Origin of the sequence: Pedobacter foliorum (assembly GCF_013266735.1) — a bacterium.
Classification (GTDB): Bacteria; Bacteroidota; Bacteroidia; order Sphingobacteriales; family Sphingobacteriaceae; genus Pedobacter; species Pedobacter foliorum.
Genome location: NZ_JABSNU010000001.1, coordinates 634,387 through 692,057, shown reverse-complemented (window position 1 = coordinate 692,057; position 57,671 = coordinate 634,387). Strand labels below are relative to the sequence as shown.

58 protein-coding genes (2 of these 58 only partly in view) are annotated in these 57,671 nt (G+C 40.8%); 34 read left to right on the top strand and 24 right to left on the bottom strand.

Annotated features, from left to right (window positions below; translation table 11 throughout):
• Positions 1 to 124: the 5' portion of a DNA-formamidopyrimidine glycosylase family protein gene (locus HQN83_RS03180; protein WP_173088514.1), read on the bottom strand. It extends 659 nt beyond the left edge of the window; the window shows 124 of its 783 coding nt (coding positions 1-124); the start codon lies at positions 122 to 124; its stop codon lies off the left edge, out of view.
• Between the two features lie 256 nt (positions 125 to 380).
• On the opposite strand from HQN83_RS03180, the gene HQN83_RS03175 reads away from it, so the two are divergent.
• From HQN83_RS03175 to HQN83_RS03160, 4 genes are all read left to right on the top strand, one after another.
• Positions 381 to 1,661, top strand: a complete 1,281-nt coding sequence (locus tag HQN83_RS03175; RefSeq protein WP_173088512.1) for an NRAMP family divalent metal transporter — start codon at positions 381 to 383, stop codon at positions 1,659 to 1,661.
• Between the two features lie 145 nt (positions 1,662 to 1,806).
• Positions 1,807 to 2,664, top strand: a complete 858-nt coding sequence (locus HQN83_RS03170; protein WP_173088510.1) for a universal stress protein — start codon at positions 1,807 to 1,809, stop codon at positions 2,662 to 2,664.
• Between the two features lie 8 nt (positions 2,665 to 2,672).
• Complete coding sequence (locus HQN83_RS03165; RefSeq protein WP_173088508.1) at positions 2,673 to 3,743, top strand: class I fructose-bisphosphate aldolase; 1,071 nt, start codon at positions 2,673 to 2,675, stop codon at positions 3,741 to 3,743.
• A 1-nt stretch (position 3,744) separates the two neighbouring features.
• A complete protein-coding gene (locus HQN83_RS03160; protein ID WP_173088506.1) occupies positions 3,745 to 4,365 on the top strand; it encodes a 2,3-bisphosphoglycerate-dependent phosphoglycerate mutase in 621 nt (206 codons plus the stop codon).
• Here the strand turns inward: HQN83_RS03160 and HQN83_RS03155 are convergent.
• A complete protein-coding gene (locus HQN83_RS03155) occupies positions 4,355 to 5,800 on the bottom strand; it encodes an MBL fold metallo-hydrolase RNA specificity domain-containing protein (RefSeq protein ID WP_173088504.1) in 1,446 nt (481 codons plus the stop codon). The two genes, HQN83_RS03160 and HQN83_RS03155, sit on opposite strands and share 11 nt — an antisense overlap.
• Positions 5,801 to 5,962: 162 nt before the next feature.
• Between HQN83_RS03155 and HQN83_RS03150 the strand changes: the two genes are divergently transcribed.
• The 3 genes from HQN83_RS03150 to HQN83_RS03140 all read left to right on the top strand — a co-directional run bounded on the left by HQN83_RS03150 (position 5,963) and on the right by HQN83_RS03140 (position 8,636).
• On the top strand, positions 5,963 to 6,493 hold the full coding sequence (locus HQN83_RS03150; protein WP_173088502.1) for a sigma-70 family RNA polymerase sigma factor: 531 nt from the start codon (positions 5,963 to 5,965) through the stop codon (positions 6,491 to 6,493).
• On the top strand, positions 6,477 to 7,427 hold the full coding sequence (locus HQN83_RS03145) for a 1-phosphofructokinase family hexose kinase (protein ID WP_173088500.1): 951 nt from the start codon (positions 6,477 to 6,479) through the stop codon (positions 7,425 to 7,427). Before HQN83_RS03150 ends, HQN83_RS03145 begins: the two co-directional genes overlap by 17 nt.
• A gap of 159 nt (positions 7,428 to 7,586) precedes the next feature.
• Positions 7,587 to 8,636 carry a response regulator gene (locus tag HQN83_RS03140; protein ID WP_173088498.1) on the top strand — a complete coding sequence of 350 codons (1,050 nt, stop codon included), beginning with the start codon at positions 7,587 to 7,589 and terminating at the stop codon, positions 8,634 to 8,636.
• Here HQN83_RS03140 and HQN83_RS03135 read toward each other — a convergent pair.
• From HQN83_RS03135 to HQN83_RS03115, 5 genes are all read right to left on the bottom strand, one after another.
• Entirely contained in the window at positions 8,617 to 9,633 is a 1,017-nt protein-coding gene (locus tag HQN83_RS03135; RefSeq protein WP_173088496.1) for a PEP/pyruvate-binding domain-containing protein, read from the bottom strand. The two genes, HQN83_RS03140 and HQN83_RS03135, sit on opposite strands and share 20 nt — an antisense overlap.
• 22 nt (positions 9,634 to 9,655) lie before the next feature.
• Positions 9,656 to 10,516 (bottom strand): universal stress protein, encoded by an 861-nt coding sequence (locus HQN83_RS03130; protein ID WP_173088494.1) that lies wholly within the window; start codon positions 10,514 to 10,516, stop codon positions 9,656 to 9,658.
• 24 nt (positions 10,517 to 10,540) lie between these two features.
• The gene (locus HQN83_RS03125) at positions 10,541 to 11,425 is read right to left on the bottom strand and encodes a universal stress protein (RefSeq protein WP_173088492.1); all 885 of its coding nucleotides are present in this window, start codon (positions 11,423 to 11,425) and stop codon (positions 10,541 to 10,543) included.
• Positions 11,426 to 11,541: 116 nt separating this feature from the next.
• Positions 11,542 to 12,261 (bottom strand): LOG family protein, encoded by a 720-nt coding sequence (locus HQN83_RS03120; protein ID WP_173088490.1) that lies wholly within the window; start codon positions 12,259 to 12,261, stop codon positions 11,542 to 11,544.
• A gap of 54 nt (positions 12,262 to 12,315) precedes the next feature.
• On the bottom strand, positions 12,316 to 12,873 hold the full coding sequence (locus HQN83_RS03115) for an HdeD family acid-resistance protein (RefSeq protein WP_173088488.1): 558 nt from the start codon (positions 12,871 to 12,873) through the stop codon (positions 12,316 to 12,318).
• Positions 12,874 to 12,968: 95 nt separating this feature from the next.
• On the opposite strand from HQN83_RS03115, the gene HQN83_RS03110 reads away from it, so the two are divergent.
• The 12 genes from HQN83_RS03110 (at position 12,969) to HQN83_RS03055 (ending at position 23,771) form a co-directional block, all read left to right on the top strand.
• A complete protein-coding gene (locus HQN83_RS03110; protein ID WP_173088486.1) occupies positions 12,969 to 14,051 on the top strand; it encodes a 2-hydroxyacid dehydrogenase in 1,083 nt (360 codons plus the stop codon).
• 97 nt (positions 14,052 to 14,148) lie between these two features.
• Entirely contained in the window at positions 14,149 to 14,826 is a 678-nt protein-coding gene (locus HQN83_RS03105; RefSeq protein ID WP_173088484.1) for a response regulator transcription factor, read from the top strand.
• Entirely contained in the window at positions 14,823 to 16,085 is a 1,263-nt protein-coding gene (locus HQN83_RS03100; RefSeq protein WP_217277295.1) for a sensor histidine kinase, read from the top strand. The genes HQN83_RS03105 and HQN83_RS03100 overlap by 4 nt, the downstream gene beginning before the upstream one ends.
• 103 nt (positions 16,086 to 16,188) lie before the next feature.
• Complete coding sequence (locus tag HQN83_RS03095; RefSeq protein WP_173088482.1) at positions 16,189 to 16,614, top strand: QcrA and Rieske domain-containing protein; 426 nt, start codon at positions 16,189 to 16,191, stop codon at positions 16,612 to 16,614.
• A gap of 4 nt (positions 16,615 to 16,618) precedes the next feature.
• Positions 16,619 to 17,053 (top strand): thioredoxin family protein, encoded by a 435-nt coding sequence (locus tag HQN83_RS03090; RefSeq protein ID WP_173088480.1) that lies wholly within the window; start codon positions 16,619 to 16,621, stop codon positions 17,051 to 17,053.
• A 6-nt stretch (positions 17,054 to 17,059) separates the two neighbouring features.
• On the top strand, positions 17,060 to 17,995 hold the full coding sequence (locus HQN83_RS03085; RefSeq protein WP_246254198.1) for an FAD:protein FMN transferase: 936 nt from the start codon (positions 17,060 to 17,062) through the stop codon (positions 17,993 to 17,995).
• Between the two features lies 1 nt (position 17,996).
• Complete coding sequence (locus HQN83_RS03080) at positions 17,997 to 18,227, top strand: DUF4266 domain-containing protein (protein ID WP_173088478.1); 231 nt, start codon at positions 17,997 to 17,999, stop codon at positions 18,225 to 18,227.
• A gap of 8 nt (positions 18,228 to 18,235) precedes the next feature.
• Positions 18,236 to 19,456 (top strand): DUF3570 domain-containing protein, encoded by a 1,221-nt coding sequence (locus tag HQN83_RS03075; RefSeq protein ID WP_173088476.1) that lies wholly within the window; start codon positions 18,236 to 18,238, stop codon positions 19,454 to 19,456.
• Between the two features lie 52 nt (positions 19,457 to 19,508).
• On the top strand, positions 19,509 to 20,180 hold the full coding sequence (locus tag HQN83_RS03070; RefSeq protein WP_173088474.1) for a cytochrome b/b6 domain-containing protein: 672 nt from the start codon (positions 19,509 to 19,511) through the stop codon (positions 20,178 to 20,180).
• A gap of 1 nt (position 20,181) precedes the next feature.
• Positions 20,182 to 20,871 (top strand): VIT1/CCC1 transporter family protein, encoded by a 690-nt coding sequence (locus HQN83_RS03065; protein ID WP_173088472.1) that lies wholly within the window; start codon positions 20,182 to 20,184, stop codon positions 20,869 to 20,871.
• Positions 20,872 to 20,953: 82 nt separating this feature from the next.
• The gene (locus HQN83_RS03060; protein WP_173088470.1) at positions 20,954 to 23,464 is read left to right on the top strand and encodes a cation-translocating P-type ATPase; all 2,511 of its coding nucleotides are present in this window, start codon (positions 20,954 to 20,956) and stop codon (positions 23,462 to 23,464) included.
• Between the two features lie 70 nt (positions 23,465 to 23,534).
• The gene (locus HQN83_RS03055; protein WP_173088468.1) at positions 23,535 to 23,771 is read left to right on the top strand and encodes a hypothetical protein; all 237 of its coding nucleotides are present in this window, start codon (positions 23,535 to 23,537) and stop codon (positions 23,769 to 23,771) included.
• 848 nt (positions 23,772 to 24,619) lie between these two features.
• Here HQN83_RS03055 and HQN83_RS03050 read toward each other — a convergent pair.
• Positions 24,620 to 25,858, bottom strand: a complete 1,239-nt coding sequence (locus tag HQN83_RS03050) for a BamA/TamA family outer membrane protein (RefSeq protein WP_173088466.1) — start codon at positions 25,856 to 25,858, stop codon at positions 24,620 to 24,622.
• Between the two features lie 96 nt (positions 25,859 to 25,954).
• On the opposite strand from HQN83_RS03050, the gene HQN83_RS03045 reads away from it, so the two are divergent.
• Complete coding sequence (locus tag HQN83_RS03045; RefSeq protein WP_217277294.1) at positions 25,955 to 26,980, top strand: family 43 glycosylhydrolase; 1,026 nt, start codon at positions 25,955 to 25,957, stop codon at positions 26,978 to 26,980.
• Positions 26,981 to 27,000: 20 nt separating this feature from the next.
• Here the strand turns inward: HQN83_RS03045 and HQN83_RS25490 are convergent, their stop codons facing one another.
• Together HQN83_RS25490 and HQN83_RS25420 are read right to left on the bottom strand one after the other, a co-directional pair.
• The gene (locus HQN83_RS25490) at positions 27,001 to 27,192 is read right to left on the bottom strand and encodes a putative quinol monooxygenase (RefSeq protein ID WP_394353487.1); all 192 of its coding nucleotides are present in this window, start codon (positions 27,190 to 27,192) and stop codon (positions 27,001 to 27,003) included.
• 432 nt (positions 27,193 to 27,624) lie between these two features.
• Complete coding sequence (locus tag HQN83_RS25420; RefSeq protein WP_173088464.1) at positions 27,625 to 28,947, bottom strand: sensor histidine kinase; 1,323 nt, start codon at positions 28,945 to 28,947, stop codon at positions 27,625 to 27,627.
• 363 nt (positions 28,948 to 29,310) lie between these two features.
• Between HQN83_RS25420 and HQN83_RS03035 the strand changes: the two genes are divergently transcribed.
• Both HQN83_RS03035 and HQN83_RS03030 read left to right on the top strand, forming a co-directional pair.
• Positions 29,311 to 29,493, top strand: a complete 183-nt coding sequence (locus HQN83_RS03035; protein WP_173088462.1) for a hypothetical protein — start codon at positions 29,311 to 29,313, stop codon at positions 29,491 to 29,493.
• 32 nt (positions 29,494 to 29,525) lie between these two features.
• Positions 29,526 to 29,687: a hypothetical protein gene (locus tag HQN83_RS03030; RefSeq protein WP_173088460.1), complete on the top strand. Its 162-nt coding sequence runs from the start codon at positions 29,526 to 29,528 to the stop codon at positions 29,685 to 29,687.
• Between the two features lie 293 nt (positions 29,688 to 29,980).
• Here HQN83_RS03030 and HQN83_RS03025 read toward each other — a convergent pair whose 3' ends face one another.
• On the bottom strand, positions 29,981 to 31,930 hold the full coding sequence (locus HQN83_RS03025) for an SPFH domain-containing protein (protein WP_173088458.1): 1,950 nt from the start codon (positions 31,928 to 31,930) through the stop codon (positions 29,981 to 29,983).
• 550 nt (positions 31,931 to 32,480) lie between these two features.
• Positions 32,481 to 32,675, bottom strand: a complete 195-nt coding sequence (locus tag HQN83_RS03020) for a hypothetical protein (RefSeq protein ID WP_173088456.1) — start codon at positions 32,673 to 32,675, stop codon at positions 32,481 to 32,483.
• A gap of 215 nt (positions 32,676 to 32,890) precedes the next feature.
• Here HQN83_RS03020 and HQN83_RS03015 point away from each other — a divergent pair, with 215 nt between their 5' ends.
• Entirely contained in the window at positions 32,891 to 33,430 is a 540-nt protein-coding gene (locus HQN83_RS03015; protein ID WP_173088454.1) for a GAF domain-containing protein, read from the top strand.
• Here HQN83_RS03015 and msrB read toward each other — a convergent pair.
• The 8 genes from msrB to HQN83_RS02975 form a co-directional block, all read right to left on the bottom strand.
• Entirely contained in the window at positions 33,419 to 33,925 is a 507-nt protein-coding gene (gene msrB, locus HQN83_RS03010) for a peptide-methionine (R)-S-oxide reductase MsrB (protein ID WP_173088452.1), read from the bottom strand. The two genes, HQN83_RS03015 and msrB, sit on opposite strands and share 12 nt — an antisense overlap.
• Before the next feature lie 11 nt (positions 33,926 to 33,936).
• Entirely contained in the window at positions 33,937 to 34,686 is a 750-nt protein-coding gene (locus HQN83_RS03005) for a DUF1223 domain-containing protein (protein ID WP_173088450.1), read from the bottom strand.
• Positions 34,687 to 34,705: 19 nt separating this feature from the next.
• Positions 34,706 to 35,329, bottom strand: coding sequence for a peptide-methionine (S)-S-oxide reductase MsrA (gene msrA / locus HQN83_RS03000; RefSeq protein WP_173088448.1), 624 nt, complete (start codon positions 35,327 to 35,329; stop codon positions 34,706 to 34,708).
• Between the two features lie 82 nt (positions 35,330 to 35,411).
• Positions 35,412 to 37,154 (bottom strand): NRDE family protein, encoded by a 1,743-nt coding sequence (locus HQN83_RS02995; RefSeq protein WP_173088446.1) that lies wholly within the window; start codon positions 37,152 to 37,154, stop codon positions 35,412 to 35,414.
• Positions 37,142 to 37,642 (bottom strand): hypothetical protein, encoded by a 501-nt coding sequence (locus HQN83_RS02990; protein ID WP_173088444.1) that lies wholly within the window; start codon positions 37,640 to 37,642, stop codon positions 37,142 to 37,144. Before HQN83_RS02990 ends, HQN83_RS02995 begins: the two co-directional genes overlap by 13 nt.
• Positions 37,643 to 37,646: 4 nt before the next feature.
• On the bottom strand, positions 37,647 to 38,045 hold the full coding sequence (locus tag HQN83_RS02985) for a DoxX family protein (protein ID WP_173088442.1): 399 nt from the start codon (positions 38,043 to 38,045) through the stop codon (positions 37,647 to 37,649).
• Between the two features lie 11 nt (positions 38,046 to 38,056).
• Entirely contained in the window at positions 38,057 to 38,500 is a 444-nt protein-coding gene (locus HQN83_RS02980; protein WP_173088440.1) for a YHS domain-containing (seleno)protein, read from the bottom strand.
• 12 nt (positions 38,501 to 38,512) lie between these two features.
• A complete protein-coding gene (locus HQN83_RS02975) occupies positions 38,513 to 38,977 on the bottom strand; it encodes a YHS domain-containing (seleno)protein (RefSeq protein ID WP_173088438.1) in 465 nt (154 codons plus the stop codon).
• A gap of 130 nt (positions 38,978 to 39,107) precedes the next feature.
• Between HQN83_RS02975 and HQN83_RS02970 the strand changes: the two genes are divergently transcribed.
• On the top strand, positions 39,108 to 39,785 hold the full coding sequence (locus HQN83_RS02970) for a sigma-70 family RNA polymerase sigma factor (protein ID WP_246254196.1): 678 nt from the start codon (positions 39,108 to 39,110) through the stop codon (positions 39,783 to 39,785).
• 10 nt (positions 39,786 to 39,795) lie between these two features.
• A complete protein-coding gene (locus tag HQN83_RS02965) occupies positions 39,796 to 40,071 on the top strand; it encodes a hypothetical protein (RefSeq protein ID WP_173088436.1) in 276 nt (91 codons plus the stop codon).
• Here HQN83_RS02965 and HQN83_RS02960 read toward each other — a convergent pair.
• Both HQN83_RS02960 and HQN83_RS02955 read right to left on the bottom strand, forming a co-directional pair.
• Entirely contained in the window at positions 40,068 to 40,664 is a 597-nt protein-coding gene (locus HQN83_RS02960; protein ID WP_173088434.1) for a cupin domain-containing protein, read from the bottom strand. The genes HQN83_RS02965 and HQN83_RS02960 overlap by 4 nt on opposite strands.
• Before the next feature lie 2 nt (positions 40,665 to 40,666).
• Positions 40,667 to 41,119 carry an RNA polymerase sigma factor gene (locus HQN83_RS02955; protein WP_173088432.1) on the bottom strand — a complete coding sequence of 151 codons (453 nt, stop codon included), beginning with the start codon at positions 41,117 to 41,119 and terminating at the stop codon, positions 40,667 to 40,669.
• Positions 41,120 to 41,770: 651 nt separating this feature from the next.
• Between HQN83_RS02955 and HQN83_RS02950 the strand changes: the two genes are divergently transcribed.
• On the top strand, positions 41,771 to 43,795 hold the full coding sequence (locus tag HQN83_RS02950; RefSeq protein WP_173088430.1) for a sensor histidine kinase: 2,025 nt from the start codon (positions 41,771 to 41,773) through the stop codon (positions 43,793 to 43,795).
• 67 nt (positions 43,796 to 43,862) lie between these two features.
• On the opposite strand, the gene HQN83_RS02945 is transcribed toward HQN83_RS02950, so the two are convergent.
• Together HQN83_RS02945 and HQN83_RS02940 are read right to left on the bottom strand one after the other, a co-directional pair.
• Positions 43,863 to 44,192, bottom strand: a complete 330-nt coding sequence (locus HQN83_RS02945) for an insulinase family protein (RefSeq protein ID WP_173088428.1) — start codon at positions 44,190 to 44,192, stop codon at positions 43,863 to 43,865.
• A 201-nt stretch (positions 44,193 to 44,393) separates the two neighbouring features.
• On the bottom strand, positions 44,394 to 44,915 hold the full coding sequence (locus tag HQN83_RS02940; RefSeq protein WP_173088426.1) for a glycoside hydrolase family 78 protein: 522 nt from the start codon (positions 44,913 to 44,915) through the stop codon (positions 44,394 to 44,396).
• Between the two features lie 631 nt (positions 44,916 to 45,546).
• Between HQN83_RS02940 and HQN83_RS02935 the strand changes: the two genes are divergently transcribed.
• From HQN83_RS02935 to HQN83_RS02900, 8 genes are all read left to right on the top strand, one after another.
• The gene (locus HQN83_RS02935) at positions 45,547 to 47,934 is read left to right on the top strand and encodes a TonB-dependent receptor (RefSeq protein WP_173088424.1); all 2,388 of its coding nucleotides are present in this window, start codon (positions 45,547 to 45,549) and stop codon (positions 47,932 to 47,934) included.
• Positions 47,935 to 47,957: 23 nt separating this feature from the next.
• Entirely contained in the window at positions 47,958 to 49,187 is a 1,230-nt protein-coding gene (locus tag HQN83_RS02930; RefSeq protein WP_173088422.1) for a DUF4374 domain-containing protein, read from the top strand.
• 56 nt (positions 49,188 to 49,243) lie between these two features.
• Entirely contained in the window at positions 49,244 to 50,551 is a 1,308-nt protein-coding gene (locus tag HQN83_RS02925) for a PepSY-associated TM helix domain-containing protein (RefSeq protein ID WP_173088420.1), read from the top strand.
• Between the two features lie 370 nt (positions 50,552 to 50,921).
• The gene (locus HQN83_RS02920) at positions 50,922 to 51,305 is read left to right on the top strand and encodes a hypothetical protein (protein ID WP_173088418.1); all 384 of its coding nucleotides are present in this window, start codon (positions 50,922 to 50,924) and stop codon (positions 51,303 to 51,305) included.
• Between the two features lie 136 nt (positions 51,306 to 51,441).
• Complete coding sequence (locus tag HQN83_RS02915) at positions 51,442 to 53,880, top strand: TonB-dependent receptor (protein WP_246254193.1); 2,439 nt, start codon at positions 51,442 to 51,444, stop codon at positions 53,878 to 53,880.
• Positions 53,877 to 54,980, top strand: coding sequence for a PepSY-associated TM helix domain-containing protein (locus tag HQN83_RS02910; protein ID WP_173088416.1), 1,104 nt, complete (start codon positions 53,877 to 53,879; stop codon positions 54,978 to 54,980). Before HQN83_RS02915 ends, HQN83_RS02910 begins: the two co-directional genes overlap by 4 nt.
• A 546-nt stretch (positions 54,981 to 55,526) precedes the next feature.
• Positions 55,527 to 56,141: a MarR family winged helix-turn-helix transcriptional regulator gene (locus HQN83_RS02905; RefSeq protein WP_173088415.1), complete on the top strand. Its 615-nt coding sequence runs from the start codon at positions 55,527 to 55,529 to the stop codon at positions 56,139 to 56,141.
• A gap of 77 nt (positions 56,142 to 56,218) precedes the next feature.
• On the top strand, positions 56,219 to 57,671 hold the 5' portion of the coding sequence (locus HQN83_RS02900; protein WP_173088413.1) for a phytoene desaturase family protein. The gene runs 35 nt beyond the window's last position; 1,453 of the gene's 1,488 nt are visible here — the first part of the coding sequence; the start codon lies at positions 56,219 to 56,221; the stop codon falls past the right edge of the window.

Sequence of the window (57,671 nt, the reverse complement as noted above, 5' to 3'; positions counted from 1 at the left end):
TTAGTTCCAGTATAGAAACATTAAGACATTTTTCCTGTTGAATATCTACCTTATGCAGCACTCTATTTTTAAATCTTTTATCGAAGATTTCGGCACAAATCTCTAAATAAGGTAGTTCAAACATAATTTAATCAGGAACATGATGACGTTTGGTTTAAAGATACAATGACTTCAAGCGTTCTGTTCTATCTTTAGGTAATTCAGTATTGATCTAAATCAATTTTACTTTCCCTATCTACAAATGATTTAGCATCGTGATGTGGATTATCATCATAAATAAGGATGATTTTGATCACATTTTCAAAAGCCATAAGTATTTACTTTTATCATAGGATTTAGTCACAAACTATTAAGCCTTAATATCAATTTGAATACCTAAAATGTATAAAAAGAGATTAAAAAAGAAGTGGAAATGGCTCAGTATTCTCGGGCCAGGGTTAACCACCGGAGCAGCGGATGATGATCCATCAGGCATAGCCACCTACGCTCAGACAGGAGCCCAATTTGGTTATGGTCAATTATGGACTGCATTGTACATGCTACCCTTTATGACAGCGGTTCAGGAATCCTGCGCCCGTATTGGTCTGGTTACAGGGAAAGGAATAGCAGCAGTTGTAAAACAGCACTACAGTCGTCCGGTACTCTATTTCGTAGTTGGCCTGGTTGTAGTGGCAAATACCATTAACATCGGCGCTGATATTGGTGCTATGGCAGCAGCAGCACAATTGCTCCTTCCCTTACCTTTTATAGCCCTTACTTTTAGTTTTACAGGCACCATTCTACTCCTTGAAATCTTTACAAGCTACCATGTCTATTCGAGGATATTAAAATGGCTTGCGCTCACCCTGTTCGCCTACCCAATCACGGCTTTCATCATTGATCAGCCATGGGAAACTGTATTGAAGGCCACAGTAATTCCACATTTTGAGTTCAATTTTTCCTTCCTATTTATTATAACCGGAGTATTTGGAACCACAATTACCCCATACATGTTTTTTTGGGAAGCCTCACAAGAGGTTGAGGAAGAGCAGGAAAACGGATGGATAGAAAATGGAAAGGCCAAAATTAGCTGGAACCTAATCCATGCCATGCGTAAAGACAATAACATAGGGATGATCGTTTCTGAATTTACCACCTGGTGTATACTTTTAGTGGCAGCGACCGTCTTACACAACAGTGGAGTGAGGGACATTAAAAATGCGGCTGATGCGGCAAAAGCATTAGAGCCATTGGTTCACTCCTTTCCAAATGCCGGCTATTTATCTAAATTGATATTTTCGGTAGGAATCATAGGTCTGGGCTTATTGGCTGTTCCCGTTTTATCAGGTTCAGCAGCTTACGCAGTAGCAGAAGCTTTCAACTGGAAGGCAAGCTTAAATCTGAAATTAAACAAAGCGCATGGATTTTATGGAATCATTATGATCTCTACCCTAGTCGGGCTGGCCATGAATTTTATAGGCATTGATCCAGTAAAAGCGCTCATTTATACAGCTGTGATGAATGGGGTTGCCGCCGTTCCGTTACTTTTTTTAATCATAAAAATTGCCGCCAACGATAGCATAATGGGTGAATATAAAAGCGGCTGGTTATCTAAAATACTTTTATGGATGACTTTTATCATTATGGGAGGTTCCGCAATTGCTCTAATCGTATTGATTTGAAACAGGCCATCCCTGAGAAAAAGCTTAAAAGGCAAAAAAGATCATGTTCAGCATCATCCTCTTCAATGATATCAATCACGTTTTCCATCTTTTATTTACGTGAAATTTGTTTAAGAAAGTTGCTTTGTTCATCAATATACTCATTATGAAAACACTGTTATTGTTAACTGATTTTTCCCCAACGGCAAACCATGCAGTCGGATATGGATATGATTTTGCAAAGTTGTTGGAAGCCGAAGTGATCCTTTGCAATGTGATTAATGTACCTGCGGAAATTCCTCAATACGAAACCATACTGTTACCTTTTGGAAACTATGATCTGATTGAAGAAGAAAGCATAGAGGAGCTTAAAAGATTAAAAAAGCACCTGGAGCATCATGACCACGGCAAAGGATTTCATCCGCCTGTAAGTTACGCATGCAAAACCGGCGTGATGACAGACCAGATTGACAACATCGTTTCCAAAAGACATATAAACCTGATCATCATGGGAACCCATGCCAGTAGTGGACTTAAGCATTTGCTACTCGGTAATCATACCAGATACCTGTTAGATACAGCAGCAGTGCCGCTACTATTGGTATCGCCCAAGGAAAAACTAACTCAGATCAAATGGATCGCATTTGCTACGGATTTGAATACGGATGAGATTCCTACAATTAATAAATTGGCAAAATTGGCCAGTCTCTTGAAAGCAGAAATTATTCTAATGAATATTTGCCATGAGGATCCAAGCCGAGAAAAAGATATGCAACAACAGCAATTCCTTTCTTTGGTAAAAAAAGAATGTCATTACCCTATGATTTCCTGCCAATCCGCCGTAGATAAATCCATTGTAAAGGGCTTGGAAAAGCTATGCAATAATAGTGGAAAGGATGGGTTGTTAAGTGTCATTCACAAAAACCGGAATTTCATCAATGAAATTCTACTCGGTAGCCAAACGCAAAAATTAGCGAAAAGATTGGTCTTACCGTTACTGGTCTTACCACCTAACATTAATTAACTACAGCTATGAATTACCACCAAATCGTTGAGTTGGTTGGAGAAAATGAAAGTCTTTTCACTTACCAATGCCAGGCAGTTAGCAAGGAGACCCTTAGCCTTCCTGGACCGGATTACATTGATCGGATTTATGTCGCTTCAGCAAGAAGCAATCAAACACTGCGTAGTCTGCAAGCCATTTATAAATCAGGACGGCTCTCAGGTACCGGATACTTATCCATACTACCCGTAGATCAGGGCATAGAGCACAGTGCAGGTGCATCTTTCAGTACTAACCGCAGCTATTTTGATCCTGAAAATATCATCAGACTTGCCATTGAAGGCGGCTGTAATGCCGTTGCCGCTACCGCCGGTAACCTGGCCATTATCGGAAGAAAATATGCCCATAAAATCCCCTTAATCGCCAAGATCAATCACAATGAACTGCTCAGCTGTCCCAATAAATATGATCAGGTGATGTATGCATCGGTAAAAAACGCATGGAATACAGGAGCAGTCGCCATTGGAGCCACCATCTATTTTGGATCCAAAGGCTCTGGCCAGCAGTTAATTGCAGTATCCAATGCTTTTGAACAAGCACATGAACTAGGGATGGCCACCATATTATGGTGTTATCTGCGCAATGAAAATTTTATACAGGATGAAGTGGATTATCAAGCCTCTGCAGATCTTACCGGACAGGCGAACTACCTTGGGGTAAGTTTGCAGGCTGACATTATCGAACAAAAACTTCCTGAAAACAACGGGGGCTATGAAGCACTGAACAAGTATGGCAACAGTTTTGGCAAATATGTTCAGGAAATGTATACAGAGCTTTGTACGCCCCACCCCATCGATCTCTGTCGTTACCAGGTTTTGAATTGTTACTCAGGAAGGGTCGGGCTGATCAACTCGGGTGGCGCCTCAGATGGCACAGATGATCTTAAATCAGTACTTAGAACAGCAGTTATCAATAAGCGCGCAGGTGGTGCCGGAATTATCGCAGGCAGAAAAGCATTTCAGAAACCATTAAGTGAAGGCATTGAGTTGCTGAATGCCATCCAAGATGTATACCTGGATAAACAAATTGAAATTGCTTGAGATGGCTAAAAAACAACCTGTTTTGATACTGCTCAGGCATGGGCAATCCCTATGGAATCTAGAAAACCGCTTTACAGGCTGGAAAGACATTGACCTGACTGAGGTAGGAAAATTGGAAGCAAGCCATGCAGCAGTGTTATTAGAAAATGAGCATATTGAAATCGCATTTACTTCCTCGCTTAAAAGAGCGGTACATACCCTTGATATTGTTTTGGAAGCCCTGAGTTTAGAAAATATCCCGGTATACCAGAGCAATCAGCTCTATGAAAGGGCTTACGGGAAACTTGAAGGGTTAAACAAAGATGCCACTGCTTTAGCATATGGTCTGGAACAAGTCATGCTCTGGCGCCGCTCTTTTACCGTCGCTCCACCCGGTGGGGAAAGTCTTAAAGATACCGCAGAAAGGGTAATACCCTATTACTACACCCACATTACCCCAAAATTGATGGAAGGTAAGACTGTGCTAGTGGTTGCCCATGGGAACAGCCTTCGCGCATTGATGATGTACCTTGAAAATCTAAGTCCAGAGCAGATTTGCTTGACAGAACTTCCTACTGGAGTTCCAAGAAAATACCTCATGAACCCTGCGCTGAAAGTGCAGAAAGTCATGTTCATCGTTTGACTTTCGTGTCAGCCTCATCAATTTGTTTTTGCAATCGAGGAAACACGACACTATTTTCACAGGTAAACAACAAGGCGTCTTGATTTTGCTTCATGATTTTTACGGGAATATTCAGCTCCGTTTGAATTTTCACCCTCAATGCTTCCTGAGCACAAGGTTCTCCATGAACCAGCATAATTTGGGTGGGTGCTTTTTTAAACTTTCTGATCCAGTTCATTAATTCCGATTGATCTGCATGTGCAGACAAGCCCTGGACTTCTAGCACCTTGGCCTTAACCGGATAATATTTTCCATGGATCTTCACTTCATGTGCTGCATTCAGCAAGGCACGTCCACGCGTTCCCTCAGCCTGAAAGCCAATCATCAGGATGGAATTCCGGTTGTCGCCCACATAGTATTTCAGGTATTCCAATACCCGTCCACCGGTCAGCATGCCACTTGCAGCAATCACGATTTTACTACTTTGATCTTTAATGAAGCCTATGGTGTTGCTATAATCCTGATTAATGGAAATGTGGTTGTTCATCTGTTGAAATTCCAGCGCACTAATCTTCATGTAATCATCTGCATAGTTTAATGAAATACGGGTAGCAGCGGAAGCCATGGGACTATCCATAATGATCGGGAGGTTCAAGGGTATCTTCCCTTGTTTCTTTAAAATGCTCAGCATATAAATCAACTCCTGAGCCCGGCCAACTGCGAAACTCGGAATCAGTACATTGCCTTTTTGAGCGATCGTCTCATTGATCACAGCAGCGAGTGCATCATAAGGATCATGATCTCCATGAAGGCGGTCGCCATAAGTGGACTCCATAACGATAAAGTCAGCTTCAGTAAAATAATCTGGGCTGGCAAGAATTGCACTCTCTGGACGTCCGATATCACCTGAAAAAATGATCTTCTTCTCAAAACAAGTCAACTCCACCGAACTGGCGCCGAGGATATGTCCACAGGTTTTAAACTGAAAATGGATGTGGTCACTTAAACGAACAAAAACATTGGGGTCCCGGACCCTAAAATACTTAAATGATGCCTTTGCGTCATCAATGGTATACAAAGGCTTGGCCGGACTATGTTTGGTATAATGATGCCTGTTGGCATTTTCTGCATCCTCTTCTTGTATTTTGGCACTATCGAGTAGAATGAGCTGTGCCAATTCATTTGTAGGACCCGTCATGAAAATATCCCCTTTAAACCCTCTTTTTACCAATAAAGGAATGTATCCGCAATGATCAAGATGCGCATGGGTAAGAATAATCAGGTCGATCTCCGAAGGATCAAAACCTAAACCATGCCAGTTCTGTTCACGCAATGATTTAATGCCCTGGAACAACCCACAGTCAATCAATATGGTAAGTTCCGGTGTTTTTAGCAAATGTTTTGAGCCGGTAACTGTCTCTGCAGCTCCAAGCGATTGAAGGATAATTTCATTCATAACCGTATCAATTAGACAAAGTAAAGATGGTCGAATTTTGCTTTAAACAACATGATTTAGGACATGGCATTGGATGATTTAAATCACGGTTTAATGTGTGCCTGCTCATGATATCTTGATGCATTTAACTGGAAATTTATATCAAATAATCCCCAAAAAATCATGCAGACCATAGTGACCCAAAGCAGCCCGGCATTCAACATGCAACTAACCAAAGAGATTGCTACCTTAGGAACATTTGCTTATAAATTTACCTCGGATCGTCAGGACATCAATGACCTGGTTCAGGACACCTTGGTCAAAGCAATCCGTTATTGTCATCAGTTTAAGAGTGGTAGTAACCTAAAGGCATGGCTGTTTGTAATCATGAGAAATACCTATATCAATAACTATAGAAAAACCGTCATGGGCCGGGCAATTACGAATTCGATTGAAGAGGTAAGCACCTTGGGCCTATATCATCAAGTCACACAAAATAAGGGAGAAGGTAAATTTACACAACAGGACGTTGCTTCAGCAATGAAAAAACTTTCCAGAAAGCTTTACCAACCCATTGAGCTGTACATACTGGGTTACAAATATTGTGAAATAGCGGAACAAACCGGAATTCCAATAGGGACTGTTAAGACCAGAATTCATATGGGGCGTGTTCAACTAAAACAATTACTCAAAGACTATGATTATACCGCATAACAGAATTGTCACGCTAACCTTTTGCCCTGCCATTGACAAGAGCGCCACTGTACCAGCATTAATCCCGGAAAAAAAACTAAGCTGCAGTGCTCCCATTTATGAGCCCGGAGGTGGTGGAATAAATGTTGCAAGAGCAATAAAAAGACTTGGAGGGAATGCTACAGCCATATATCTGGCCGGCGGATATACCGGAAAGTTTTTTACAAAACTACTGAAGAAGGAAAATATAACTACCCTTCCCATCAAAACCATTAACCCAACCAGAGAAAACCTCGTAATAAAAGAAATGGCTACCCAAAGACAATACCGTTTTGGGATGCCGGGACCTGAAATCAGCTTTACTGAATGGCAGGATTGCCTGAAAGCAATTGAGCAATTAAGCGATGTGGAATACCTGGTCATCAGTGGAAGTTTGCCCCCTGGGGCACCAGCTAACATTTTTTCAAAAATAGCCAAAATCTGCAGGGCTAAAAAAGTAAATCTTATTGTGGATACTTCAGGTGAGTCACTCAGGCATGCTGTTGAAGCAGGAGTTTTTCTGATCAAACCAAATTTGAAGGAACTGGCTGCACTGGCTAACCAGGAATCACTTAGTATAGAACAAGTAGCACTAGCATCCAAAGCAGTCCTCAATAACTATAAATGCGAAGCAGTCATTACCTCTCTAGGCCCAGAAGGGGCTATGCTTGTCACCAGCCACACCATACTTCGGATTACTCCTCCACAAGTTAATGTACAAAGTACAGTTGGTGCAGGCGACAGTATGTTGGCCGGTATTATAATGGGACTTTGCAGTCAGAAAGACATGATTGAATCCGTTCAGTACGGTGTAGCCTGTGGGACGGCTGCCACTTTAAACCCAGGAACAGAACTATGCCATTTCAAAGATGTACAAGATCTTTATCAAATGATAAGGTGTAGCGCAGCCTCTTAATAGTGACATTCATATTAAGAAAATAAAACAAACTGACTTACAGTGCATTTAAGGAATTTCTCACCTTGAACAAGATGGCAATTCACCCTCTATTAATGGAATTAATTGCTTAACTTTCAACCATAAAGATGCGGAATAGATCTCAAATACATTTGTAATATGAATACTGTACTCATCATAGAAGATAATGCAGATATCCGGGAAAGCTGCTCAGAGATTCTGGAACTGTCCGGCTACAAAGTTTTTACTGCTGGCAATGGAAAAACGGGGATTGATCTTGCTACCCGCCATAAGCCCGATGTCATTTTATGTGACATCATGATGCCGGAATTAGATGGCTATGGGGTTTTGTTTTTACTCAGCAAAAATCCTGCTACTTCAGAAATACCCTTTATTTTTCTAACCGCGAAGACCGAAAGGGTAGACTTCAGGAAAGCCATGGAAATGGGTGCTGATGATTACCTGACGAAACCGTTTGATGACCTTGAACTGTTGCATGCCATCGAAACCAGAATCAACAAGTCCCAAAGACAGAAGGACTTTTACGGATCTACATTAAATCACTTGGAGCAACTCTCCTTAGGTTCAGGCAATGGCATGAAAGAACTCAAAGAACTCATTGCCGGCCGGAAAATCAAGCGCATCAAAAAAAAACAAGTATTGTTTTATGAAGGAGATACCCCTCAGGGCCTATACCTGCTGATAGAAGGGAGCATTAAAACCATAAAACGTGCATTGGATGGCAGACAGTTCATTACCGGTTTATACAAACCTGATGACTATATTGGGTTAGATTCGCTCCTGCTCGAAGAGCCTTTTACGGAAACTGCAGAAGTTATTGAAGATGCTGCTTTATGTTTATTGCCAAAGGACCTCGTTGTAAACCTGCTAAATAAATATCCTGAAGTCAGTCGACAGTTTATCAAAATATTATCCAATGACATCCACCAGAAAGAAGAACAACTGCTGGAACTTGCTTATCTTTCGGTGCGCAAGCGAATTGCGCAGGTCTTAATCCGGTTAAGTTGTAAATCACCATCAACTACCTTACTGAATATCTCCAGAGACGAGCTGGCTGAATTGGCTGGGGTTGCTATGGAAACAGTGAGCAGAACACTTTCAGATTTTAAGGAAGAAGGTTTAATCGAAAGAAAAGGCAATCAGATGGAATTGATTGACATTGGTCGCATCACCAAGTTGAAGAACTAAACTCTTGTGCAAAAGCCTGAATAATATACAACTGGTGACCGATTCCATCCTTTGCCCATTCAAAATTCATTGGCTTCTTATAATGTTTTTCAATAATAAGGGCCCATTTAGCTAATTTTTCAACCTCATAATACTCAAGAACAAACTTGCTCTGAAGATTTAAAGGGGTAATTATGCGCACTGTTGAATTAACCTCATCTGCTTCATCTGCATAAACCATCATTTGCGCTTTATTACCCAGATTCTTTTGAAGAATTGCTGTAGAACCTTGCTCAAGCGCTGACTTGGAGACTAAAAATTCATCGGGACTCAACTTTTCCTGAGCAGTGTCCACTCCCAGTCCCCAAATGCCAGATATATGCAGGACATCAGGGTAAGCAGATTCAGGTCCCGGCGTAAAACCAATACCGGAACAAGCAATATCTGAACGGATCATTTCTTGTATACCAACAGAAATGGATACTTTGTTATGATCAATACCTTTGTCCGCCCGATATTTGATTGCTCTATCGGTGTATAAAGAGGCATAACATTGCTTTACAGCATAAAGCAGTGCATAACTTCCGCGAATATTTAGATAAGATTCATGAAGGCCGGCAAAACTAGCTTCGGGTAAATATGCTGAGGTTGCACTGCTCCGTACGGCCACTTCCTGGATCCCGTCTTCAAACATCGCATCATAAGCTCCAATTATAGACATTCCAAGATCATTGGTCATTCTTCCAGCCATAAGCAAGTTTCTGGCTTGCTTTCCAATTTCTGATAAATTTGCATATTTCCGCTTATCCAGCTTTTTCATTAGCTCAGAAAGTGCAATTTCAAGATGATTGCAGCTCACAAAATAGGCGTACGCTGCAGCCGTAACCGCAAAACCCTTAGGTATTAACACCCCCTCGGATGTTAAATGACTGAACATCTCTCCAAGAGTAGCGTTCTTTTCTCCAACCTCCGCAAGATCATTATTATCGATTTCGCTAAACTTTTTTATGTAGTCCATTTTGCAAGATTTTGTATGATAATTATTGCTGTGAAAATACCAGAAGCGGAATTTTAGTATGTCTGGAAAGTTTCTGTGTATGGCTTCCTTTAAAAAGCCTTTCCAGTAAATTATGACGACGGTGACCTATCGCAATCATATCCAATTCTTTTTGCTCTGCTACCCACTCCAGTCCATTGTCGATGTCAATATTCCAAACATATTCAAACTTGATGTGCGGATAATTTACATCCATCGTTACACGACTCAAAAAAGCATCGATTTTACTCTGCATTTTACCATCAGCAGCCACTTCTTTATTGGTAATGTGAACAATGATGACTTTTGCATCAAAGGACGCTGCAAATTTTGCGATAAATTGCAGGGAAGCAATATCCTGATCATCAAAATCTGTAGCGAAAGCAATTTTCCGAATCTGTTTAAAATTCGCTTCAAAAGGTACTAGTAATAGCGGAATCTCAGCCTTTTCAATCATTTCCTTGCTATTACTTCCCAGTACAAACTGAGTTAATCCTCCTGCACCAGCTATCCCCATCACCACCATTTCAATCTTCTTCTCTTTAACCAGAGTAGAAACCACCTCATAAACCTCCCCTATACTGGTTTCGTAAGTTACTGTAGGACAATACTGTTCTTCACTAAAACATGATCCAGTCAGGGTTTTAACCAGCTCATCCAGATCACCACTAATTTCTTTTTTCAAATCTGCATAATCCATCAAAGGCCATGCGACCTGGGCTGCCATGGGCGCCTGCGCAGGTACTTTAATTGCATTACAAAGTAGTACATCTGCCTTCAGAACCTTTGCAAGCTCAAGGCCATAGCGCGCAGCATTTTCGGCCGGAACCGAGAAATCTGTTGGAATTAAAATCTTTTTCATCATACAAAGTTTAGGATTTGGATTAGGCTACAATGTTCTGTTCCCACAATCCGGAGGAAATACCAATAAGGGAATTGTGATTCGTTTTTTGAGCTTTTGTGTATAGCTGCCCTTGAACAATTTATGAAGTACATTGTGTTTCCGATGAACCATAGCCAGCATTTGGATTTGCCCATATTCAGCTAACCAGTCTAACCCATCCCCCACAGCAGTATCCATCACATGCTGGTAGTAGATCTTATGGTAATTTACTTTATTGGTTACTTCATTTAGAAAGACATCTATTTTATGTTGATTGTTGTATTCATTGTCCCGTGCTTTTTCGCTGATGTGTACAATTAAGATCTCCGCATTAAAAACCCGGGCAAAACCTGCTAAAATATGAACAATAGCAATATCTGTTTTACTCAGATCCGTTGCGAAAGCAATCTTATGTAAGCCCATAAACCTGCTTTCATCAGGAACCAGTAAAAGAGGTGTTTCGGTAGCCTCCACCATCCCTCTGCTGCTGCTGCCCAATAAAAACTTACTTAAGCCTCCGGCTCCGGACATTCCCATAACGGTTAAACTTACCTCACGATTAGCAGCAACATTTGTGATCACATCCGGTACACTGCCTACGCCCACAACATGTTCAACCAAGGGATGAAACGTATCTGGAGCAGTTTCAAGCTCATCCTTTTCCTTCAACCTTCCAGCCCAACGCTTTAGCTCCTGTTCAACTTCATATTCCAGGGTTTCAAACGATACTATGGGCGCCGCAACATGTGCAGCCAATGGAACATCCAGGGGAACCATAACGGCATTACACAGTTTAACATTAGCTTTGATTTGCTTGGCAAGATGCATCGCATAATTTGCTGCATTTTTTGCTGAAGAAGAAAAATCAGTAGGGACTAAGATCTTTTTCATGGGATTATTATTTTGTGTTTAATGGCCAAACTACAGTTCAAAGATCCTAACTAACAGCCGTTTAAATAATGACCCTCATCATCTTTAATCATGATTGTCCACATCAAAACAATTGATTAGCTCCGCTCAAAAAGCCAGCGAAAAGGGCGCAGTTTCTGCTCAGGTTTCAGGCCATACTGTTTGATACTTTTTTCCCTTATCAAAGCAATGGCTTCTTCAATACTATCGGTAACCAGAAAAAGGTTTGTATCCTGGCCCGCAACTGTTCCCTCTTTTTGCAGATGGGCAATATGTGCAATGAGTTCCTGATGAAATTCTTTTCCAAAAATGATTATTGGGAAATTACTGATCTTATGGGTTTGGATCAACGTTAAAGCCTCGAAGAATTCATCCATCGTACCAAAACCACCAGGCATCACCACAAAGGCAAAAGAATACTTTACCAACAGCACTTTTCTGATAAAAAAATGATTAATGCTTACCCATTTATCCAGGTAAGGATTGGGTTTCTGTTCAGAAGGCAGTTCGATGTTACATCCTACAGAGCGTCCATTAACATCTTTGGCTCCCCTATTGGCTGCCTCCATCAGGCCCGGACCACCTCCGGTCAATATCGTAAAACCTAGTTTTGCAAATTCTGCTCCTACTTTTCTTGTCAGCTCATAATAAGGATGTCCTTCTTTGAAACGAGCGGATCCAAATATGGTGATGCAAGGGCCCAGAAAATGAAGTTTCCTAAATCCACGGATAAACTCCCTCATGGTCTTTAAGGTGAACACAAACTCTTTCCATCTGGATTGCGGTCCATCAAGAAATACAATCTCGGATTTACTCATGATAATTTTCTAACTTTTTTTGTACCTAATAAACAGTCGACTAAAAACTCCTAGCTAAACCCTTGCTAACCCCTTAAGCTGCAAGGACAATAGTATTCGGAATATTCCTGACACCAAGAATGCAAAGGCAGTCCATACAACAATATTAATGTCCCCAAAAAAAGGATCTCCAATGATCAATACAGATAGGATAACAATCAGTATCCCTGTTAATAAAAGCCAAACCCAATCCAACACGCCATATGCACGCAGTTCTATAGAGCTGCTTATGGCCATAAATCCTCTGAAAAGCATCCATAAACCAATTATTATTGGCATAACCACCATTGTCAGTAGTGGGAGATTCAGTAGATAACTCCCTAAAAAAATATCGATCAGACCACCACTTAAGTTCCAGCCCCAGCCATGAAGTCTCTTGTGGTTGCTGATGGCAAATGTGGTTTCAAAAATTCCGGCGAAAATCATCCCGAAAGCAAACAGCAAGCTCAAAGAAAGATAGGAGGAAACAGGAGCTACCAGCATCCAGATTCCCAAAGCTATAAATAATATTCCTGAATAAAACATCAGCCACCAGTACTGCGAAGCATCATGATTAAGGTATTTTGTTTTCATGGTTTTGGAATTAATAAACAAATAATCGAGCTTATTGACGGTTCTCTTGGGATGTATTTCCAATTCAAAGTTTCATAAAACCGATAAAAAAATAGATGACACAGGTCATCCTATTGATTGATGCTAATCACCTGTTCATCGAAGAAAATAATTTAAGTTTGATTAAGATTTCTATAACTAACGCATCTGAATCAATTCAGTTTATTTCACTTCATCTTTTGATCATGAAAGCAATTTTTTATAGTACAAAAGCCATTGAGAAAGGTCTGATGCTACATGCAAATCAAAACAGGCATGACCTTATTTTTACCACTCGCACTTTAAATACGGAAACTACCGCTTACGCTAAAGAGACCGAAGCCGTTGTGGTATTCACCAATGACGATGTAACCGCACCAGTGATTCATAAACTGGCAGCCCTGGGGATAAAATACATTGCTACAAGATCTGTTGGAATAGACCATATCGATAGGCTTGCTGCAGAAAAATGCGGGATAAAAATCGCCAACATCCCTGCCTATTCACCACAGGCAATTGCTGAACATACCGTAGCGATTGCGTTGGCTTTAAGTCGTCATTTGGTGCAGGCAAGCCAGCAATGCTCACATTTTAACTTTAGCCTCAACAAGTTAACTGGGTTTAACTTCTATGGAAAAACAGTTGGTTTGATCGGTCTGGGACATGTTGGCAAGGCCGCAATTCCAATTTTCAAAGGCCTTGGATGTAAAATTCTTGGCTATGACATTATACCTCAGCAAAACCTCCAAGACATAAATGAAGTTGATCTGAACACCTTATACAAAGCTTCAGATATCATCTCTTTACATATCCCGCTAACAGAACAAACTAAATATCTTATTACCCAAGCAAGTATCGAAAAAATGAAAAGAGGCGTAATGCTCCTCAATACTGCGCGCGGAGGACTCATCAAAACCGCGGATGCATTAGAAGCTTTAAGAAATGGTCAAATAGGCTATTTAGGTATTGATGTTTATGAGAATGAGAAAGGCTTGTTTTTTGAAGATCATGAAACCGATCAGGTAGCAGATCCATTACTCTCAGAATTAATGAAAATGCCAAATGTCTTGGTTACCCCACATCAGGCATTTCTAACCAACGAAGCGCTGGAAGAAATAGCTTTAGAAACCATAAAAACCCTTGATGATTGGGATAAGTAGTCTTGTAAGATACTGTGCTCCAACAATTGTCTTTTAGAAGATTCACTATCCTTCATAAACTTCAAATAGTCTTCAGATTTTAATACCATATTTACATATGAAATTTCTAATCGTTGAAGACGAAGAAGGCCTGAGGAAAAGTATTGATCAGTATTTGACAGCTGAAGGGAACATTTGTGACTGGGCATCAACCTATGAACAAGGCTATCAAAAACTATCCATTTACGATTATGATTGCGTTTTATTAGACTTAACCCTACCGGATGGAGAAGGACTTCAGTTATTAAAGCACCTTAAAAAGATCAATAAAGCAGATGGCGTACTGATCATATCTGCACGCAATTCCTTAGATCAGAAAATTGAAGGATTAAGCATAGGGGCTGACGATTACCTAATAAAACCCTTTCATTTATCCGAACTTTACGCCAGATTACTGGCCATCGTCAGACGTCGTAATTTTAATGGGAATAGCCTTTTGCATTTCAATGAACTAGAAATTGATACGGTTTCAAAGGAGACCAAAGTAAATGGTCAACTCGTATACTTTACCAGAAAAGAATTTGACCTTCTGTTGTATTTTGTGGCCAACAAAAACAAAGTGATTTCCAAATCGGCAGCTGTAGTGCACATCTGGGGAGATGATGCAGATATGGCCGATAGTTTTGATTTTATTTATACCCACATTAAAAATGTTAGAAAGAAACTGACAGATTCGGGCTGCAAAGACTATTTTCAATCCGTTTACGGAGTAGGTTATAAATTCAGTGAAACATGAAATTATTTACCAGTTACAACAGAATCTTAGCTGTCATTACACTCACAGGTCTACTGGCCATAGGATTTCTATTTTATCAAACGCTGGGTCAATACATCAACAAGCAGATCGAAGATCATCTATACGAAGAACTTCTTGAAGTAAAGGACTTTGCGCATGTTAAAAACATTCTGCCATCACCAGATGGCTTCGATGATGTCATTGTGGAGTATAGAAAAATAAGCAGGCCTAGTCATAGCAGCAAATTATTTGCCGATACGGTTTTCTATAACCCCAAGAAAAAACACGAAGAATCCGCAAGATACCTGAAAACACAATTATTGATAAAAGGTCAGCGTTACGAGGTCATCATCACGGCATCGAAATTTGAGCGACAGGAACAAATCAAAAGCATCATCCTGATCATTCTATTACCCCTTGTGGTCTTGTTATTCGTACTCTGGCTGGTCAACAGAATCCTAATCAGAAGAATGTGGTTGCCATTCCGGCAATTGCTAACCAACATTAAAGCATTTAACATTAACAAGGAGAAGGTTTTTGAACCCATACGGACCAATATAGAGGAATTTAAAGAATTGAACAAAGCAGTTCTTGAGGTCTCCTTAAAGGTGAAGTCGGATTACAGGGAGATTAAGCTGTTTACTGAAAATGCATCACATGAAATGATGACGCCCCTTGCAGTGATCAATTCAAAATTAGACACCATGCTGCAGTTTAATAGCCTGGGCAAAGAAGAAAGTGAAATTCTGGCAGATCTATATAAAGCTACCTCCAAACTGACTAAGCTAAATCAGTCCCTCCTACTGCTGGTTAAGATTGACAACAACCAACTCCAGGCCAGAGAAGAGATCGACCTGAAGACCTTATTGGAGGAGAAGCTGGGCTACTTCCAGGAATTGATTCAAAAAAGAAACCTGAAGGTAAAGACAGAGACCGCCGCATTTACTCTTTACGCGAACCGTTCTCTTATAGAGATATTAGTGAATAACCTATTCAGTAATGCCATAAGACACAATTACGATGGAGGTTCCATACAGATTACTTTAACTGAGGATAGCCTTATATTTTCAAATACTGGTACGCAGACCAGACTTGATCCTTTAAAAATTTTTGAAAGGTTTTACAAAGACAACACCTCAGATGGAACAGGCCTGGGACTGGCAATTTTGAAACAAGTATGCCTAAGACAGCATTACCAACTGAGTTATCATTATGAACAAAGACAACACCAATTTAGAATCATCTTTAATAGCAGGTAAAATACAATTTAGATGACAATACGTTAACATATTTTAACAAGTAACTTCACAATGTCTTCAGAATTCCCATGGATATTAGATTCATATTTAATGAATTAAGGTCATGGACAGAAAAGATTTTTTAGCCAGTATCGGATTATCAGCAGCGACCTTCGCTTTAATCAATTGTGCAGGTTGTTCCAAAAGCTCCAACTCCCCCTCTGCTGATACTTCGGGGCCAACAGGCATTAACTTTACATTAGACCTTACTTCATCAGTTAATTCGGCACTAACCTCCAATGGAGGATACCTGGTTTCCAATGGAGTCCTTGTTGCCCGCAACAACTCTGGAGCATTTGTTGCAGTTCAAAGATCTTGTACACATGAAAGTTACGGACTAATTTACCAGGGAAGCGCCAACAGATTTTATTGTGCCAACCATGGCGCTAGATTTTCAGAAAATGGAAGCGTCACAAACGGCCCGGCTTCAAGATCGCTAACCACTTACCATACACAACTAACAGGCACTTCATTAAGAATCTACAGTTAACATTATGAAACTATTATTGATCACCTTACTTGGATTATTTCCCGCTGCTATCATCTGGAATGGCAATTTCAATGAAGCACAGCAAAAAGCTAAAACTGCACACCAACAAATCTTAATCAATTTCTCCGGATCAGACTGGTGTGGTCCGTGCATCCGATTAAGAAAAGAAATTCTGGAATCAGAAGCCTTTGAAAATTATGCTAAGGAACATTTAGTATTAGTACGTGCTGACTTTCCACGCCAAAAGAAGAATCAGTTGTCCTCAGCACAGGTTAAACAAAATGAGGAATTGGCAGAAAAATACAACCCTGATGGTAAATTCCCATATACAATACTAGTAGATGAAAATGGTAAAGTACTGAAATCCTGGGATGGCTACCCAAATAAAAGTCCTGAAAAATTTGTTCAGGAGATCAAAACCATGGAATCAGGTAATTAACTAATAATGAAGACTCCGGAATCTTGTCGCCGCGTTTTAAAACTGATGGGCAATCGTTTTGAGTTCACCGTAATAGCTGATAAGGAGACTACAGGCCAAAAGGCAATTGATTTAGCTATAGAAGAGGTTAGTAGGATTGAAGCATTGTTCAGCACTTTCAAAGATACCAGCCAAACTAGCCTAATCAATCAGTATGCTGGCATAAAGCCTATTAAAGTCGACGAGGAAGTGATCGGGCTGATCCAACGCGCTGTAAAAATATCCGACATTACTCAAGGAGCCTTTGACATTACTTATGGCTCTATTGATAAAAGCTTATGGAATTTTGATGTGAATATGACCTCACTTCCTGATTTTGAATCCGCACTTCAATCGGTAAGCCTGATCAACTACCAAAATGTAATGGTAGATAAAGTGAATTCAACAGTCATGCTAAAACACGAGGGTATGCGCATTGGATTTGGGGGTATAGGAAAAGGATACGCAGCTGACCGAGCAAAACAAGTATTGCAAAACCTGGGGATTAAAGCAGGTATTGTGAACGCCGCTGGCGATCTGACTACCTGGGGTATGCAGCCAGATGACAGGCCCTGGACCATTGGTATTGCTGATCCCAACCAAAGTGAACTACCCTTCTCTTCATTAAACATTAGTAACATGGCCATTGCAACATCTGGAAATTACGAAAAATTTGCCACCATTAACGGCCGAAAATACTCCCATACGATCGATCCAAAGACTGGTCTTCCAGTTAGTGGAATCAAAAGTGTGACCATCATTTGTCCGAGCGCAGAATTAGCTGATGCCCTGACTACACCAGTTGTAGTAATGGGCGTTAACGTTGGCCTTGACCTGATCAACCAATTGCAACATGTGGCTTGCATCATTATAGATGATGAGGACCGTTTGTATACCTCCAGAAATATTAATGTAAAACAATGATATGAAAACGTCCATTCCAATATCAGTACTGCTAGGCACTGGCTTTTTTGCGCTGAGCCTATTAAGCGCATGTGCAACAGTAAAACCTTATCAAAAAAACAAACTCAATGATGCCGAAATGACGTTATCCTCACGAAAGGCGCAGAAATTTGAGCAAAGCTTCCAGTTATACCGCGAAGGTGGTTCAGGTGCCAATGGTGGCAAAAGCGGTGGTGGTTGTGGCTGTAACTAACTGAAGCCATGAGAAAAATCTATTTGCATGTACTCATGCTATTCCTAGGCGTTTTAGGTGCCAATGGACAAATTAAAATTAAACCCACTCCTTCAGATACCAGCAATTACCAAAGCAGAAAACTTAAAATTGATGAAATCAATCTGGTATCAGCATACTACAATCAGAATGGCAATAATTCGGCCGTTACAGGCGGTATTGGAACTGAAAAACTAACTGATTTTGCCAACACTTTTGATTTGCAGTTGTCTAAACTTAACAAAGCCGGAAATAAAAACACCTTTCTGTTTGAACTGGGCGTAGATCATTATACTTCGGCTTCATCTGATAAAATAGACCCAAGTACCATCTCTTCTGCTTCCATGGCTGATACGCGGGTCTACCCTTCCTTAAACTGGACACATAGTAATGAAAAGACCGGAAATGCTATTGGTTTTACGGGATCTTTTTCAACTGAGTATGATTACCAATCCTTAGGTGCAGGATTTAATCTTACCCGCTTGTCGAAAGATAAAAACACACAGTTTGATTTTAAACTGCAGGCATTTTTAGATACGTGGAAAGTCATTTTACCCATTGAACTGAGAGCTGCAGCGAGCCTTGGCAACGGAAGAGAATCCAGAAGCGAGGGATCAAGTCCAAGAAATTCATTCAGTGCCTCTTTCTCAATTTCACAGGTTATCAACCAAAAGCTACAGGCGATGATCATAGTTGAGCCGGCTTACCAAAAAGGTTTACTAGCCACCAAATACCAGCGTGATTACTTTACAGATGGTTCTTTAAGAGCTGAAACTTTACCCGATCAGCGTTACAAATTACCCATTGCAGCCAGGTTAAATTACTTTGCAAGTGATCAGGTCATCATCCGGACTTATTACCGATACTTTATGGATAACTGGGGCATCAAAGCACATACTGCAGAAATAGAAGTTCCGGTAAAATTAACTTCATTTATTTCTTTGAGTCCATTTTATCGTTACAATAAACAAACCGGCACACGTTACTTTGCGCCTTATGGGCAGCATGATCCTTCAGCCGCATATTTTACCAGTGACTATGACCTGTCGACGTTAAACAGCGACTTTTATGGTGCAGGTATACGACTGGCACCTCCTCATGGTGTATTTGGCTGGCAGCACCTCAATATGCTGGAACTGAGATACGGACATTACAGCAGGTCTACTGGTTTGGTTTCCAACATTATTACCTTAAATTTAAAAGTAAAATAACAACCCAGGGCATCTGGAAAACAAATTTCCAGATGCTTTTAACGCAATCAACATGGCTATCATTGAACCGCTAAGAAATGACATTGACCACCCAACCGAAGTTAAAAAACATAGTGCCCCTATTCGGCTATGGCATTGGTTAAACCTATTAATCATTACCGGATCACTATTAACTGTGTTATTAAACTCAACCTTATTTGATGTAAAGGGCAATACCAGTTATGTGCAGCAACAATTGCAGGAATCTGGTGTATCGGTAACTGCGCTGCAAGCTAAAAGTGTGGCCCATGGCCTGGAAGATAAAGTTTGGGGCATCCATATCTATTTTGGTTATGCACTTGCGGCCTTACTCCTGTTTCGATTGCTGGCTGAACCTTTTCAACCTGGACAGCAGCATTTTTTTTGTAAGCTAAAGCATGCCTATCAAACTTATCGTAAGCACAGTAAAAAGTCTAACCTGGCCTTGCATGACCTTACAGTTAAAGCATTATACCTTATTTTCTACCTACTGCTCATCATTATGGCCCTAACGGGGCTTTCCATTGCATTTGACCAGGAATTAGGTATCAGCAAAGCGACAAGCCATTCTATCAAAGACTTTCATGGTTTTTGCATGTATTTGATACTAACCTTTATCGTCGTGCATATTGTTGGTGTGCTGCTGGCTGAAAGGAAAGAAAGCAAAGGTATTGTTTCGGACATGATCAACGGAGGTAAAGCATAGTATGGAAATTGAAGAACATTACACCAATAGAAGCGGTTGGTTAAGGGCTGCAGTTCTAGGCGCAAATGACGGCATCCTTTCAACCACCAGTCTAGCGATAGGAATTGCAGCAGCCAGCACTACACGTGAGCCAATCGTACTTGCCGCATTGGCGGGATTGGTTGCCGGTGCATTGTCTATGGCTGCCGGTGAATATGTTTCGGTAAGTTCCCAATCGGATATTGAAGTTGCTGATCTGACCAGAGAAAAATCAGAATTGGAAAACACACCTGACCTGGAATTACGGGAACTGGCCAATATCTATCAACACAGAGGACTTGATGAAAATTTGGCCATGCAGGTTGCTATTCAACTCACTGCCCATGATGCCCTTGGCGCACACGCCAAGGATGAATTGGGCATCAATGAAATCACTCAGGCAAAACCCATGCAAGCTGCTTTAGCCTCAGCAGCTTCTTTCACTATAGGAGGGCTCCTCCCATTATTGGTTTCCATGTTTGCGCCAATAAAATTAATGGTTATTTACCAGTATGGCTTTTCCATTCTATTTTTAGCACTATCTGCATTGGTGGCCGCAAAAGCAGGTGGTTCAAACCGAGGAAAAGCTGTCCTGAGGATTTGCTTTTGGGGAACTGTAGCCATGTTCATGACCGCCTTAGTTGGTTACGTTTTTGGGGTAAAAACTGCGTAAGCAGGAATCAAGCGAAAGAATGATCTGAATCACATTTTTCTTCAGGAATATAACCGATTTTTAAAGTATCAATCTTAAACAGATGCCTGCAAATAACTTTAATATTCCCGGATTATCGAAGCAAGAAGTTATTGCGTCAAGATCAAAAAATGGCGATAACCGTTTAACCTACAAAAAGGAAAATGGTCTTTTTGATGCCATTAAGAATCTGGCAAAAGAACCTATGGTCATTTTGCTAATGGCTGCTGCCCTGATTTATCTTATTAGCGGTAAATCAGGAGATGCTATTTTTTTGGCATCAGCTGTTGTTTTGGTAGCTACTATTTCTCTTTACCAGGACTCCAGAAGCAGAAATGCTTTGGAGAAACTAAAAACTTACAGTCAGCCACATTGTAAGGTCATCAGGGATGGTCATCTATCGGAGATTAAAAGCGAAGAAATCGTGATTGGTGATTATTTAATGATTGAAGAAGGCACTTCTATCACCGCTGATGGCAACATTGTTCACTCCAATGACTTTTCAGTAGACGAGTCTATACTTACCGGAGAATCCTTTGCGGTATACAAAGATAAAAACAGTGAAGATCACCAGGTTTTTCAGGGTACCACCGTAGCCAGTGGACTAGCCATAGCAATGGTTACAGCTATTGGCAACGACACTAAGTTAGGGAAAATCGGCTTAAGCCTGGAAAACATAAAAGAAGAAAAAACTCCGCTGGAAGTTCAGATTAACAATTTCATAAAAAAAATGGTGCTAGCAGGCGCCGTCATTTTTTGCATCGTATGGGCCATTAATTACTTCAATTCCTTCAACATACTGGATAGTCTTTTAAAGTCCCTTACCCTTGCCATGAGTATATTACCTGAGGAAATTCCTGTAGCCTTTGCCACTTTTATGGCACTGGGTGCATGGCGTCTGATGCAAATGGGTGTGGTGGTCAAACAAATGAAAACTGTAGAGACACTGGGGAGTGCAACAGTAATCTGTACAGACAAAACTGGAACCATCACCGAAAACAAGATGAGTCTTGCCAAACTTTACCTCTTGTCCTCCAATGAAATAGTAGACCCTTATCAGGAGCTTGACAATATAGAAAAAGAACTGATTCGAATGGGAATGTGGGCCAGCGAACCCATTCCATTCGATCCAATGGAAGTTGCCTTACATCAGGCTTATGTTACAACAACCTTACTGGACGAACGTTCAATGTATAAAATGATTCACGAATATCCTTTAGGAGGAAAACCTCCCATGATGACTCACTTATTCGAGAATGAAAATGGACTACGCATCATTGCTGCAAAGGGAGCGCCAGAGGCCTTAATTGCAGTCTCAGCTCTTGAAGATATTGAAAAAGAAAAGATTCTGGAAGCTGTCAATACACTTGCCTCACAGGGATACCGTCTTTTGGCTGTGGGCCAATCGAATTTTGAAGGAAGCAACTTCCCTAACCAACAGCAAAAATTTAAGTTTAAATTTATAGGAATGGTGGGCTTTTATGATCCACCGAAACCACATATTGAAAAAGTACTGAAGGATTTCTACCAGGCTGGAATTGCCATTAAAATCGTTACAGGTGACAATGCAGCAACGACCATGGCTATTGCCAAACATATTGGCTTCAGCGGATACGAAAAAAGTATCAGTGGTGATGAACTTATGAAAATGTCAGCTACTGAACTTCAGCAAACTGTTTTAGAAACCAATGTGTTTTCCAGGATGTTCCCGGATGCGAAGCTCAAAATCATCAATGCTTTAAAATCAAGTAATGAAATTGTGGCCATGACCGGTGACGGAGTGAATGACGGTCCGGCATTAAAAGCCGCACATATTGGTATCGCCATGGGAAAAAGGGGAACAGAAATTGCCAAACAGGCCGCTTCATTGATTTTATTGGACGATGACCTAGCCCGAATGGTAGACGCAATAGCAATGGGCAGAAGAATATACACCAACCTGAAGAAAGCAATTCAATACATCATCTCTATTCATATCCCGATTATATTGACCGTATTTATTCCCCTAGCCCTAGGCTGGATTTATCCCAATATTTTCTCCCCCGTTCACATTATATTCCTGGAACTGGTGATGGGCCCAACCTGCTCCATCATTTATGAGAATGAACCAATAGAAAAAAACACCATGCTTCAGAAACCGCGTCCTTTTTCTACCACATTTTTCAACCGGAAAGAATTGATCACAAGCATCCTGCAAGGATTAACGATCACCGCAGGAACTCTATTTATCTATCAATATGCCGTTCAACATGGTTATGGAGAACACCTCACAAGATCCATGGTATTTACCTGTTTAATCGCAGCAAATATATTACTCACTCTGGTTAACAGATCTTTCTATTATTCTCTGCTTACCACCATAAAGTATAAAAATAACCTGGTATTTCTCATAATTATGATCACTATACTTATTTCGGCTGCCGTCCTCTACATCAGACCATTAACCGCCTTCTTTGGATTTCAGTCACTGAGTTTAGTCCAATTGTCCCTTAGTATAAGCATCGGGTTCTTATCTGTAGTCTGGTATGAATTTGTAAAATGGAAAAAGAGGCTTCAGCCGACTAAGTCTGCCTAATAATGATGAATATGCAGTTAGTCTCTCTCTAAATTAAAACACCGATTCAAAACAATTAGATTAAGTTAAAATGAATAAAGAGGTTGACATTAACAAGCTTGGACTATCAATTTGTGCTAAAGCCGGCATCAAGTACATTACTTCAGGAGATTGCCAGTATCTTTCTATAGAGATTAGTAAAGCAGTGAATAAACCAATTAGCACAACTACACTTAAAAGAGTTTTTGGTTTCGCTGCTGTTAAATTTAATTTTTCAAAACATACAATGACAGTTCTTTGCGAGTATATCGAAAACCCAAAGAAATAATAGAAAAAAACATTATCACTGAACCGACCTCGCCAACCTATGTTTACACTTATTAAATTCATTTTGCCCTCTCAATTCGGGGTGGCAGTATTGCACACTCAACCCATAATATATCTTATCGACTATCAACCATAACCATTCTTAAATATCAGGCTATAAATTTGGGTCTGTATTACTTCAAATCAAAATGGATCAACCCATTTCACTCATTTGTTTTCTATTTTTCAATCGCAAAAAATGTAAAATAACTGCTCATTAATTACTACTAAAATAACAATATCACAGTACAAAACGAATCTTAGTGAAATGTCATCATACTATTATAGTTATATTTTTCTTCGACTATGAACTGCTGGGGTATCTGGGAGTCCACTAGAACATTTAGAAGTAATTTCAGCTGTCATAAAAGAGGTTTACAAGAAAAAAAGAAAGAATTATTTTTTTCAGAAAATCATTAAGTTATTCTATTAGTTCGTTCTCCGCCCGCAATTCTAGACCTTTGGGCAGTTGAACAAAAATATAAGTTATGGGACTCAATATTATAGTCTGACTTGGTTATTGGATAACGGTGTGATCAATAGGAAGAATATGATCAAAAATTGATAGAACCGAATGCACATTACCCATAAATACCTACTATTAAATGGTTTATAATTAGTAATAATTGTTTTTTATTTCAATAACTGTACGTTGTGGTAAGTGGTTCAGCCCAATTATCAGCAAAGTTATGATATTTGTTTCCCTATTAAAAATGATCAAAAAGTTAACCAGTGGACATACTAAGTCTGCAAATAAAAATACCAACATTTTTATACAGGGAGTGTCCTGTCGGTGGATAAGTGTAAAATTTAGAATGCTTCTCCAAGATTCAACAGTATTGCACTGTATCCTTTACTCATGCCATAATCAATACCGATATTGGTATTGGAAGCCTTGTTGAATTTGATGCGCAGACCTGTTCCTGCTGCCGGTTTCCAGGAGGTAAATAATGAGCCTGATCCACTGACCGTATTCACATTCGCAAAAACAACAAAACCCAGTAAGCCATTCGCTGTAATATCGCGACGGTATTCACTCTCGGCATAAAACAATGACCTGCCGCGGTACCTGTTCTGATCTATCCCCCTGGCTGACCTGTTGTATGGATCCCATCCTGTACTGGGCAAATCGAGGTAAGGAGTTTTGTTATTCAACACCGTCCAGAAATAAGACCATAAGGCGAGGGTATTCTGCTGGTGGGGCTTTGCTGGATTCATTGGGATGTATTTTCTTAGATCCAGGTAAATGGAGCTCCAGTTGTTGTTACTGCCCAAAAATGTTGGATTTACCCGGTAAACTAAATTTCCGTACATCCCTGGCATTGGATTGATGGAATTGCTTCGGGTATCATAGACAAGGTTTAAACTGACTCCCGATGAAAAGGAGTTTTTACCTGTACCATAGCGGTATCCCGAATACTGTTCCAGCTCAGGAAAGGAGTCCTCGGTACTGATGTTAAAGCGGTAATCGAGGTTAAAGCCAAGACCAGCATACAAATATGGCTTGATTCTTTTTAGTGCGTTCTGATAGAACCTAATGTATTTGTAGCTGAGCAAAGTCCGCTCCTGCTCCCTTTTTGACGTTCCAAGACCCCAAGTATATTGGGGATAGACCAGAAAGCGGGTATCTCCTTGTATCAGCCAGGTATTATCCGGCAGCCAAATGCCAGTCCTGATTGGCAGTCCAAAACGACTGCCGAGATTCCAGTAAGGTGTAAATGTCGCCGTCGATAGGTTTGTTGTCTTTTTGGGCCCCAAGTACATCGCAGCCGAAGTGCTGGTTATCAGTGCATTTCCGGTTCCACCGGGTGCAGTACCCCCGATAGGTAGAATGGAAAAATAAATCTTCTTGTCTTTTTCTTCCCGGATCTTTCCGGAACGGATGCGAATTAGCGCTTTGCCAATATCAATAAGGTCTGTTTGTCTTGCGGTATCTAAGCTCTTTTTGTTCTGGATGATTGCATCACCAGCATTTTGACCAAAGGAAGAAGCCCAGCAACAGATCAACAAATTGATCAGACACAATTTTACTATAATTTTCGGTCGCATATCGGCAGGATAGGATAAGTAAATGGCAATAAGCCTGCCAGAAACAACCTATTTTTTAATTCATTGTTAGATAAACTTCAATCGCAATTTTTTGTTATGATATTTGATTTTCCCGTGAAATATACCTTCCTTACCCACATGTTCAGGAACCTGTTTGTCTTCGTTTTGTTTACCATTTGTATAACCGGCTTTAGCTACGGCAGACAAGCCAGCCGATCGATCTCCGTTCATGACCCAGTAATGATCCGCCAACGGGATACATACTATATTTTCTGTACCGGAATGGGAATTCGCAAATGGTCGTCCAAAGATCTGAAGAACTGGAAAGCAGAAAAACCAGTTTTTGATACCCCACCAAAATGGGCGGTAAACATGGTTCCCGATTTCAAGGGACATATCTGGGCACCTGACATCAGTTTTTATAAGGGCTTGTACTATTTATATTACTCAGTTTCTCAATTTGGCAAAAACACTTCAGCGATAGGCCTTGCCACCAACACAACCCTTAACAGTGAAGATCCTGGCTACAAATGGGTTGACCACGGTGAAATCATCCACTCAGAGCCGGTTCGGGACAACTGGAATGCGATAGATCCGAATTTCATTACCGATAAAAAAGGAAAGCCTTATATTGCTTTTGGCTCCTTTTGGGGTGGGTTAAAGCTGGTAGCACTAGCTGATGACGGCAAACACCTCTCTTCCCAATCGCCTGGCATGGAAACCATTGCCGGCAGGAAAAAGAATGCAAACGACCCGAACCCGATAGAAGCACCCTTTATATTTAAAAAAGGCAGGTGGTTTTATCTTTTTGCTTCCATTGATTATTGCTGCAGAGGCCCCGAAAGCACTTATAAAATCATAGTCGGGAGAGCAAAGGATTTAAAAGGCCCCTATCTTGACAAAACTGGGGCTGACCTGCGAACAGGTGGCGGCACTGTTTTACAGGCCGGCAATGAAAACTGGTATGGTGTGGGTCACAATGCCGTATGCAGTTCGGATGGAAAAGATTATCTGATCTATCATGGCTACGACGCCAAAGACAAAGGATCGCCAAAATTGATCATCAAAGTGCTCACCTGGAAGAACGGATGGCCTGTCTCCGATGAGCAGTACAATAAATAATTACTAGTCATGGCTTAGGATCACTTTATCTTCAATTCGGGGATCAAAGGATCCGTATCAACTAATTCCAACTCCATTACCATGCTCAGGGTACCTTCTTTATATTTGAGAAAATGGGCTGTTTTAACGTGAGATTTGTAGGCTTCTTCTGTAGGATAAATTTCCAGAATGGTCAGGTGCGTGGGTTGCTCTTTCTCAAAAACAGCATGCAATATATTTCGGAGATAGTGGTTTTTCTACTATTTTGGTGGTGAATCCGCTTCAAACCTTAAAGCACTAAAAAAATAACCTAATAAACTACCGCAATGAACCCGCCTATTAGCTATATTCAGAAAAACATTTAGACTACCGCTGACCTAAGTACGGGGATCCCCCCCGCACTCGGCTTCAAAACCGGACGTGCCACTTTCATGGCATCCGGTTCCTCAACAATTTGGCGCTTATCATTCATACCTCTCCCGTGAATTTGGTGATGACAATGTGTATGTAGTAAGATGATATTTATTATTGCATTAAACGGAATAGTTGAAAAATCAATATTACCACCAAAATTGGGGAAGAGCTAGCAGCGCCGGAATCTCCATCAAGATATCATTAGAACAATAGGGTATTAATCTTTTTTATATATTAAGCAACGCTTATTCTTAAGCTGCTATTAAAGGAATCTCGATTTGGAAGGTAGTACCTTCATTTTCCTTACTGAAAACGGCAATTGAACCTCCATGTTGCTCAATAATCTGTTTAGAAATGTGTAAACCTAATCCCACCGATTTCTCGCCTCTAAGCCCAGGTCTGCCTGCTTTAGAAAACTGATCAAAAAGCACGGTTTGCAGATTGATAGGAATACCAATCCCCAAATCAGAAATTCTGATGATGCATTGATTTTCAGATTTGCAAACTTCAATGTCAATGGGCGTTTCTGGACCTGAGAATTTTAAGCTATTCCCTACCAGGTTGTCAATTACCCGCGTTAGCTTTGATGGGTTAACGGCAGCAGTAATAGCAGACTCAGCAGGTTTGAAATTAATAAGCCTTTCTTTGTTCAGTTTTTTTTGCCAGTTCTCATAAATCCCATTCATAAAGTCATTGATATTGGTACTCTGCAAATGGAAAGGGTTTTTATCGTTGTGAGCCACTTCCAGCAGGTCGTCTATAATGTGCTTTGCCTGGCGTGTAGAACTAAGGATCAGTTGCATGTCTACACTGTTTTTATGCTCCTCTTCATCTAACAGTATTTTTGTTAAGGCCTCTATATTGTTCAATGGGTTTCTCAGGTCATGCGCCACAAAACCAAGAATCTCGCTTTTTTGCTGAATAAGGATTTGCACTTCCATATTTTTCTCTTCCAGCTGTTTCACCTTAACAAATTGCTCGGATTTGTAGTAATAGCAGTATCTGGAACAGGCAAACATAAAAAAGGCCAATACGCCCGACATAATTACATTGAGCACCTTTTGCTGATCGCTAATGTCGGGAATGATCATCGCAGCGAAAAACAGGCCCACGATATAAATGGAAATGAGGATAATCTGTTTAAATTCAAGGGCAAAGAAAATACTAATTGCGACAACTCCGGTGAGGAATATAGTGAGTGTATTTTTTGGATTGAACATGGAGAACAGGAAGCTAACCGTAAAGGAGGTTGTTAGCAGAAAAATGCAAAATATAACCACAAGGATATTTCTGTTTAATGTTGTCCAGCGTGTAGATTTTGTTGCGAAGGTACTAATGATGGCGAAAAATGAGGCGCCTACAATCTGAACCCAGTTTAAAATGTTGTATTGCAACAGATTGGGCATAGCAACCAATTCTTTCTCATAAAAGATGGATGTCATCCTTACGCCAAAGGCAATAGCTATTAATACCGAACTTAATACGGTTACCTGTCTTACATTGATATAACTATAAGCCTCCTGAAACTGTTCGGAGTACTTACTCGGAATTCTGTATCTGAATAAATGAAGCACTTGTTTGTTTTGGTATGCAAAACTAACAAAGGAAATGAAGTTACATCACGATTATATTCCTTTTATTAACGGAAATAAAATAATCTGATAAATGTGTAGAAACCTGAGTTCGTTTAATAATTTGGAATATTTTAATTGGTTGTCCTGAAATTACTTGTCGCAAGGTCTAATCCAAACTTGGATGCTTACGGAATGTCTCTCGCAGTATCTGATTCTGAAGTGTCTCTACCTTTATCGAAAAAAGTCTGTTGACTACATTATATGACCTAAAGCTCTGGAAAAATTCGGCAATAACCACATTGGTTTCCGAGAGTAACTACTTCGATTTTTAAAATAATTATAAAAGACAACGTAATCCACATCATGGCAATTCCAAGAGAGACCCCGGGATCCGAAAATCAGTCGCCGAGGGTAGTGTATTGGAAAAATGGGGCAAAAAGTAACATTACCGACGGATCCAGAACCACAGCTAATGCAAAAATGGTCGTCAATGGTAACGATGTTTTACCGGTTTCCATGAACACAATTCAAGTAACAATGGAGTAGTGAAACTATAAAAAAATGGCACATTACAAAGCTTGTCTGATGCAAACGATGATCTGTTCCTGACGGGTTTATCAGTAAGCGGCAATGGCGAGTACGTAGTAGGAAACAATACCACTGCAGCTTTTCAATGGAAAAATGGGGTGCAAAAAAACATTAGTTTAAATGGCTATATCAATGACATTGTCGTCAAGTAAATAACCATCAGGAGCCAAAGAGCTATTATTCTAGAGATTTATGATAAAAGTTGCAGCGAAAACAAACTCATTTTTTTGCAGCTTTTTCCTGGCTGCTCATACCCCTGTTTACATATAGTAAAAGGGGGTTTAAACTAGCAGGAGAAAAAAGGCATTTAAAAACTGGCGTCTTCATCTTTGCAATCAACCTATTGAGCGTTCATAAAACCAATCAAAACTGAGCCCACCCAAAACACTTTAAGGTGGGCTCAGCATCTAACAAAAGAATTCCCATTAATAATTCCAGTTTAAATTTACATTTTATTGCCGGATTTAGTCTCTACAATTTCAGTGACAGGACTAAGTTCCCTGCGTCTGTCAGGATCCATTAACTCCATGAGTTTGATACCCAATAAACCGTCCATTGCAGAAGCACCATTAGGCCCACTGCTTCCGATCAATACATCTGGAATTAGCTTAACGTTACCTTTTGAAAGCTCTTCAGTAATTTTGTACCTGGTAAAGTTTTCTCCTCCCAAGGCCTTCACTGCAAGCTCATAAGCCTCGGCAGTTGACTTACCTACTGCAAGAATTTTGCCTGCTTCTGCGTCACCGGTCAATGAAATCATTTCCGCTTCTGCCGATGCCCGTAGCTTAATGGCTTCAGAATCGGCCTGTGCCCTGGCTTTAGTTGCTTCAGCTTCAGCATGAGCCCTCATTTTGGTCGCTTCGGCTTCTGCTCCGACCGCCAGTTTAACACCAGCAGCGTCACCTTCAGATTTTTTAACCGTTGCGCTTGCTGTACGTTCGGCGATCTCCACACTTTGCTGCGCTTTGACAATGTCCTTTTGCATATCGGCAATAGCAGTTTCTTTCTCCATACCCTGACGAGTTTCCTGTGCCTGTTTTTGCGTATTGTAAGTGACCTTCTGCTCCTCGGCTATTTTACGGTCGGTTAATGTTTTCATCAATGATTCCGGCGGAACAATGTCTCCGATCAGTGTATCTACCGCATTCACATTATACTCATCAAGGACCCGGCGAATATGTTCTTTGGCCGACTCCTGACGTTCCTTACGTGTACTGAGGAAAGCAATAACATCACTATCCTGAGCCGAGTTGCGGAAATAATTGCCAATCGTAGGTTCCAATACCTGAGAAACCAGGTTTACCATGTTACCAAAACGGGCGATTACCTTTGGAGCTTCAGTAGTAGGGACATGAATAATTTGCGACACATCCAGATTGAATGGAAAACCATCTTTAGAACGTACAGTAATTGTACATAGGTTCTTATCCAGATTGTGGGCCTCGCTGCGTGCAGATGCCCAGTTCAATACCAGGTTAGTGGTTGGCACGAGCTCCACTTTCATGATGTACTTATTGATGGGATATTTGCCCGGACCAAGCGGTTCCAGCCAAACACCTTTAGACCCTTTAGCTACAATGTTGCCATGTTTAAAGTCAACCCCTGTCAGATCGTTCCCATCATTCCCAACATAGGAAATCACAACACCTACATATCCAATTGCAATTTCGGTCATAGGAATTTGCTCCAGCTGAATCGCCCAGGGATTAAGGTTGTAAGAGCCCGCCAGAACCACCTGTGGCTGTAAACCGCGGTTTCCTCCCTTATTTATAAACTGGTCAAAATCCTGGAAGTTGTTATGCCCTTCTACCAGTTTACCTGCAATTTGGTTCTGCTCAATAGGCAAACCATCTAAGGTGGTTACAATCCCAACCATACTTTCCTGAATCCTCACCATTTCTGTAACAGAAACCTGGAACAACATCGTGTTGATCCTGTAAGAACCAGAAGTAATGTAGGACGTTTGCCTTCCCCTTTGGCCACCACTTTCCAGAAACTTAACTGCATCCTGGAAGTTGTCGCAGTCTACCTTTTGTCCAAGGATATTTCCCGTCGGTATTTCAGCACCATCCTTTGCCATAATCAAACCGATCTGACCTTCAGGAATTATCGTAAATCCTTCCATAGTTACGCTATACTGCCAAAACCACATCCCAAAATACAGTCCCGGAGCCAGCGTTTTCCCCTGAAATCCAGCCTCACCTTTAATGGCAATGATCCTCCCGTCCGGCAATTCTTTGTCTGCCCCATACAGGACAAATTTCTTGGTAACCAATCCGATTTTGTCTTCAGGTACCACGACCATTCCGAAGAAGAAACGTAAAATATATTTATTTAAAACTGCACACAACAGTGCCACTACAATCCACCAGTAATTAAAAATGAGCGCTTCCATAATTATACATTTTTATCTTTTTTTCGGCGGACAAACCATTCATCCGCTGCGATTTCGAGATCAAATTAAATGCTAAGTTTGGTCATTTTATAGTGATTTTGAATATATATTTTTATTGATTTTAAGGCATTAAGGGCGATTCAGGACGGATTTTTACAAAAACCCCACCTGCACTTGATTTTTCCTGAATTCGCTTGGTAGACTACAGGAAAACTATAAAATTTGACATTTTAACTTTTTCCAGCAGAGGTGGAGAATTAAAAATGAAGATTTGATAATTTACAGGTCAACATTTGTGTTTTGCAGGCAGGACAGTAGTTTAAAAAAAGGACAAAAAAATGCACAATTAGAAGACTGATCCTTTCCAAGAATACATTTAAATCTCACTGGATGCTTGCTCATTTCATTGCAAATAATCTACTTGCTCACAGGTTGACACATCAGTAAGAAACTAAAAAGGACATCAAGATTTATTCTTTCCGAGTCAATTAAAGAAAAAGCGCCTGTTCACATCAGTGGCAGGCGCGTTCATTAGCTGGTTAGACTAAAATTACTTTTTGGTCGTATCTTTCATCATGGTGTCTTTTACCATAGTATCCATTGCTGAAGAGTCCTTCATCATGGTATCCATAGTAGTCATCGATGAATCAGCCATCGTAGCATCTCCTTTTTTCTCCGATGTACAGGCTGCAACTGATAAAGAGATTGCCAAGGCTAAAAAGCCAAATTTGAATGCATTTTTCATAATAATTTTGTTAGAGTTAAGCTTTGTTTAACTTTTAATTCACTAATGGTCAAAAGGTAACCCATAAAAACTAAATATAAACTCAACTTACAAAGTCCAATTATCGCTATCGAAAACCATCTTTTACTAAAAAAGATAAAGGAAGTACCTGTTTAAACTATCATTCAGTAGTATTTTTGGCAAAAAAGCATAACCGAAATACATTCCATCAAATCATGAAGAATCATTTTGTATTCAATACCCTTCCTAAAAATGAAAAACAACGGATTTCAGCACTCCGATCTTATGGTATTCTACAAGGCCCTCATGAACCAGCCTTTGATACTTTAATCAGATTCGGCGCTCAGCTGTTTGAAGTACCCATTGCAATGATCACGCTGGTAGAAACAGATATAGTCTATGTGGTCTCAGGTAAAGGTATAGGCAAGGTAACCGAAGAACCGAGAAAGACCAGCATTTGCTCGTTGACCATCTTAAAGCACGAAGTAACGGTTTTTGAAGATACTAATCTATCCCCATGCCTACTCAGCAACCCATGGGTAGCCGGTGAATTCGGACTCAAGTTTTATGCCGGAGCACCTTTAAGCACTCCTGAAGGATTAAGAATCGGAACCATTTGTCTGCTAGATTTCAAACCCAGAAAATTCTCCAAAAAGAATAAATCTGTGTTGGAAAACCTGGCTTCATTGGTAATGGATATTGCAGGGCTGGTCAAAACAAAAAACGAGAGAAGCCCTCTTCTCCTACCTACCTAAAGCATCCGGTTCAAAATCCATCGAGATGGAATTCATACAATAACGTTTGTGGGTTGGCGCGGGGCCATCATCAAAAATATGTCCCAGGTGCGACCCACAGCGACCACAAAGCACCTCGGTTCGCTGCATCCCGACAGAATTGTCTTCACGATAAACGGTACTATTCTTCCGAATTGGTTCAAAAAAACTAGGCCAGCCACATGTGCTGGCAAACTTTGCGTCCGATTTAAACAAAGCATTTCCACATACCCTACAATAATAGGTTCCTTTAGCCTCAGCATCCCAGTACTTACCTGTGAAAGCCCTTTCGGTAGCTCCTTCCCGTGCAACCGCATACAGTTCAGGAAATAAGATCTTTTTCCATTCTGCGTTGCTCACATTTAGTTTTTTAGTATCCGTTCTGGAATAGTACGGGTTTTTAACGACCGGTTTACTTTGTCCATAGCTGCCTGAAACCACGAGTAACAGGATCAGCACATTTAAAATATTTTTCATCGATAGCTCATTTATAGATTAACCTTGTATTCACTTGCCCCGGTAATGTGCATGGAATGCTTATTTTGAGTATATAAAATAACTGCACAATCTTTAGCCTCCAGGCCCTTAGGTAACGCAAGCTCAACAGCTCCCTTACCCGCCGGGATGGTTTTGAAACTACGGACTACATTCACGCTGCCAAGATTTCGTCCGGCATTTTCCCCTGATTTTACCGCCGTCTTACTCAGGCGCTGCACAAGTGCAACATTAAGTACTACATCCTTTGTCTCACCCGAAACATCATATTGTAACTCAACGCTACGGTTAGAATTGATCTCAGCTTTTAAAACGATCTGGTTTTCAGCTGTTTTATTTTCCATACGATCAATCACCTTCTGTAATTTTTGTTCCTCTGATCCTATCAAATGAACCTCGCCATTCACAATAGCTTGCGGCGTATACACCCCATCTGCACCCTTGCCAGCTGCATAAAGGTGTTGTCTTGCGGTGTAGTGTGCTGAACTGAACTGATCCTTCCAACCTAAGTTGTCCCAATAATCCACATGAAATGCCAATGCATACACATTTGGCTGGCCAGAAAGCACCAGTCTGGACAACACCTCCTCTGCCGCAGGACAACTGGAACATCCCTGTGAAGTAAATAGCTCTACAACGGCAAAACCTGTAGATACAGGCTCAGTCCTGTTTGACCGGCCAGCTAAAACTGCACTTCCCATTAACAAGCCTGTAACAAGGAATATAAACAACTTTAATTTCATAGTGATAAAATTACACCAATTAAGGATTTTTCAATTTGTTCTTAAATACTTTTCTGAAATTTACCAGTTCCGGTGCAATCACATACTGGCAATAACGCTGCTCTTTGTTCCGGTTGTAAAAGTCCTGATGATAATCTTCTGCAGGATAAAAAACGGTGTATGCACTCACTGTGGTTACCACTTTACCTGGATATGCCTTCTCCTGGTTGAGTCTTCCAATATAATAACTAGCCAGTTTTTGCTGGTTGGCATTGTGATAAAAAATAGCCGAGCGATATTGCGTTCCATGATCATTCCCCTGTCTGTTCAGCTGGGTTGGGTCATGTGCGGTAAAGAACGCAGCCAAAAGCTCATCATAACTGATCTTGGACGGATCATAAATAACATTTACCGCTTCAGCATGTCCGGTTGTTCCGGTACTCACCTGCTCATAAGTTGGTCGTACCACCGTTCCGCCAGTATAGCCTGAAACCACTTTTATTACCCCCTGTAACTCTTTAAGTTGAGCCTCCACACACCAGAAACAGCCAGCGGCAAAAGTAGCCGTATCGGCTTGTTTCTTCTGTGCGGAAACATTTGATCCAAATAATAGGGCAAAGGACAACAAGGACAGGTATTTCAAATTCAACAGATTCGTTTTCATAATTTCAATTTTTATAAGCTCTAATTCTAAAACAATTTCAATACACATTTAGTTACGTATTCCTGCAAATTAAAGATGGTCATCAGGCCATCATTTTTAGGTGGGCCACATGCGCTTTAATCATGCGAAAGCCTTCGGCATTCCCCATTAGCATCAGTCCCTTTCTTCTGGCATTTAATCGGCTGATCTGATAAAGCAACTGCCAATGCCTAATGATCTCCTTCCAGGCAAAGAAAACAGAATGTACCGGATCGTACATGTGTGTAGGTTCACTGGCTGCCCCGTTAACTTCAATTACCGCAAAATGTTCGCCAGCATAAAGTTCTTCCCAGCTTTTAAACTTAATGTCCAGTCTTCCATAGTAAAACTCTGGGATTTTCTGACAAAACTGGTCAATGACAGTGCTCAACTCCTCATTGATCCGAAAGCTCAGATCAATAAATTTCGCCCCCCTGTTGTGACTGCCATAAGGCACCAATTCTTCACAAACTCCATCAGCCAATACCCGGTTCAAATCATTACCATACAATTTATTTAAAGCATCCAGTTGTAAGAATGAACGATCTTCTTTACCTAAAAGCATAGCAATAGTAGCGTTGCCATCTCCCCTTACTTTAAGAAATTCCTTTCCCACAATACCAGATAGCTGACCTTTGCGTTCCCCGGGGATGCGGTAATAGAATACACCGACCTCCAGTTCATAATCTATATACTCCTGAAGCAAAAAGTCCACCTGATTCTCTTCGAGGTAATTCCGGAGTTCGGGTTCAGATTGTAGCAGTTTCACTTTTACTCCTCTTTCCCCGATGTCAGGCTTAGCCATTAGGGGGAATCTCAGCCCTTTTAATTCCAAATCTTTTTCTACATCCTCTATTTTCTCGCCTGATCTGCAAAGCAAGGTTTTTGGGTAATATTTTCCTGGCATCAGCTCGTAAATACTGCTCTTTTTTCCCATTGCAAAGCCTGAATTAAGGATCAGGGGATTAGCTGCGCTAAAGAAAAAAAGTGAACGCGCTTTCAGACTCAACCAAAACCAATACCACATCACGGGAGCATAAACCAATTGAAGTGGCCAGTACTCCCAGTTAAATGTCCGTATCGCAGCTTTGCGAAACCATAACATTAATTTACCATCTGCTGGTTTCCCTAACTGTTGCAAATCCAGGTAAGTCATTTTGCCTTTTCCCTTAACTATGGCGATATTGGTAATACTTTTGGTCATCATTTTACCATGACGGTTTATCACCAGGTCCTGCTCCGGATTTCCGGTTCCGCCAAAGCGATGAAAGTCCAAAATGTCTTTTACAGCAAATCTCCGTTGATGTGCCTGCCAGTCGGAAAACCATCTTGCCCGCTGCAAGACTATATCTTCCTCATAAAGGGTTGCCGAAGACCAGATGTGTGCAATTGACGTAGACAATTCCTGCAGATATTTCTGCACTCCGGTCCAGCGGCACTCATAAAGCTTACCTTTCAGGTACAGGATCAAGGTAAAAGGCTCAACTTCCAGCAGATCATAGGTTTCAAAATAAAGCACTGGAAACTCCTGACTGAATATCTCCAACAGAATCAGCCCCCGACTTTTCCTGTAGGAAGATCTAGGGATGTGCTTTACAAATGCCCCATTGAGCAGTACCGCTACATCAGCATCACCTTTCAATGCCATCCAGCTCCCACCTTTATCCGGGTCTTTCGGAAAAGTCAACGTAAGCCCATTTACAACATAAGATTGCGGAGGCAATGCCTGGGCACGTGTTACCTGCTCATCCCTGTTCGAGGTCAGGTAAACTCCATTTTTAACCGGTAAAAAAGTTACTGTACACATGATTGCTTATGTTTTAAAGTGGAAACAGCCAAACCAAAATGAGCAGGTAGCTGGATAGAAGACACGCGCTCCACCCCAATACGCATTAAAGCCATATGATGTACTGTATGTTCCCGGTTATAAATCAATTCTCTGTAATAACTGCTGGGGACACTAAATCCAGCCTCATCGGCTAAACTATAACTCCCGGAAAGCTGCAATTGCCGATCTGGCTTGTCCAATGCCATTAGGGTTTCCTCCAGCTTCAGCAAGGCAAAATCTCTGCTGGATTCAATGGTATGATCTCTCTTGCGCAGGTCATAGTTCACATTTCCGTTGGAATACCCTTGGTTCAGCTCCAGGTAAAACTCAATCACATGCCTTACATGAGCTCCTATCGAAGAATTAGACATTATCCCAATCTTTTGGGTATACTGCTGATCACTTAGGCAATCCAGCATACTTTCCATTTGGATAAATAGGCCAGCTATGGGTTCTTTTAAATACATGGCATTAGGATTTATTTTTAATTAAAGAGCGGAGTTGAACACGATTGGCAACAACCAGGATCAAACAGCTGGCGAACACCAGTAAGGCCATCCCAAACAGTACCCCGTGATCATTCTGAACTACAATTCCTAAACTGGTCAGGTGAAAGAACAATGCCCCGCTCATCAGCCCCAATCCAAGTAATGCACCAAGACCCTTAGTTCTTGGTATCAAGATCAATATGGAAGCGATGAATTCCATTACACCTGTGCCGATTCTGCCCCAGGGTTCCATGCCAAGACGGGAAAAAATATAAATAGATTCCGGTGCTCCTGTAAACTTAAAAAACAAAGTTTGCAGCATGATCACCGCCGCAATTAAACGCAGTATCCAACCTCCGATATGTTTTTGTTGACTAGTCATGATTTCAAGGATTAAGGCTTTTCTTTAATTTCGGGCCAGTTCTCATCGGCTTTTTTGATGAAGGCTTCCTGGTCTTTAGCCCACAAGCCCTTCACCTTATTATTATAATTGAAGTAAAGCTTGTCCCCTACAATTGTCCAGGTTTCCGCCTGTGTCGGTGCCTTATGTCCCTTCGCAGTTCCATAGGCACAATAGCCACCATATTGTGGTGCAAACCGTTCAGGGTCTGCCATAAAATCCTCCCTATTTTCTTTATTTGCAAACAGCCATTTGGCTTCTTTCCAGGTATAAGAAAGGCTGTCATTTCCTTTTACAGGCTTTGATATTTTAAAAAATGCCACTGGATCATAGCCCTTAATGGCCTTCCCCGCTGGTGCAAATATTTCTGATTTTTGTGCGTAAACGCTGCCTGTGGTAAACCATACCAAAATCAAGGCACTGAATAAAAGTTTCATATGCATGTATTTTTAATTGTCGAATTTGGACCAATTCTGGTCAGCTTTCATTTTTAAACTTTGCTCTGCTTTATTCCATTCTTTCAGCGTGTTGTTAAAAAACTTATTGTAGAACAAGTACAGTTTTCCATTCAGCACTTTGAATGTTTCCGGATCAACCGACACCAGCTCGCCTTTGGCACCCATTGCGTAAGCACACCAGCCACCGTACTGCGGTTGGTATTTACCAGGATCAGCTTTAAAGAGTTCCCTATGCTCAGCATTGCTGAATCTATACATAACCCCATCAGCTGCGATAGCAAATTCCTTCTTCCCTGGTATAGCCTTTCCTGACCTGAAATAGGCTACAGGATCGTAGCCCTCAATAGCGAGTCCAGATTTGTCCAGGTTAATTTTTTGTTTTGAATGCGTTGATTGTGTAAATCCATTGCTGATCAGCAATGTGGAAAGCATTAAATAAACTAATAATCGTTTCATAATTTCAGGTTCTTTTCTCCCTTTGTCGCAACAACAACCTAAACCTTACAAGAAATTTCAATTATTTTCTAGCCTTTCCATTTCACCCCAAATACCAATTTAAGAAGGAAATAGAGGTGTTGTTTTATTTTTGACATTTCTTGTAAGGTTTGCTACAAGCAAGCGACTAAGCAGATATAATCCTATATTTAAGCAAGCTAAAGCATGTATGCAAAACAATAAGCAGGCAGAAATGCCCGATTTACCAGAGCTGACCAATCCGCGCCAGTGGGTCTGTAACTATGCAGATTACCTCTATTGCTACGCCATTATCAGAATCAATGACCAGGAGCAGGCGCGTGACCTGGTTCAGGAAACCTTCCTGGCTGCACTGGAAAGCTTGTCTCATTTTGAAGGAAAGAGCACTGAAAAAACCTGGCTGACAGCCATACTAAGAAATAAGATCATAGACCTTTACCGAAAAAAATCATCTGGTCTGTATTCCCAAAACGAAATTTTAGAAGAGGAACACGAACAACAGGATTTTTTTGATGAGCAGGACGGTCACTGGAATAACGCCTACCGACCACAGGAATTCGCAGCCGCTGTTGAAAACCCTTTACAACACAAAGAATTTGAGCGCGTACTTCAGGGGTGTATGAATAAACTACCGAATCTTTGGTACGCCGTATTCTCCATGAAGCATGTAGATGAGGAAAGTACAGAGATCATCTGCAGCACATTAAAAGTAACGCCAGCCAATTTCTGGGTCATTATCCACCGCGCGAAGCTCAGTTTAAGAGCATGTCTGCAGAAATATTGGATTTAAACCTTTTGACATGAACAGATTAATTAAAATCATATACAACTGCCGACAAGCGACTTTCCTTATCGAGAAGAAGCAACTCACTGAGCTGACTACAAAAGAAAAAATGGAACTTAGAATTCACCTTGCAGGATGCAGCATTTGCAAAATATTCCAGCGACAAAGTATACTCATCAATGGTATGATCAAAAAAAGAGTACAATTGGATACAGAAAGTCAGACTGAACTGGATGAAGATTTTAAAATCGCTTTACAAGAGAAAATTGACCAGCAACTGAATCAGAATTAAACTGCTGCCGTGTATTGAACGACAGCCATTACCGGACCATCTATAACCTCTACCTTATGATTTACCTTCAATGGAATTTGCGTGAAACCGCCTGCTTCCAGAAAAAAAATATTTCCATCAACAGTACATCTGCATTTCCCACGCAAAATCAAAAAACTTTCATATTCCTGTTCGTGGCTTTCTTCTTCAATGTCAAAAGTAGATACCACCAGCATCTGTTTCAATCCGCTCTCTTGCCCAATCAATTCACAAAAATTCTCTGCATGTAACGCTTCCGGGAAACGACGGGTTACAGAATCCAGCCAAGACTGAAGATCTGAATATTCATCAATAAGTATGAGCTTATCCTGGATAGCATTATCCGCCGCCAAAGTCACCAACTTTTGTTCAATCTTCTCCTTTAACCCTACAGAAGGCTCAACAGCATACTCAAATGCATAATTTTCAAGAGCGCGTTCAATTTCCTGAATTTCCATTTTCAATTGAGGATTCTTCAGTACCATCGATTGGACCATTAATCTTTCGGACTCATCAAGTAAGTTCAAAATGTAAAGTTCCAAAATACCACTTTCTATATAGGTTTGCAGGTTCACGGTCACTTAATATTTATGGTCATCAATTCAGCCCTTAACTTCATCGCACATGCTGACTTGCCTATGGAAAGTAATTCCGAGACTACCGCTATAGAAAAACCTTTGTTTACCATCAGGTCAAAAACACTTATATCTTCTTTATCTTCTAGATTTTTAATAGTTGCAAAGATATGATCTTTTGCCAGAGATCTGACAATGTTCATGATCCAGGTAAAGAAAGTAGAATGTTCAGGCCTGAAGTCTATGATATGATTACAGACCCTAATCAAAGTATCTGATAATATCTGTTCGGCAATGATTTCAGAATCAACCAGACGCGAAATCATTCCATAAATTGCTGCTCCATAAGTATCATAGAGCAAGGTTATACCTGACAATTCCATTTGTCGGATGAGTTCCACTATTTTGTCTTCTTCTTTTCTAGTGCAGGGATGCATGATTTCAAAGATATACATTTGAATTTGTTAAAGAAATATCAAATAAAAATGAACAGAAAAGAATATTCTTTTGTGGTGCTACAGATTTATCAGCTTGACTTTTTGATTGGATTAAAATAAATATCCCTACAATTAGTAACCATAAATAATATTAACGAGATTAGAATAACCCGAATAAAACACTGATAATCAACAAAAAATGTTCCTGTTCAAAAAATTAATATTTCTAATATTACTAATTTCGTCAATTTCTGTTCACGCACAGAGAAAAACCTGTGACAATAAAGACCGAAATTTGCTCTTTCATAAATTCAATTTCGATCTGCGCAGTGCTGTTGTGGTCATCAGGAACAAATTCGTCAGGTAGTTATTGTGTATTTCGGGATAGTGGTTCTTCCCGGCTTTTTTGGTTAAGTCGGTTTGAGCACTAATCTTCGCAGCAATTCGAAGCTAGCCATGCCATACATTTGCAGTTTAATAGTCTTTAGCTTATTTACATCGCCTTCTCCCGGGCCATTGCTCCGGGCTCGGGCTAAAATGGCCGCCAAACCATTTGCCGGGTGTGGTTATTAAAGAATAAACTGAATAGCGATTAAGGCTATATATTCATTAAATTTAATTTTGCAGTTCCCGCATATTTTGGTTCAACCGTTCAACTTGAGGTTCCCTATGAGTAAAAAAGCATATTTGGCCCTGTTTATTACACTGATCGGGTTTATTTTTTCCTGTTCTTCTGGTAATTCTGAAAACAATGATAAATCCGTTTCAACAGATACTTTTGACATTGAGTTGAATAATCTTGTTAATAGAGGAATAGGAAAAAAGGTACCCCATTATATAGATTCTATATATCGAACATTCAAGAATGTAAGTGCAGACGATTTATGGAAGAAATATAATTTACTGTATAAGTTTTATCTGGATTATGAATCTGATACAACTATCGCTAGGATATACGTAGACAGTATGCAATTGGTCACCAAGGATTTAAAGAAAATGCAAAAGGAACGGTTTGCTTTAACTTTTTTTGCATTCGGAGATCTAGCTCTGGCTGAAAAGAAGTACGTAGGAGCTTTTAGAAATTACTATACCGGAAGGGATTACGCCAAAAAAAAACTTAAGAAAAGTAGTCTGGCAAAATTTACCAATCAGCTTGCAATGGTAAGGTACAGTCAGCTACAGTTTCCAGGAGCAATTCAGTATTTCAAACAGGCCATTGCCGAGCTGGAATCTAGTGAAACAAAAACTAGTCCAGTAGCAGAGGTGATACTCCACCAGCAGATACTACACATGTTGGGCTTAACCTACGGACAACTGGGCACAAAACAGAGTAAAGACAGCTCGGTTTTTTATTTTCAGGAAGCCTTAAAAGTACTCGATCAAAACGAACGGATTTACCCAAACCATACGCCTGTATTTATGGCGGCCCGTGGGGAGATATATGGAGATTTAGGCGGCACTTACATGTATCAATTTAAGGATAAAGAGGCTGTCAATTATCTGATGAAAAGTATTGAGATAAACGACAGGTCTGGGTACAACAGATTTGATGCTGAAAGTTCAAAGATTGATCTTGTTTATTTATATACACGTTCTGGAAATTATTCCAAAGCCATTTATTATATAAAACAAATAGACGCAGAGCTGAACAGGATATTCATTAAAAAGGTTGACAAGACCGATTTGCAGCTAAACTTATATATTGTCAAATGGCGATATTTTGATTCTAGAAATCAAATAGATTCTGCTTACTCGTATCATAAAAAGTTTACGCTTTTTGTAGACTCCATGAGAAAAGCTGAAAAAGAGCTTAGACAAGTTGATATGGATGGATCCTTTAAGCTCCTGGTTCTAGATAAGGAAAGTAAACTAAGAAAAACCTATTTGATCATCACCGTCATATTTGTATTGATCATATTGGTTGTTTTAGTAGGAGTACTGAAAAACAGAAAAAAGCTAGCAAGTTTAAATGCAAAAATAACGGCACAAAATCAAGTCCTACAACATGCCATGGAGGCACTTCAACAAAGTCAGGATGAAAATACCCGTATGATGAGAATGGTTGTACATGACCTGAGAAGTCCAATGGCCGCTACGGTTAGTCTCGCGGATCTTGTCTTGGAAACCAATGAGCTTAGCGAGGACAACAAAGAAATGTTAGAATTGATTAAAGAAACAAATCTTCGATCATTGGATATGGTAGGGAATCTGTTAAGTATGAATAGCTCTTTTGAAGGATTGGAAAAGGATTCGATTGGGATCCACTCTTTATTAGAGTATTGTGTAAAAACCCTAAATCTTAAGGCAAAGGAAAAAGGTCAGAAAATAATTTTGAATGCTGTAGAAATATCTCTGATTGCAAACCGTGAGAAACTTTGGCGACTGTTCGGAAATTTAATAGGAAATGCAATAAAGTTTAGTCCTTCCGGATCAATAATTAATGTCGACGTTTTTAAAATGGAAAATATTGCTCGGATTCGGATTAAAGACCAGGGCATCGGAATACCTGAAGAACTGCACGATGGCATATTTAATTTATTTACAAACGCCAAGAGAGCAGGAACAGACGGAGAAGAATCATTTGGGCTAGGGTTGGCTATTTCGCGTCAAATTGTGGAAGCGCACAATGGGAAGATCTGGTTTGAAAGTGAACCAAATACCGGCACTTCATTTTACATCGAATTTCCAATATAAACCCCCAAAATAATGATAAAAAAAACTGCCCGGAACAATTCCAGACAGCTTATCAATCACTAATCAGCTATTTGGTAGCCAGTAGTTCATAGGTAGAGTTGTTCCATGCTCCAAAAGATTTCCTTGCAAGGGCTTTCGCTTCGGAAGCACTAATGTTACCTGCAATGGTTAGGTATGTATTTGAAGGTATAATGTTTCTGGCATAATATGCTTTGATATCATTTAAGGTTAAGGCTTTAAGTGAAGACTCTGTAATCGTTTCAGGATAATAACGCTCTCTGGCATTTACGCTTGCAATTACTGTTGCCAATGCGGTTTCAAAAGATGTTTGGTTTAAGGCTGGTTCTTGTATTGATTTTGCAAATATAGAAAGTGTTTTGATAGTACCAACAACCATCAATAGTATTCTCTATAATTTTTTACTGGCTATTTTTTAGGGAAATACCTGAAATAATTTAAGACGCGAGCTTCATTTAGCTCTACTCCTGCTATTGCAGCATTTATTTTACTGTTTTTTCATCGGGAAAAGATGTTACCAGATGTTTAAAAAGGCGGGATGGAAACCTGAATTGGTAAATTCGATCTATACGAAGATGATTTACGGCTTCAAGGCTAGGGAGTTATAAAAAAACCGCCCTGAGCAATAGCTATGACGGTCATAGGCAATCCACTTTGCTCCTTTCCAGTTCCCCGATAGGCTCATCTGCCATTTCGCTCCTGCTGACCATGAAGACATTTGATTATGGTTATCCCAGACCATGACCTTCCAGTAATAAACCTGAGTTGGAAGGAGTTTTAGTCCGCTGTATCTGATCTGGATTGAAGCATCCGAATTGACTTTTCTAGTGTCCCAGACATTACCGATATTTTTATCGAGCGACTGAAGATTGTCCGCAACCAGAATCCGATAAGCTGTTTGCATTACATGCTGTCGCGTTGAATTCAATTGCCATGCCAATCGGGGTTGCTGTATTTCAATGCCAAGTGGGTCCCGACGATATTCACATTTAAGCTCACTTACCACTAACTGCGCATAAAGTGGGCTCAGCCTAAATAGAAACACTAAAGTGATGCCTATTTTTTTTATCAAAGAAGCGCAAGAAATGGTTTGTTTCATCATAAGATTGCGATTAGTTCTTGAGCGCTGCTTCTTTCAAGAGTTGTCAGTATCAAATGATAAGTTTTAATTTGGTCAGAAACGAAAGTATAGTGATTGTCAAGTAACAAAATTAATCGTTAAAGCCAGAAGAAAAATATAGAATTTGATAATTTAAATATACATTTTGTCCTGCCCTCAAATGGATTCAATAGCAAGCAAAAGATAAATTGTCAACCTATGGCCGATTGAGCCCCATTGGAATAACAGTCTAAAAGCATTCGTTGGGGAGCACACATAAGCGCATCTAAATTTGCCAGTAAAAGTTGAGAAGAATCCCAAAATGATCAGCTGGTTTCGAAAATAAATGGGCTTAGGAACTGTCCTTATCATTCAAATACGCTACATCCAAAAATGTATGTCTGTCAACTGATGGTCCTAAGGTTGTTTTTGTTGGCTGTAATGTCAATAAGTAGAATTTAATCCGAAAATTTCATGAGGTACTTTAAATTGATATAAAAATCATGAATTGATCCTTATTATAATTTGGACTTAATCTAAATAAGTATATATTTGCGACATAAAAATGCCACACGGTTTCGGACCCGTGTGGCTAACCGGCAAGCCGGCTCACCTTTAATCGAAGTTAAAAGTAATGCAAGTTAAAAAAATTATGCTACTCAGCATACTAATGGCGTATGCTATTTTTTCCAAGGCCCAATCACAGCTGTCAAGTATTAGCGGCCAATTAAAATCATCATCGGGAGAACCATTGTCAGCAGCTTCCGTCAAAATTCAAAACTCAAACTACGGGACGGCATCTGACCAAAACGGATATTATAAGATCAGCAACCTGAAGCCCGGAACTTACCTCCTGCACATTACCGCAATCGGGTTTAAACCGGAGAAGAGAACCGTAAAATTGGAGGCGGGTACCGATTCAAAAGTGAATTTCAGTTTTCAGGAGGATGCCAAAGAAATGGAAACGGTTACTGTCTTGGGGCGCACAAAGGCCCAGGAGGTAAACCGACAGGCTTTCAATGTAACAGCGATTGATGCGACTAAACTGTACAACACCACATTGGATATCTCCGGAGCGCTGGATCGTGTCGCTGGTGTTAGGGTAAGAGAATCAGGTGGTGTGGGATCCAATTTCAATTTATCATTGAATGGATTTTCGGGGAACCACATCCGTTACTTTATAGACGGTATCCCAATGGACAATTTCGGGTCGTCATTTCAGATCAACAACATTCCGATCAACGTCGCGGAACGTGTAGAGGTTTACAAAGGCGTGGTACCGATGTGGTTGGGCTCAGACGCGCTGGGCGGTGCTGTTAATATCGTAACGGGGAACAGGCACCGGAATTATGTGGATGCCTCTTATTCCTACGGCTCATTCAATACCCATCGGACTGTAGTGAATGCAGCGGTTACTTCCAGAGCGGGATTGACACTACAACTCAGTGCCTTCCAGAATTACTCGGATAACAGTTACAAAACAGACTTAAGAACGCTGTTGCAGAATAGCATGGAGTCAGACAAAAGGGCGCCATCAGTCCGCAGATTTCACGATACTTATCACAATGAAACTTTGATCGCAAACGTCGGCTTGGTCAACAAGTCCTTTGCGGACAACCTTTTGTTTGGAATAACATTAGGCCAGAACTATAAAGAAATACAGACTGCAGCCAGACCGGAAAGCGTTTATGGCCAGTTGCACAGGCGCGGGAGGATTGTTATGCCAACGCTTAAATACAAAAAGACAAACCTGATTAAGGGCCTGGACCTGACGGTGAATGCCAACTATAATCTTGGATATGAAAAAACGATCGATACCGCTATGGCAGATTACGATTGGGACGGTATCCGGGATCCGAAGAAAACCAGAGGTGAACGGACAGATGGCGGGATGCTCTCTAAATTCAGGAATTACAATGGTCTGGCCACAACGATGTTGAGCTATAAAATTACTGATCATCATTCGGTCGCCATAAACAATGTGTTTTCAACCTTCAACCGAAAAACGGATGATTTGCTGTTCCCAGAGAAAAATGCATTGGATCCGGCAAAAAAAATGGATAAGAATGTCTTTGGTTTTGGTTATGGATATGACCTTGACAATAAATGGAGCGTTAGTCTCTTCGGAAAATACATCTATCTGAACAATGTAATCGGAAGCAGAAACATCAATAAATCGACGGATAAATTTGGTTATGGTATGGCCCTCGCCTATTACCTGAGTCCAAACTTACAAATCCGAACTTCTTATGAGCTGACCAACCGAATGCCTGAAGCAAATGAAGTATTTGGTGATCTGGAAAATCAGGCTCCTAGTCCGGACTTAAAACCGGAAAAAAGTGACAATGTCAATTTAGGTCTTGTGTATGGGTTTGAATTTAATGAGATCAATCGGCTTTCGATAACTGCAAATGCTATTTACAGGTATTCAGGTGACTTTATTTACAACAAATTTGTCGGTGGCACAAGTGGGTCCCAGAATTTGTTAATTGCGGATAACCGCCAGGGTGTGCGTACTACCGGAATTGATGGAGAAATCAGGTATTCTTATAAAAATTGGCTGAGTGTAGGTGCTACCGTTACCTACCAGATGTTAAAGAATCTTCAGAAATATGATCCAAAGCCGGGTGGTGGATTTTACGAGAACGAAAGCATCGTCTATCTGGATCAGATGCCTAATATCCCCTACTTTTTTGGCAACGCAGATATATCAGCTTCTTTCAAGGATGTTTTTAAAAAGGGTAACCATCTTACCCTGGGCTATAACCTATTGTACGTAAATTCCTTTTGGCTGTATTGGCCAAGTCTGGGCAACCGTTCCGGACCTGAAGACAAAAATGGCATTCCTACGCAGCTTGCCCATGACCTGAACTTTGTGTATAGCATCAAAAACGGTCGCTATAACATTTCTCTTGAAGCAAAAAACATTACAGATAGACCAGTATTCGACAATTTTAGCTTGCAGAAGCCTGGTCGTGGTTTCTATTTAAACCTTAGGTATTTCATCAACAAATCACAATAATACTAATTTTTAAAAAAATCAATATGAAAACAACAATGACCAAAACGCTTTTGGCCCTGGCATTTGCCGCAGTTTTAAGTTCTTGCGATAAAAAGAAAGACAGAGAGGCGATCCCGGAAAATCCTGGAAATTATGTACTTGCGGTTACACCGACTGCGATTGAAAATGTAGCCGACTATTTGCTGACTGCTTCCAGTCTTGATGAAGGTAAGGTCTCTATTGTAGGTAATGGCGTGGAACAGGATGGTACTTACCGTTATTATGTAACACTTGGTAATAAGTTTTTCAGTATGCTCTACGGTCAGGGAAGTCCTGGTGCCGTTACGGTTTACGATGTTAAAGCTGGAAAATTAAATAAGTTGAATGACTTCGTAGCGGCGACGGTCCAGGCATTTGCCCCGGTTAATGATGATATTTTAATGGTAAAAGTTGCCAGATCCTTTGCAGCTGCTGGCGCCAGTACTTTACATACCTGGTATATAGTGGATTCCAAAACCAATGTGCAGACAGCAGAGGGTACTATAGATGCGCTTCAGCCTGCCGGAAACGGGGAAATTGCTCATTTCAGCTGGCTGAAGCAAGTAGGAAACAAAGTGTTTGCGCCATTTTTCTCTATTACCGGGAGAAACTTCTTTACCAAATATCCGGATCAGGCTGGTATCGCGGTATATTCTTACCCGGGAATGAAATATGAAAAGACAATCAAGGATACCAGAACGAGTTTCATTGGAAGGTATTTCACTGATGGTCTTGGTTTAGTAGAAAATGGAGACGTTTATGCATTTTCATCATCAGTAGCTACTGACGACTCTAAACTGACTTCAACTAAGCCTTCTTCAATTACGCGCATCAAAGCTGGTACTACAGAATTTGACCAGAGCTACCTGATGAATTTTGAAACTGCATCTAATGGTTATGTGATCACCAATTGGCTATACATTGGACAAAACAAGTTTATTGCGAACATGGAACCAAAGGCAACTAAGGGTGCATATGTTACTGGTAAGTCTTTGGCCATTGTAGATGTAGTCAACAAGACTGTATCCGCTGTAACCGGCTTCCCTGAACCTGCTGCCATTGTAGACCTAACTGACAACAATTATAGTCCCAAAGATGGTAAAACCGGTTATGTCGGTGTGAACTTAAAAGATGGGACGACCTGGGTTTACAAGATTGATGCCTCCAATCATAAAGCGACAAAAGGACTTCAGGTAGAGGGCGGTCTGATCACTGCAATCCAACACCTGCAATAATAAACCATCCCCAAATAAAGCACACCTTAAATATTTACACCAAACAAATTAGCACAATGATCATCGAAAATAAAACTTCAACACCGAAAAAGAAGCGCAAAGATTCTCTTTTTAACAGGATTAACAAATGGCTGCATTTATGGTTGGGCCTGGTTTCCGGGGTCATTGTTCTGATTGTTTGTGTAACTGGTTGTATCTGGGTTTTCAATGAAGAAATTGAGAACCTGATCCATCCGGAAAATAAGGTAGAATGGCAAGACAAGCCGGTACTTACCCCTTCACAGCTGACTCAGATTGCAGCTTCACTTTATCGCGACAAAGTCCCTGCTTATGCGAATTACCATCAGGGAGAGGTCATCAACCTTAACCTGAGAAATCGTGTGGAAAAGGGAGGCCGCGGTGGTGCTGGACGAAGAGGTGGTGGCGTGCAACTGAAGCTCAATCCTTATACTGGAGCAGTGATCAGCAATACCGTGCGCAAGCCTGCTGAGGTTGACTTCTTTCGTTTTATATTGAACGGGCACCGCTTCCTTTGGCTTCCTTATGAAATTGGCAGACCTATTGTAAATTATGGGACATTGGTATTTGTGGTCCTGCTGATCACTGGTCTGATATGGTGGTATCCAAAAAAATGGAACAAATCCACTACCGATAAAAGTTTCAAGATCAAATGGGGAGCTTCTTTCAAGCGCGTAAATCTGGATTTACACAATGTACTGGGGTTTTATTCCCTGCTGTTTTTAGCGGCAATAGCGTTAACCGGGATGGTTTACGGCATTCAATGGTATAGTGAAGGTATGTACTGGCTAACCAGTGGCGGTGAGCAGCTTGGTGAATTCAGACGTTTGAAATCAGATTCCCTCCAGGTAGGTAAAATATACACGCCTGTACAGGCGATGGATGCTGCCTGGGAAAAAGTGATCGCTAAGAACCCCAGGTCTACGGGCTTTTATTACTCCTTTCCAGATCCTAAACGTGCCGCTGCAACGATTGACATCACGGTCTATCCAAGTTCAGGTCAGTTTTACAATAGTAAAGGCTATACCTTTGACCAGCATACGCTCAAAGAGCTGAAGCGACGTGATCCCTATTCGGTAGCTTATGAACAAGCTTCTTTTGGACAGAAACTGCGAAAAATGAACTACGATATCCATGTGGGCAGTATCCTGGGTTTTCCGGGAAAGGTATTGGCATTTTTGGCTTCACTGATCGGCGCAAGTTTGCCAATTACAGGTTTTTTGATCTGGTATGGCCGTAAGTTTAAAAAGAAAAAGAAAGGAACCGACAGCAATAACAAAGGTGGCGAAGGGAGGACTGAGCCAAAACGCAGCACGGTCCGCGCAGAACTTGAACCTGTAACCTGATATCTTGTAAACCTGTTTCAAGCGTCTCAGGTCGCAACTCAGCAAATAGTTAAGCCTCCAAATTGTAAAAAAAAGCAGACCTGACCAGGTGTCAACCTATGGGCGGATGAGGCCATTATGGATAAACCAGAAATGATCAGTGAAAGCGGAGGCGATTGCAGGACTTGGTTTTCGGGAATAAATCAAACAGAAAGCCGTGTCAGAGTGCTGCTTGCGCCCTGGAGGCCTGCATTATCGAGGTCATTTCTGTAGATTTCGATTCCGCCCATTTTGAATCGTATGACCCAGATCATTTCAGCTTACTTAAATCTGAAATGATTTTTCCGGTACCACAAAAAACAATACCTTTGCCCCAATAAAAACCCAATAATTGAGAAGATTAGTTTGTCTTTTATTACTACTCATGATCTGTATGCAGTCCTTTAATAAGCTCGGGATTATCCTTGCTTTTAAAATTAATCAGGACTACATTACTATGGCCTTTTGTGAAAATAAGGATAAACCGGAAATGCACTGTAACGGACGGTGTGTCCTGGCAAAAAAACTGAAACTGGCTGAGCAAAATGAAGAAAAACAGAGAACAGCGAATCTGGAAAAAGCGAATGTGCTGTTTTTTTGCAAATTGAACATGCTTGAGTTGAATGAATCCCAGCTTGCGCCTACAGTTAACGCTTTCAATCCTTTCTACCTAAAGTTTAAACCCTCTTCTTTTACCAACGACATCTTCAAACCACCTCAGGCCCCTACTGCCTAAGCATTCTTATCTTATTTAATCACAATTCGGGAGTATACCAATTTACCCATGTGCCATTTTATGGCCGAATTCGTGATGCAGCTCTGGCTGGTTAATTTGACCTGACCGGGCTTGCAGAAATTATCAATTGAATACAATGAAGCACTACCGACCGTATGTGAAAAATCGTACCGGATGGTTGCTTCATCAACCTATTTTATACTTTCAAATGAAAATCAATATTTTCAGCATATTATTACTATTGTTGATCAGTAGTACATCTTTCGCACAACTTAGCTCAGGTAATTTAAAAGGCCGTATCGTCACCACTAAAGAGGAAGCTGTTAGCGGCGCCACCGTTCAATTACAGCAGACAGCAATCAAAACGCAGACAGATTCTGATGGAAATTTTAGCCTTGACGCTATTCCTCCGGGCACCTATGTACTGGTGGTTTCAAATATAGGCTACACTGCCCTCAAACAAAACCTGATCATTACCGCAGGAAAAAATACCTTTCTCAATTTGCAGCTCTCAGAAAGTAAGCAGGAATTGAAGGAGGTGGCCATAAGTACCAACAAGAAACGCTACCAGGTAAAACAATCCAGCAGCGCTACCAGAATGGACCTCCGGTTACTTGAAACCCCGCAATCGGTACAAGTGGTATCCTCAGAGGTCATGCAGGACAAACAGGCTTTTACACTGAATGAACTTTCGGGTACTTTCACGGGTATGAAAGCCAATAATGGAAATGGCTCATTCAATATGCGGGGGTTTACTGCCTATTCTCCTAATGATGCCAGTTTCCTGCTCTACAATGGCATCAGAGGTAACCTCTTTCTATGGAGTCAGCAGCCACTATTGTATAACGTAGCCGCTGTTGAATTACTTCGTGGCCCCTCCGGAGCCTTGTTTAGTGAAGGGGCTCCTGGTGGTGTAATCAACTTTGTAACTAAGAAACCGCTTACCGAAAGCCGCTATAACATAGACTTGTCACTAGGTAGCTGGAAATTCCGTCGGGCATCCGCAGACCTTACAGGACCATTGACTAAAAACAAAAGACTATTGTATCGTGCCATCATAGGATACGACAGATCTGAAAGTTTCCGTAATGGTCAGGATAAAGAAAATATTTTCCTGGCGCCATCATTGACTTATTTGTTTTCAGATAAAACAAGTCTTCACCTGGAAATTAATTATGCGCATCAAAAAGCTGTTCAGCAGTATGATAATGGAACTTTTATCCGAACCAGGGCTGATGGCACTTTCGATTTCAATTATTATCCCAATAACCTGACCATCCAAAGCCCTACTGATTATGGAAAAACCAATAATTCATCGGCTACGCTGACCTTAGACCATAGCTTCAACGAAAAACTGAAACTAACAGTGGTGCAACGTGCAGTAAGAAATGTGTTGGACTTTACCGATCATATCCCTTTAGGAAAGATCAAAAATGATTCCATCAGCAGAGGGTACCAGGATTGGGAAACCGATCGCTTTAGTCTGCAAACCACGGCTTATGCAAGCTATGCTACGAAGACCGGGCCTTTTAAACATCAGGTCATAGTTGGTGCGGACTACAACCGTTTTGGTTGGACTAAAAATGACTACCAGTTTAAAACGTCTACCCGTATTTCAATTTTTAATCCTGATTACAGCAATGACATCCCGGGAGCTGATGTTCCGGCTGAGGAAGCGGACGACAACAAACGGATTACCAATTTAGCGGGCTTTTATGTTCAGGATCAGGTGAGTTTTGGCAGACACCTTAAAGCGCTGCTTTCTTTACGACACGATAAGTATGATGGAAAGGAAACCCCACTATCAGCAAGAGATAATAAACAAGGTGATGAACTGCAGGCCTCCGGATGGATTCCACGGGTTGGACTGGTTTACCTGCCTATAGAGAATATATCTTTTTATGGTACTTACCTGAGGTCTTTTAATCCTCAAACTTCAAATAATGTGCTTTCCGGTGGTCCCTTTCCTACCCGTACGGCCAGTCAATATGAACTGGGTTCTAAGGCTGATTTCTTTCATCAGCAATTGTCAACCACATTGTCCGTATACGAGATCAAATATGCAAACATCCTCACGGCCGCTCCTACTGAAGAAAACTCGCACCGTCAGGCCGCAATTGATGGTACCCGAAGCAGGGGTATTGAATTCTCTGCCTCGGGCACGGTTCAAAATTTTAATGTTATAGCGGGATATGCCTATAACGAACACCTCATTCTAAGCACAAGTGCTTATGGTAAAAAGGGCGATCGTTTTGCAAATGCACCAAAGCACATGGCCAACCTTTGGTTAAAATACAACCTCTATGGTACTGCACTAAAAGGTCTGGGAATAGCTGGCGGTGTACGCTATGTGAGCGATCAGGTTGGCCTGATCAGTAACCAGAACTTTGTGTTCCCGGAGTATACTGTATTGGATGCAGCCATCAATTACCAAAGGGGCCGTTATCACATTCAGTTTAATGCGTATAACTTAACAGATAAGCGCTATTTTACCGGTAGCAGATCAAGTACGGTTTCTGGCGGTTTAGGTGATCCCTTTAATTATAGAGTTGGAATAAGCTATCAGATCCGATGAACAGGTCAAAATCAATAACTAAACTGGCATTCTCCCTGCACAGCTGGCTCGGCCTGGTCACTGGGGTATTCCTGCTATTGCTGGGGTTAAGTGGCTCGGCACTGGTGTTTTTAAAGGAGATTGATCATGCGATCAATTCAGACTTACTTCAGGTGAAACCTACAGGTAAAGTATTGTCTTTAGATGCGCTTTACAGAAAAATCGGTACGGATCGTCCGAACTTAGCGGGTATAGTTTGGTTAAATCCTGAAGGGACTCCTGATGAAGCTTATGAATTCAGGCTGTATCAGAATGACGGAAAGCTCAGTACCTATGATTTGGGGATGATCAGCATCAATCCTTACTCTGGTAAGACGCTGCGTGAAGGAAATCTGAAAGACCTGAATCCAAGCGTCATGCATTGGATATTGCAGTTTCATTGGAGTTTTCAGCTTGGGCTACCGGGGTTGTTGTTGACTACAATCTTTGGTCTCACGATGCTTTTATCTACGATAACAGGATTGGTCATTTACCGAAAACATGTATGGAAAGTCCTGACCTTTAGCGAGAAGATCAAATGGAACAACTGGAGGACCAGGTCCTCAGGCCTCCACAGGGTTGTGGGCGTCTGGGCATTGGTTTTTAATGTGGTCATTTTCTTTACCGGTTTCTGGATGAATAAATTCTCATTGGATCGTGCATACTGGAAGCGGCAAACTGTTTCAGCTCCGATAAATACCTTGTCTTCCCAAAACATAGACCAGATGCTTGGTCATGCCAGAAAAGAAATGCCTGATTTAATACTGAAAAAAGTCTATCTGCCAACTCAGCCTGGAAAGAATTTCCAGGCAAGTGGCACCCTACCGGACCAATCTGCATTTTTCTATAACGGGAATTCCATTTCCATTGATCCCGGCACCGGTAAAGTGACTGCTATTGAACGCTTGGCTGAAAAAGGAATTTGGGAAAAGGTAGAAGCTACATTTTTCCCCCTTCATGTCGGCAGTTTTGGTGGCGTCCCCATCAAAATAGGATATGTGATCATCGGATTATTGCCTGGCTTGCTTTCCATTACAGGGGCTTTGTTGTGGTGGCGAAAAGTAAAAAAATACCATGTTTAAACTAAATGTACCTGGAAAAAGGTGGCAGGACCATTATGCATTCCCAACCTCATCCCCTATTGATCGGATTCAAAAACGCACAGGGTTGTTGTGCAAGGGTTCTGGAACAGATCTCGTCATGATTTTAGATTAGGTTACAAGGGTGATTTTCACAGATTGGGAAAATCCATATTAAATCACAATCCGTCAGGCGCTGCTAGCAGTTCCTGACGGGTTACCTTAAGCTAATCATTCAGCCCTCAATAATTAATATTTTATTCGAAATAAAGCGAAGTACCAGGCTGCAGCTCCTGCAGTAAGCTAAAAGCTGCCCCTCCTATAGGCGGCGAATGACAGCTGAAAAGCCATTGCTTATCAGGTCTTTTTTTGGCAATACCCAAATTAATTTATCCCTTTAAACAGTAATGGATTACACCGCTCCCAGCTAAGTATTCCAAAAAATAAAGTACATTTATATACTAATTATACTTAATCATAGTAATTCAATGACGGAATAATGACAAAATAAGTATATAATTATACTATTTTTGTTCAAATTAAAAAGTTATGTACTACGACTTAATCGCTGAAGTGATTTCCTTAGTTAAGGTGTATGAAGAGGAAGCCAATCCTGGTAGCCAGGACATTCACTTATTTTTAAAGTGGCTTAACCAGCGTGATCAGGCCAGCGGTTATTCGAGCCCGGCAGACCCGGAATGGGAAGGGAAAGCTAAAGGACGTTCTGCAGATAGCGTCATCAATACTTCACTGGTCCATCTTTACAGGTATGCAAAACTACAGGCAAAGGCAGCGATAGTGGGTACAGAATTTTCAACGCCAGATGAATTCATTTACCTCATCAGTCTGGTCTCTTTTGGGAGTATGACCAAGACAGCCCTCATAAAATTAAATGTGCATGAAAAATCTCCCGGGATTCAGATCGTGAACAGGTTGATTCACAACGGACTCGTGGAACAGGAGGCATTGGGGACCGACAAAAGAAACAGAATGATCCGAATTACATCAAAAGGGACTGAGATTTTAAATGAAAGCATGCAAAATATAAGAAAGGCAACCTTGAATGTAACAGAACCGCTTTCAAATGATGAAAAAATGGATCTGATCAGATTGCTGACCAAGCTGGAGACCTTTCATGAGTTGAAAGCAGCTACTAAACTATAAGCAATTATCCAAGCCAGTAACGCGGTTTTTACTTGTTGAAAACAGCCACATAAATATACACTTCAAAGCCAACTAAATTGAAACAGGAAGGACTAAAAATAGCCGTTATCGGTTCTGGATTCGCAGGAATCAGTTCTGCTGCTTACCTCGCAAAACAAGGTTATCAGGTAGATGTTTATGAAAAAAATGCAGAAATCGGTGGAAGGGCCCGCCAACTGGTTACCGATAATGGCTATACATTTGACATGGGCCCCAGCTGGTACTGGATGCCGGAAGTTTTTGAAAAGTTTTTTAATGATTTTGGTTATCAAGCCAGGGACTTTTATGAGCTGCAGCTACTTGATCCTGGATTTAGTATCGTTTTCGGCTGGAATCATGTATTGAACATTCCCGCGGATTTTGAGGAATTATGCCAGTTGTTCGAGTCTATAGAAAAAGGAAGTGCTGAAAAATTAAAACACTTTTTAACCGAGGCGGAATATAAATACAAAGTAGGTATGGGTAAGCTGGTTCATAAACCAGGACTTTCGCTAATGGAATTTGCAGATATGGACCTCATCAAAGGTCTTTTTAAACTGCAGGTATTTACCTCTTTCAGCTCACATGTTAAAAAATATTTCAAAGATCCCCGGCTCATTGCCTTAATGGAATTCCCGGTTCTTTTTCTTGGTGCGATGCCGGAAGAAACCCCGGCACTATACAGCCTGATGAACTATGCCGGTCTGAAGCTAGGCACCTGGTACCCCAAGGGTGGTTTTGGAACTGTTATACACGCCATGAAAGCTGTTGCAGAAAAACAAGGGGTAAAATTTCATGGCGATACTGCTGTAACGGCGCTAAAAGTGAATGGCAAACAGGTGACCACCCTAATTTCTACCGCAGGAAGCAAAGACTATGATGGTGTAATTGCAGCAGCTGATTATCATCATGTAGAAGAAAAGCTACTCAACCATATACACAGAAATTACTCAGAAAAATATTGGGACAAAAGAACCTTTGCTCCCTCCGCTCTGATATTTTATTTAGGGGTCGATACCAAGGTGAACCGCTTGCATCACCATACCTTATTCTTTGATGAGGATTTGAAGCAACACGCACACGAGATCTATAAAGATACGCAATGGCCATCAAAGCCATTATTCTACGTGTGCTGTCCGAGTATCACCGATCCTGATGTGGCACCAAAGGGCCATGAAAATCTGTTTGTTTTAATGCCGCTTGCCCCTGACGTAAAAGACCCCGAAGAGATCAGGGAACACTATTTCACCTTGATAATGGATCGGCTTGAAGCGTATACAGGAACGGCTATCCGCCAGCATCTGGATTATAAGAGCAGTTATTGTGTCAGTGATTTTATTGCAGATTACAACGCTTACAAGGGAAATGCGTACGGACTGGCCAATACCCTGATGCAGACCGCAAATCTGAAGCCTTCCCTGAAGAACAAAAAAATCGACAACCTGTTTTATGCCGGGCAGCTTACCGTTCCCGGACCAGGAGTACCTCCATCCATTATCTCTGGAAATGTGG

Coding starts and splice junctions, on each gene's coding strand:
- HQN83_RS02910 (WP_173088416.1), top strand. CDS start 53,877: ATGAACAGGTCAAAATCAATAACTAAACTGGCATTCTCCCTGCACAGC.
- HQN83_RS03080 (WP_173088478.1), top strand. CDS start 17,997: ATGAAAACGTCCATTCCAATATCAGTACTGCTAGGCACTGGCTTTTTT.
- HQN83_RS02930 (WP_173088422.1), top strand. CDS start 47,958: ATGAAAACAACAATGACCAAAACGCTTTTGGCCCTGGCATTTGCCGCA.
- HQN83_RS03175 (WP_173088512.1), top strand. CDS start 381: ATGTATAAAAAGAGATTAAAAAAGAAGTGGAAATGGCTCAGTATTCTC.
- HQN83_RS03120 (WP_173088490.1), bottom strand. CDS start 12,261: ATGAGTAAATCCGAGATTGTATTTCTTGATGGACCGCAATCCAGATGG.
- HQN83_RS03160 (WP_173088506.1), top strand. CDS start 3,745: ATGGCTAAAAAACAACCTGTTTTGATACTGCTCAGGCATGGGCAATCC.
- HQN83_RS03045 (WP_217277294.1), top strand. CDS start 25,955: ATGATATTTGATTTTCCCGTGAAATATACCTTCCTTACCCACATGTTC.
- HQN83_RS02995 (WP_173088446.1), bottom strand. CDS start 37,154: ATGTGTACAGTAACTTTTTTACCGGTTAAAAATGGAGTTTACCTGACC.
- HQN83_RS03015 (WP_173088454.1), top strand. CDS start 32,891: ATGAAGAATCATTTTGTATTCAATACCCTTCCTAAAAATGAAAAACAA.
- HQN83_RS03035 (WP_173088462.1), top strand. CDS start 29,311: ATGGCAATTCCAAGAGAGACCCCGGGATCCGAAAATCAGTCGCCGAGG.
- msrA (WP_173088448.1), bottom strand. CDS start 35,329: ATGAAAACGAATCTGTTGAATTTGAAATACCTGTCCTTGTTGTCCTTT.
- HQN83_RS03105 (WP_173088484.1), top strand. CDS start 14,149: ATGAAATTTCTAATCGTTGAAGACGAAGAAGGCCTGAGGAAAAGTATT.
- HQN83_RS03020 (WP_173088456.1), bottom strand. CDS start 32,675: ATGAAAAATGCATTCAAATTTGGCTTTTTAGCCTTGGCAATCTCTTTA.
- HQN83_RS03125 (WP_173088492.1), bottom strand. CDS start 11,425: ATGAAAAAGATCTTAGTCCCTACTGATTTTTCTTCTTCAGCAAAAAAT.
- HQN83_RS02905 (WP_173088415.1), top strand. CDS start 55,527: ATGTACTACGACTTAATCGCTGAAGTGATTTCCTTAGTTAAGGTGTAT.
- HQN83_RS03165 (WP_173088508.1), top strand. CDS start 2,673: ATGAATTACCACCAAATCGTTGAGTTGGTTGGAGAAAATGAAAGTCTT.
- HQN83_RS03110 (WP_173088486.1), top strand. CDS start 12,969: ATGACACAGGTCATCCTATTGATTGATGCTAATCACCTGTTCATCGAA.
- HQN83_RS03100 (WP_217277295.1), top strand. CDS start 14,823: ATGAAATTATTTACCAGTTACAACAGAATCTTAGCTGTCATTACACTC.
- HQN83_RS03070 (WP_173088474.1), top strand. CDS start 19,509: ATGGCTATCATTGAACCGCTAAGAAATGACATTGACCACCCAACCGAA.
- HQN83_RS02925 (WP_173088420.1), top strand. CDS start 49,244: ATGATCATCGAAAATAAAACTTCAACACCGAAAAAGAAGCGCAAAGAT.
- HQN83_RS03145 (WP_173088500.1), top strand. CDS start 6,477: ATGATTATACCGCATAACAGAATTGTCACGCTAACCTTTTGCCCTGCC.
- HQN83_RS03140 (WP_173088498.1), top strand. CDS start 7,587: ATGAATACTGTACTCATCATAGAAGATAATGCAGATATCCGGGAAAGC.
- HQN83_RS03155 (WP_173088504.1), bottom strand. CDS start 5,800: ATGAATGAAATTATCCTTCAATCGCTTGGAGCTGCAGAGACAGTTACC.
- HQN83_RS02940 (WP_173088426.1), bottom strand. CDS start 44,915: ATGATGAAACAAACCATTTCTTGCGCTTCTTTGATAAAAAAAATAGGC.
- HQN83_RS02980 (WP_173088440.1), bottom strand. CDS start 38,500: ATGAAACTTTTATTCAGTGCCTTGATTTTGGTATGGTTTACCACAGGC.
- HQN83_RS03115 (WP_173088488.1), bottom strand. CDS start 12,873: ATGAAAACAAAATACCTTAATCATGATGCTTCGCAGTACTGGTGGCTG.
- HQN83_RS02935 (WP_173088424.1), top strand. CDS start 45,547: ATGCAAGTTAAAAAAATTATGCTACTCAGCATACTAATGGCGTATGCT.
- HQN83_RS02975 (WP_173088438.1), bottom strand. CDS start 38,977: ATGAAACGATTATTAGTTTATTTAATGCTTTCCACATTGCTGATCAGC.
- HQN83_RS03135 (WP_173088496.1), bottom strand. CDS start 9,633: ATGGACTACATAAAAAAGTTTAGCGAAATCGATAATAATGATCTTGCG.
- HQN83_RS03170 (WP_173088510.1), top strand. CDS start 1,807: ATGAAAACACTGTTATTGTTAACTGATTTTTCCCCAACGGCAAACCAT.
- HQN83_RS03085 (WP_246254198.1), top strand. CDS start 17,060: ATGAAGACTCCGGAATCTTGTCGCCGCGTTTTAAAACTGATGGGCAAT.
- HQN83_RS03025 (WP_173088458.1), bottom strand. CDS start 31,930: ATGGAAGCGCTCATTTTTAATTACTGGTGGATTGTAGTGGCACTGTTG.
- HQN83_RS03065 (WP_173088472.1), top strand. CDS start 20,182: ATGGAAATTGAAGAACATTACACCAATAGAAGCGGTTGGTTAAGGGCT.
- HQN83_RS03150 (WP_173088502.1), top strand. CDS start 5,963: ATGCAGACCATAGTGACCCAAAGCAGCCCGGCATTCAACATGCAACTA.
- HQN83_RS03130 (WP_173088494.1), bottom strand. CDS start 10,516: ATGATGAAAAAGATTTTAATTCCAACAGATTTCTCGGTTCCGGCCGAA.
- HQN83_RS03050 (WP_173088466.1), bottom strand. CDS start 25,858: ATGCGACCGAAAATTATAGTAAAATTGTGTCTGATCAATTTGTTGATC.
- HQN83_RS03060 (WP_173088470.1), top strand. CDS start 20,954: ATGCCTGCAAATAACTTTAATATTCCCGGATTATCGAAGCAAGAAGTT.
- HQN83_RS03090 (WP_173088480.1), top strand. CDS start 16,619: ATGAAACTATTATTGATCACCTTACTTGGATTATTTCCCGCTGCTATC.
- HQN83_RS03095 (WP_173088482.1), top strand. CDS start 16,189: ATGGACAGAAAAGATTTTTTAGCCAGTATCGGATTATCAGCAGCGACC.
- HQN83_RS02990 (WP_173088444.1), bottom strand. CDS start 37,642: ATGTATTTAAAAGAACCCATAGCTGGCCTATTTATCCAAATGGAAAGT.
- HQN83_RS03075 (WP_173088476.1), top strand. CDS start 18,236: ATGAGAAAAATCTATTTGCATGTACTCATGCTATTCCTAGGCGTTTTA.
- HQN83_RS02955 (WP_173088432.1), bottom strand. CDS start 41,119: ATGTATATCTTTGAAATCATGCATCCCTGCACTAGAAAAGAAGAAGAC.
- HQN83_RS03055 (WP_173088468.1), top strand. CDS start 23,535: ATGAATAAAGAGGTTGACATTAACAAGCTTGGACTATCAATTTGTGCT.
- msrB (WP_173088452.1), bottom strand. CDS start 33,925: ATGAAAAATATTTTAAATGTGCTGATCCTGTTACTCGTGGTTTCAGGC.
- HQN83_RS03005 (WP_173088450.1), bottom strand. CDS start 34,686: ATGAAATTAAAGTTGTTTATATTCCTTGTTACAGGCTTGTTAATGGGA.
- HQN83_RS02965 (WP_173088436.1), top strand. CDS start 39,796: ATGAACAGATTAATTAAAATCATATACAACTGCCGACAAGCGACTTTC.
- HQN83_RS02985 (WP_173088442.1), bottom strand. CDS start 38,045: ATGACTAGTCAACAAAAACATATCGGAGGTTGGATACTGCGTTTAATT.
- HQN83_RS02915 (WP_246254193.1), top strand. CDS start 51,442: ATGAAGCACTACCGACCGTATGTGAAAAATCGTACCGGATGGTTGCTT.
- HQN83_RS02945 (WP_173088428.1), bottom strand. CDS start 44,192: ATGGTTGTTGGTACTATCAAAACACTTTCTATATTTGCAAAATCAATA.
- HQN83_RS02950 (WP_173088430.1), top strand. CDS start 41,771: ATGAGTAAAAAAGCATATTTGGCCCTGTTTATTACACTGATCGGGTTT.